The sequence below is a fragment of the Frigoribacterium sp. CFBP9029 genome (genome assembly GCF_034045305.1).
Lineage (GTDB): Bacteria > Actinomycetota > Actinomycetes > Actinomycetales > Microbacteriaceae > Frigoribacterium.
In genome coordinates this window covers 382,171-438,369 of record NZ_JAXCWB010000001.1, presented here as the reverse complement: position 1 = coordinate 438,369, position 56,199 = coordinate 382,171, and the positions used below count along the sequence as shown (strand labels likewise).

Here is a 56,199-nt window from a genome sequence, read left to right as displayed (position 1 = left end):
CCTGGAAGCTCGAGAAGTGGCTGCGCAAGGGTGAGGCCGAGGTCACGATCGTCGACCCGCTGCCCTACATGACCTACCAGCCGTTCCTGCCCGAGGTGGCTGCCGGCTCGATCGAGCCGCGTCACGCCGTCGTCGCCCTGCGACGTCACCTGAAGAAGACGAACGTCGTCACGGCGAAGGTCACCCGCGTCGACCACGCGACGAAGACCGCCACGATCACGCCCGAGGTGGGCGACGAGTGGACGATGGAGTACGACCAGGTCGTCATGACGGCCGGCGCCGTCTCCCGCACGTTCCCGATCCCGGGCGTGGCCGACGAGGCCATCGGTCTCAAGACCATCGAGGAGGCCGCGGCGATCCGCGACAAGCTCCTCACCAACTTCGCGAAGGCCGCGAACCTCCCGGCCGGGCCCGAGCGCGACCGCCTGCTGACGGTCGTCGTGGTGGGCGGCGGCTTCGCGGGCATCGAGGTGTTCGCCGAGCTCCGCAGCTTCGCGAGCGACCTGATCAAGAGCTACCCCGGTCTCACCGTCGACGACACGCACTTCCACCTCATCGAGGCCATGGGGCGCATCATGCCCGAGGTGTCGCTCGAGACCAGCCACTGGGTGCTCAAGAACCTCGCCGAGCGGCAGGCCACGGTCCACCTCGACACGCAGCTGCAGTCCGCGGTGGGCGGCAAGCTCGAGCTGTCGACCGGCGAGTCGTTCGAATCCGACCTCATCGTCTGGACCGCCGGGGTCATGGCGAACCCGATGGTCCGCAACACCGACTTCCCGCTCGAGCAGCGTGGCCGCATCACCGTCAAGCCCGACCTGCGCATCGTCGACGGCGAGACGATCGTCCCCGACGCCTGGGCGTGCGGCGACGTCGCGGCGACCCCCGACCTGACCGGCAAGGGCGTCGGCGGCTTCTGCGTCCCGAACGCCCAGCACGCCGTCCGGATGGGCAAGCAGCTCGCCAAGAACCTCGTCGCCTCGCTGCGCGGCGAGTCCGTCACCGACTACCGGCACGACAACCTCGGCGCCGTCGCAGGTCTCGGGCTCAACGTCGGCGTGTTCCAGAGCGGCAAGATCGCCGTCAAGGGGTTCCCGGCCTGGATCGCCCACCGCGGCTACCACGGCATGGCGATGCCCTCGTTCGAGCGCAAGTTCCGCGTCGTGGGCGGTTGGTGGAACAACCTCTGGCTCGGTCGCGACATCGTCTCGCTCGACAACCGCGAGCGTCCGCGCGCCGCCTTCGAGGAGTTCGCCTCGCGCCCCAAGCCGGCAGCCGAATCGGCCCCTGCCGCCGCGCCGGCGCCCGAGGTCGGGACGCCCGCCGGCGAGCCCGGTCCGGCCTACGCGAACCCCGCCGACGAGAAGGGCGCCGCCGAGAAGGGCGCCGCCGCCGAGACCGAGACGGTCGAGACCAGCGCCAAGTAGTGAGCCCAGCCCGACGACTCAGACGGCGCCCGCCCGCGGATCCCCGCGAGGCGGGCGTCGTCGTCCGTCAGGGCTTTGTAGTCTGAGAACCGGGCCCCCATAGCCCAATCGGCAGAGGCAGGCGACTTAAAATCGCCTCAGTCAGGGTTCGAGTCCCTGTGGGGGCACTCGGAGGGGTCGGCGGCGGCGCCGGAGCATGATCACCGAGGCGAGCGCGAATGCCGCGAGGGTGGCGACGGCGACCGTCGTCCAGACGCCGGGTGCGACGGGGGTGCCGACGAGGACGAGTGCGGCAGTCGTCGCCCCGATCATCGCGACGCCGCTGTAGGCGACCTTCGACCACGCCCACAGCGCCTGCCCGGGCAGCGTGCCCAATGGGAGGATCGACAGCACGAGCGATCCGATCCCGGCGAGGCACATCGTCGTCGCGATCTCCAGCAGCAGTTGCGAGAGGAACCCGTCGCCGAAGCCTCCCCAGCCATGGGCCGCCCAGGCGGCGAACGAGACGACGAGCAGGGCGCCGATCTGAGCCGCGGCGACCATGCCCCGCACCGCCGTCGACGGCTCCCGTGCGGGCGCGGGGTGTTCAGCCGTCGACGCGGCCGTCCGTGCGACGACAGCGCCCGTCACGAGCACCCCGAGGACGAGGGGCGGGTCGAGCGACAGCACGCGGGTGACGGCGCAGGCGACGAGGGCCGCCGTGAGGAGGGCCGGCGACATGCGGATGCTCACGCCGAGGCCGGCCCGTCGACCGACCAGCACCGCGGGGAGGACCACAGCGAGAGCGTTCAGAGCCAGGACGCCGACGACGACACCGAGCAGGAGACGCGCGTACTGCACCTGGCCGTCCACCCCGGCCGCGACGGCGATGGCGACGCTTCCGACGGCGAGGGCGACCCCGACGCTGACCCGAGGGTCGATGCTCCCTCCGCTGAACGAGGTCGGCAGCTCGGCGGCCCTGTTGCGGCCCGTCAGTCGAGGAGCGGGGCGACGCAGGCGTGCGCCGAGGGTCCGCGCGACCACTCGGATCGGCCCGGCGACCACGACCAGGAACAGCAGACCCAGAGCGAGCGCCGACGGCCACACGGGGCCGCCCAGGGTCTGGGTGAGGCCCGGCAGATCGCGACCGAACGAGGTCGCGGTCGCCCAGGTGCCCGTCGTCGGGTTCTGGACCGGCCCGGGACCGCCCGCCGCGCCTCCTGGAGGCACCGCCGCCCCGCCCCCGCCGCCGTCTCCTGGCGTGACGGACCCGGGCACCGGCGTCGCGGAGGGGTCGTCGTCGGTCGGGACGGGTGCCGGCGTCGCCGTGGTGCCGTCGGGGCTGCGCGAGGGGGTGGGGGTGACGCCGGGAGCCCCGGGGGAGGCGCTGGGCACGTCCGTCGGGCCGCTCGCGCCGACGACGACGGTCACGCCCCGCGACACGGGCCCGTAGTTGCCCGCCGCATCGACCTGAGCCGCCGTGATGGTCCGCGAGCCGTCGGGGAGGGCGGAGCCCGTCGAGTCGCAGCTCCACGATGCCCCGGCGATCGTCGCCTGGCACACGGGCGAGCCGTCGACGTAGACCGTCACCGTCGCACCGCTCTCACCCGAGCCCCGGATGATCACGGGCTGGGCGTCGACACGGCTTCCCGAGCCCGGAGAGGTGATGACCGGGGCTCCGGGCGCCTCGCGGTCGATCGTGGCGACGACCGCGGCCGACGCACCGGATCGGGGGATCGGGATGGCGTCGCTCCGCTGCGTCGCGGTCAGCGAGTATCGACCGGACGGGAAGGACCCGGCGTCGAGCACGGCGCTCCACTCGCCCGCGGTGTCGGCCGTGCCGGATGCGCTCGCCCCTGCGGCCGTCGTCACCGTGACCACCGCGCCCGGTTCGGCGGAACCGGTCACCTTGGCACCGAGCAGCAGGCCGCCGCGAACGGTGGGAGCCCCGAGGACCGCGAAGGAGGCGCTGCTCACGTCGAGCAGATCGGCATGGGTCGTGTCCCGAGCCGTCAGGACGATGTCGGCACCGTTCGCGACGGTCACGGTGCACGACCACCGACCCGACGGGGCGGCGGCGGAGGAAGGCACGGTCGTCTCGCAGAGCGAGCGGGAGGGGACCTCGGGGTCGAGGACCCTCACCGACGAACCCGAGGCGGCCGTGCCCCCGATCGCGAAGGTGTTCACCGTGCGTCCGCCGACGTCGTCGATGGTCGGTGCGGGGGGATCGGCCGGCGCGGTCGGGCCGGGGGCCGGCTCCGTGGGCGCGCCGAGGCCGGGCGAGGGGGCGCCCGACTGCCGGCCGGGCTCGGGCGCCGCGGGTGTCGACGTCGGCGCACCCGCCGCCTGCGCCGACGGGGCGGGCACGACGGCCAGGGCGGTGCCCGCGAGCAGCGGGAGGGCGATGAGGAGGGCTCCGACGGCACGCAGAAGAGGGCGTCCGGCGCTGGCAGCCGCGGGACGCGACGGGATCGGGGTCGGAGAAACGGGCACTGCCCACCATTCAGCACGTTCGCGGGCGGCAAGTCAATCCGCTGAGAGGGGGAGGTCGGGTGCGCTCGTCGTGAGTTCGCTCCGAAGACGCTCAGACGACGTCGAGGCGGCATCCGGCGCATTTATAGTGAAGATCTGACTGCGACGGCCCGAATACCGTCCGAGACGACCGACATCTCTCGCGTCTTTCGCGTCGTACCCCAAGGAGTGACACGTCATGCAACCGGCCACGATCGGCATCCTGGTAGCCGTCGGCATCATCGTCCTGCTCGCGATCATCGCCGGCATCTACCTCTGGGCGACCTACAACTCCCTCGTGACCCTCAAGGTCCGCGTCGACGAGGCCTGGAGCGACATCACGGTCCAGCTCAAGCGGCGAGCTGATCTGATTCCGAACATCATCGAGGCGGTCAAGGGCTACGCGACCCACGAGTCGAAGGTGTTCCAGAACGTGACCGAGGCCAGGGCCGAGACCCTGGGGGCTCAGACGCCCGCCGAGGCGTCGGCGGCCGAAGGTCACATGCAGACGGCCCTGAAGAGCATCTTCGCCGTGTCCGAGGCCTACCCGCAGCTCCAGGCGAGTCAGAACTTCCTGCAGCTGCAGTCCGAGCTCGTCGACACCGAAGACAAGATCCAGGCCGCGAGGCGGTTCTTCAACGGCGGTGTCCGCGAATTCAACACGAAGACGCGGGTGTTCCCGAACACGGTCTTCGCGAAGCGCCTCGGCTTCACCGAGCGGGACTTCTTCGAGGTCGCCGAGCCGTCGGCGATCGCCGAACCCCCTCGCGTCCAGTTCTGAGCCCGCCCCGCCTCGACGCCGCGCCCCGAACGGACATCGGCCCATGTACTCAGCCGTCTCGCGCAACAAACGCAACACCGTCCTGATCGTCCTGATCTTCCTGGTCATCATCGGCGCGCTCGGCTTCGGGGCGGGTGCCCTGTACGGCAACTACTCGATCGGGTTCGTCGTCCTCGCCGCGGCGTCGATCTACGCTCTGATCCAGTACTTCGCCGCCAGCGGTCAGGCGCTGTCCCTCAGTCACGCGCAGCGGGTCGACGGTACGACGGCCCCGCGGCTGTACCGCACGGTCGAGAACCTCAGCATCACCATGGGCATGCCGATGCCCCAGGTCTACGTCGTCGTCGACCCCGCCCCGAACGCCTTCGCGACCGGCCGCGACCCCGAGCACGCCGTCGTCGCCGCGACCACCGGGCTGCTCGAGATCATGGACGACACCGAGCTGGAGGGCGTGATGGCCCACGAGCTCGGACACGTCAAGAACTACGACATCCGTGTGTCGATGATGGTCTTCGGCCTCGTCGTCGCCGTCGGATTCCTGGCCGACATCCTGCTGCGCATGTCGTTCTTCGGTGCGTTGACCGGCGGCAACCGCAATTCGAACAACGGCAACGGCGGAGGGGGTGGCGGCAACCCCGTCTTCCTGGTGCTCGGACTGGTCGCCATGATCATCGCTCCGATCGCGGCGGCCGGTGTGCAGGCGGCGGTCTCTCGTCAGCGGGAGTACCTCGCCGACGCCACGGGGGCCCTCACCACCCGGTACCCCGAGGGTCTCGCGCGAGCCCTCGAGAAGCTCGGCGCGTACGGCCGCCCGATGGCGACGCAGAACACGTCGATGTCGCATCTGTGGATCAGCGACCCGATGAAGCCGGGCGCGATGGACCGCCTCTTCAGCACCCACCCGCCCCTGGCCGACCGCGTCGCGCGTCTCCGCGAGAGCGCCGGCACCTTCTGAGGCGCGGTCGCCGACGCCCGCGCATCGACTCAGCCGAACCGGCGGTCCAGCTCCGCTGCGAGGTCGCCGCGTGGCATGACCTCGACCGACTCGAGACCCTGCCAGTGCGCCGCGCGCCGGAGGAGGGACGCCAGGCGATCGCAGTCGACGTCGAGATCCCGCTCGCGCCAGGCGGCCTGCACCCGCAGGACGCCCGCCTGCCGGTCGCTCTTCAGATCGACCCGGGCGACGAGGCGGTCGTCTTGGAGGACCGGCAGGACGTAGTACCCGTGGACCCGCTTCTCGAGCGGCGTGTAGATCTCGATGCGGTAGTGGAATCCGAAGACGCGTTCGGCGCGAGGGCGCGTCCAGACGACGGGATCGAAGGGCGACAGGAGCGCGTCGGCTTCGAGGCGGCGGGGGAGTCGGGCGTCTCGGTGCAGCCAGGCGGGTCGGCCCCACCCCGGCACCTCGACGGCCGAGAGAACGCCCTCGTCGTGGAGTTCGCGGAGGGCCGGCACGACGTCGGCCGTCTTGAGCCGGAAGTAGTCGGCGAGATCCGCCGTCGTTCCGACGCCCTGTGCGGAGGCCGCATGCGCGAGGAGGCGCCTGTGCGCCTCGTGCCGGGAGATGTCCGTGTCGAGCAGCTCCTGTGGGATCACCTGCTCGGGGAGGGCGTAGACGCGTTCGAAGCGTCTCCGCCCCGCGCTCACCAGCTCGCCGACCCGGAAGAGCGACTCGAGACCCTGCTTGACCGAGCCCCAACCCCACCAGGGGCCCGTGCGGACGTTCGACTCGTGCTCGACGAGGCTGGCGGGCACGGGGCCGCCCTCCCGCACCAGATCGAGCAGCCAGCGGGCGAGGCGGGGGTTGGCCGACAGCCACGAGTCGTCGTCGGCCAGCCAGCGGCGCCGGTAGTCGGCCATCCGCCACCGGAAGAGGGGCCAGGTCGCCACGGGGACGAGGGCAGCCTCGTGCGCCCAGTACTCGACGTAGCGACCGGGGCCGTCGAGCGTGAGGCGATCGAGGTTCGCCCGGTCGTAAGCCCCGAGTCGGGCGAAGAGCGGGAGGTAGTGGCTGCGCTCGAAGACGTTCACCGAGTCGATCTGCAGCAGCCCGAGTCGGTCGATCGTCGCGTTCAGGCGACGTGTGCCCGCCGGAGCCGTCGAACCCGAGCCGAGACCCTGGGCGGCGAGCGCCACTCGACGCGCGAGGGCGGGTGAGAGCTGATCGGGGGGCACGCCGACGACTGTAGCGTCGGCCTCCGACACGGTCCCTCCCCATTCAGGGCCCGGCACGTATGCCGACCGCGGAATATCACGGGTGGCTCGGCACCAGGGCGAGGGTCTTACACTGAGCGCATGATGCGGCGAAGCAGGCCCCCGCGCAGCGCGGTCGAGTCCCCTCCCCCTGGCGCCGCCCCGGTCGCTCCGGGTGCCGACCCGTCCGTGTCGCGGAGCATGGTCATCGCCGGTGCCTGGTCGTGGCGGATCCTCGTCGTGGTCGGCGTCATCGCCGTCTTCGTCTGGCTCGTCATCCAGCTGCGCATCATCGTCATCCCCTTCATGGTCGCCCTCCTCGTCTCGGCGCTGCTCGTGCCCTTCTCGAGCTGGCTGCAGCGCCACCGCTGGCCCAAGTGGGTCGCCGTCGTCGTCAGCCTCGTGGGTCTGATCGTCGTCGTGGCCGGTCTGTTCTACGCCGTCGTCGTCCAGATCATCGACGGCGCGCCAGAACTGCGCGACCGGTCCATCGCCTCCTACGGCCAGTTCCGCGACTTCCTGCTGACCTCCCCGCTCCATCTCACCGAGGGGCAGATCAACGGCTACCTGAGCGACGCCCTCGCCGCGCTGCAGCAGGACTCCCAGCCGCTCCTGCAGGGGGCGCTCTCGGTCGGTTCGACGGCGGGTCACATCGCCGCCGGGCTCGTCCTGATGCTCTTCGCGACGATCTTCATCCTGGTGGGCGGGTCCGACATCTGGCGCTGGCTGGTCCGCATCTTCCCGTCGAAGTCCCGTCGCGCCATCGACGGCGCCGGGCGTGCCGGGTGGCTGACGCTGACGAACTTCGTCAAGGTGCAGATCTTCGTCGCCTTCGTCGACGCCGTCGGCATCGGGCTGGGCGCCTTCTTCCTCGGTCTGCCCCTCGTCGTCCCGATCGCGATCGCGGTCTTCCTGGGGTCGTTCGTCCCCGTGGTGGGCGCGGTGGCCACGGGAGCCGTCGCCGTCGTGATCGCGCTCGTCTACAACGGCTGGGTGGTGGCGCTGCTGATGCTCGCCGTCGTCATCCTCGTGCAGCAGATCGAGGGGCACCTCCTGCAGCCCTTCGTGATGGGCAGCGCCGTCAAGGTGCACCCGCTCGCGGTGGTCTTCGCGGTCGCCGCGGGCACCCTCCTCGCGGGCATCCCGGGAGCCCTGTTCGCCGTGCCGGTCGTCGCCGTCCTCAACGTCATGATCACCTACGTCGCCAGGGGGGCGTGGCGCGAGTCGCCGCAGGCCTCCCTCGACGTCGTCACAGAAAGCCGTGCAGCCGATGTCTGACCTCACCCTCGCGGGCCCCACCCTGGCCGAGATGAAGGAGGCGCGGGTCCGGGTCTCGCAGGTCGCCCGCGTCACTCCGATGGAGAGCTCGAGGTTCCTCGCCGAGGTGCTCGGCTCGCCGGTGTACCTCAAGTGCGAGAACCTGCAGCGCACCGGCTCGTACAAGATCCGCGGCGCGTACAACCGGCTGACGCAGCTGACCGACGCGGAGCGCGCGCGGGGAGTGGTCGCGGCGTCGGCCGGCAACCACGCCCAGGGCGTCGCCTTCGCGGCACGTGAGATGGGTGTCCGCGCGACCATCTTCATGCCGGTGGGCGTGGCGCTGCCCAAGCTGCAGGCCACGAAAGACTACGGAGCCGACGTCGTGCTGAGCGGGCACTCCGTCGAGCAGGCGCTGAGGGCGGCGCAGGAGTTCTCGGACTCGACGGGCGCCGTCTTCATCCCGCCCTTCGATCACCCCGACGTGATCGCCGGGCAGGGCACGGTGGGGCTCGAGATCCTCGAGCAGGTGCCCGACGTCGACACCGTCATCGTCCCGATCGGCGGCGGCGGGCTCATCTCGGGGATCGCGAGCGCACTCGCCCAGACCAGCGCCGAGACCGGTAAGAAGATCCGCATCATCGGGGTGCAGGCGGTCAACGCCGCCCCCTACGCGGTCTCGATGAAGCGCGGCGTCCGCACCGACATCGAGACGCAGCCCACCATCGCCGACGGGATCGCCGTGGCGCGACCGGGGGTCCTGAACTTCGAGATCGTCCGCGAGACGGTCGACGAGGTCGTCACCGTCGGCGACGACGACACCGCCCGGGCGATCCTGGTCATGCTCGAGCGCGCCAAGCTCGTGGTCGAGGCGGCCGGCGCGGTGGGCGTCGCGGCCGTCATGACCGAGCAGGTGCGCGATCTCGGCACGACGGTCATCGTGCTGAGCGGCGGCAACATCGATCCGCTCATGATGGAGCGCGTGATCGGACGAGGCCTCGCCGCCGCCGAACGATACCTGAAGATGCGGATCGGCCTGCCCGATCGCCCAGGGCAGCTGGCGCGGGTGTCCGAGATCCTGGCCGACGCGAACGCGAACGTCGTCGAGGTGCTGCACACCCGACACGGCCGCGGGCTCCAGATCAGCGAGGTCGAACTCGAGCTGAGCATCGAGACACGCGGGCCCGACCACGTCGAAGAGGTCATCCGGCGTCTCCGCGACGCGGGCTACACGCCCGACGTCGACTTCTGATCGAGGTCGACGTCGGGCCGTCGGCTACGGCGTGTAGGTGTCGACGGCGGTGATCTCGACGGTGATCTCCTTGCCGTTCGGCGCGGTGTAGCTCGTGGTCGTGCCGACGGCGAGGCCGTTGATGGCCTGGCCGAGCGGGCTGGTCTCGCTGTAGACCGAGAGGTCGCTGCCGGCGGCGATGATCTCGCGGTTGCCGAGGAGGAACGTGCTCGGGTCGCCGGCGATCGTCGCGGTGACGACGGTGCCCGGCCCGACGATGCCGGCGGCGGCCGTCGACTCGCCCACCGTGGCGTTCTTCAGCAGGTTGGTCAGCGTGCGGATGCGCGCCTCCATCTTGCCCTGCTCGTCTTTGGCGGCGTGGTAGCCGCCGTTCTCCTTCAGGTCGCCCTCTTCGCGGGCGGCCTCGATGCGGCTGGTGATCTCGTGGCGGCCTTCGTTGCTCAGAGTCGCCAGCTCGGCCTCGAGGCGGTCGCGGGCGTCGGGGGTGAGCCACGTGGTGGCGTTGTCGTTCGTCATGGTGTTCTCCGTTCGTACGGCGGATCTTCCGATGCGCTGAGGATCGGACCGTTCGGCACGGCGACCGGGAGGCGCGCCCACCGAAAAAAGGAGACCGGCCGACTGGCCGGTCTCGTCATTCAGAGCAGTCTAGGGAAGCCAGCACTGGTAGATCAAGCCCGTGACGGCCCGTTCGGAGGTCGCGAGCGTGGTCGTGTAGGTCGACGTGAACTGCGGCGCGGGGGGCAGGTCGACGACCTTCCAGCCGACGATCGCGAACTTGTCGCTCTGCGCCTGCACCGCGCAGCTGACCCGGGTGCCGGCCTCGACGCTGATGGTGTACTGCACGTCGATGCTGTCGTCGCCGCCGACCGTGTAGCCGAGGTCGCGGGTCTCGAGCTTCGAGCCGTTGCCGTCGAATGCGGCGAAGACGACCCACGCGCCGAAGACCACGACGAAGGCCGCGGCGACCACGATCGCGATCAGTCGGCGTCGACGCGTGGCGGCGGGAGTGCGCCCGTAGCGCGCGTCGAGATGACCGTCGACGGGCTGGGCCGGATCGGCCTCGGTCGACGGGGGTGCGGGGGGCGTGGACGCCACTCTGATCTCCGTCCGATTATCCTTAGGGGGAGGGTAGCAACGTCTGCTCTGCACGAATTGCGAGGAACATGTGACCCTGCGCCTCCTGGCGGTACACGCCCACCCGGACGACGAGTCGAGCAAGGGCTCGGCGACGTACGCCCTCTACCGCAGTCTCGGAGTCGAGGTGCTCGTCGTCAGCTGCACCGGCGGAGAGCAGGGCTCGATCCTGAACGAGCAGATCGAGGCGCGGCACCACGCCGAACGCGACATCGCCGGTCTCCGGGTGCTCGAGATGCAGCGGGCGCAGCAGGCCCTCGGCGTCGACCACCTGTGGCTCGGCTACGCCGACTCGGGGCTCCCGCCCGAGGGTGAACCCGTCGCGGTCAACAGCTTCGCGACGATCCCGCTCGAGATCAGCACCGAGCCGCTCGTCGCCGTAATCCGCCGGTTCCGGCCGCAGGTGCTCGTCACGTACGACGAGAACGGCGGGTACCCGCACCCCGACCACATCCGCAGCCACGAGATCTCGATGGCCGCGTATCGGGCCGCCTCCGACGCCGACCGCTACCCGACCGCGGGCGAACCCTGGCAGATCGACAAGGTCTACTACGACCGCATCATGAACACCGCCCGCCTGAAGTCGATGCTGACCCACCTGCAGCAGGCCGACGCCGAGTCGCCCCTCATCGAGCGCCTCACCGAGATGCTCGAGTGGATGGGCGCCCGACCCGACCTGGCGACCACGCACGTTCCGGCGTCCGACTTCTTCCCGGTCCGCGACGAGGCGCTCCGCGCGCACGCCAGCCAGGTGCCCCTCGACAGCGCGTTCTTCTTCTGGCCTCACGAGCTTCAGGTCGCGGCGTGGCCGACGGAGGACTTCCAGCTCATCGAATCGAGAGTCGAGACGACCATGCCCGAGAACGACCTGTTCGCCGGTGTGACCGACGACGACACCGGCCTGATCGGGGCGATCCGATGAGCGCCCTCGGCGACGCCACCCTCTCGGCCTCGGTGCGCCTCCTCGCCCAGCCGTCGACGCCCGATGCGACGCTGCCGGCGTCGACCGTGCCCGACGTCGACGTGACCCCGGGCGTCTGGGGCTTCGTGGCGATCGCATTCGTCGCGGTCGCGACGGTGCTGATCATCGTCGACATGACCCGCCGGGTCCGTCGCACGCGCTACCGCGGCGAGGTCCGCGAGCGCATCCAGGCGGAGCGCGACGGGGTCGCCTCCGGCGAGACCGCTGCCTCCGGCGACGGCGTCACGTCGGGCGACGGCGCGGCCTCCGGCGACGGCACCACCCGCGCCGTCGACGACGCATCCGACGGCGACGCGTCCGCGGGGCCCTCCGTCCGCGACTGACCGGAGCGGCCCCGAGGCGATCCGTCTGCGGGGCCGACCCTCCGCGACCGTCCTGCGCGCGCCTCCTCGGCTCGAGAGCGGCCGGCGGAGCTACCGGTGCTCGCCGTGCGGCTAGAAGGTCGGCGGGTTCAGGGCGAGCACCAGGATGCCCGTCCAGTGGCAGAGGTAGGCGAGCACCGTCAGCGCGTGGAACAGCTCGTGGAACCCGAAGCGCCCCGGTGCGGGGTTGGGCCGCTTGAGGGCGTAGAACACGGCGCCGACGATGTACATCAGGCCGCCGGTCAGGACGAGCACCGTCATCGGGACGCTCGCCGCCAGCAGGTCGCCGGTGAAGCCGAGGGCGCCGACCCCCAGCAGGATGTACAGCGGCACGTACAGCCAGCGGGGCGCCCCCAGGAAGAAGATCCGGAAGAGGATCCCGAGACCCGCACCCGTCCAGACGAGGGTGAGCAGCAGGGTCGACGTCGCGGGAGGCAGCGCGATGACCGCGATCGGGGTGTACGTGCCCGCGATCAGCAGGAAGATGTTCGCGTGGTCGAGTCGCTTCAAGAACCTCTTGGCCCCCGGGCTCCACGGGAACCGGTGATAGGTCGCGGAGATGCCGAACAGCAGGAGCGACGTCGTCATGAAGACCGCGGAGGCCCAGGTCGCGGACGTCCCGTCGGAGACCACCACGAGGATGACGCCCGTGGCGATGGCGATCGGGAAGGTCGCGGCGTGGATCCAGCCGCGCCACGACGGCTTGCGTTCGATCGAGGCGTATTCGAGGCTGTCGTCGAGCAGAGGCAGGTTCGGGATGTCGGCACCGCCGACGCCGTCGCTCACGGGTCGGGTCATGATCCGAGCGTAGGGGAGGGCAGGAGGCGCGGGCCTGGGAATCGACTCGGCGAGCGGGGGCCCACCGGTGGGCTACCGTAGCGGTGTGAAGAGTCGTCGGAGGTCGCCGCTGGCCCGCGGTGTGCTCTACGAGCTCTACCAGAGCCGGCTGCGACGCGAGCTCGACGGCGCCGATCTGCCCCACCACGTCGCCATGATCGTCGACGGCAACCGGCGCTGGGCCAAGCAGCGCATGCTCGAGACCGCCGCCCACGGCCACCGCGCCGGCGCCGCCAAGATCAGCGAGTTCCTCACCTGGTGCGACGATCTGGGCATCCGCGTCGTCACCCTGTACCTGCTCTCGGCCGACAACCTCGGTAACCGAGCCTCCGACGAGCTCACCGAGCTGTTCGGCATCATCGGCGACGTCGCCGACGAGCTCTCGCAGCAGCGCGACTGGCGCGTGCAGCACGTGGGCGCCAGCGACGACCTGCCGCAGGGGCTCCGCGACTCGTTGACCGGCGCCGCCGAGCGCACGGCCGGCAAGAAGGGCCTGCACGTCAACCTCGCCGTCGGGTACGGCGGGCGGCGCGAGATCGCCGACGCGATGCGCAGCATCGTCCGCCAGCACGACGCCATGGGGGGCACCCTCGACGCGCTCGCCGAGGTGCTGACACCCGAGCTGATCGCCGAGCACCTCTACACGGGCGGTCAGCCCGACCCCGACCTCGTCATCCGCACCTCGGGCGAGCAGCGACTGAGCGACTTCATGCTCTGGCAGAGCGCGCACAGCGAGTTCTACTTCGTCGAGGCCTTCTACCCCGACCTCCGCGAGGTCGACTTCCTCCGGGCCGTGCGCGACTTCGCCGTGCGGCACCGTCGCTACGGCAGCTGACCCCGCACCTCGATCGACCGCCGCGACGCCCGACGTCGGCGATCGGCGATCGGCGGTCGGCGGTCGGCGATACGGTTGACAGCCAGCGACACCGCCCGAGGAGACCAGCGTGACCACCATCGATGAACTGATCTCGGGGTACACCGACGAACCCGGGTACTTCGACTTCGCCAAGTGGGGCCCGATCTCACGGCCCGTCGTCGAAGAGGAGCGCGCTCTCGTCGACGTCCAGGCTCGTGCCCGATTCGGCTCGGAGGTGGCGCTGACCGAGCAGGCCGGGCGGGTCCGGCGGGCCGTCTCGGCCGTCGTCGGGTTCCCGGCCGACCAGGTGGTCTTCCAGCCGGATACGAGCTCGGGTCTCGTCCACACCCTCTTCGGCCTGACGGGGCAGGTCCTGATGTCCCCGCGCGACTATCCGAGCGGGCCGGTCGCCGCCACGCGGGCCGCCGCGGCGATGCGCGTGCTCGAGCCCGTGTGGATGGACCTCGACCACGACGTCGTGACCCCTGCCGTCGTGCAGCGCCACCTCACCGACCGCGTGACGGCCGTCGCCGTCAGCCTCGTCGACTACCGCACCGGCTACCTCGTCGACCTCGAGGGCATCCGCCAGGTGATCGGCGACCGGCTGCTGATCGTCGACGCCATCCAGGGGTTCGGCGTCGTCGACGCTCCGTACGGTGTGGCCGACGTGATCGCCTCGGGTGGCCAGAAGTGGGTGCGCGCCGGCTGGGGCACGGGGTTCCTGGCGCTCAGCGAGCGGGCTTCCGCCACGTTGACCCCGGTCTTCAGCGGGGTCGCGGGCACCGAGCTGCGCCTCGGCGGCTCGTACCACGAGACGCTGCCGACCCTGCCGGGTGCGGAGGCGTTCCAGATCACGAACCCCGACCCGATCGCGCAGGCGCGGTTCTCCACCGCCCTCGAGGGCATCGCCTCGGTCGGCGTCGCCGCGATCTCGCGAGAGATCGCCGACCGGGCCTCGCGGCTGATCGACATCGCCGACGAGTTCGCGCTGCCCGTCGTCTCGCCCCGAGACGAGGCCGAGCGCGCCGGCATCGTCGTGCTCGAACCCTCTCCCGAGCAGATGACCACGCTCACGGCGGCGCTGCTGAACCACGGGGTCACGGCCACCGTGCGCGACACCACCGTGCGGCTCAGCGTGCACCTGTCGACCGACGACGACTCGTTCGACCTGCTGCGGGGCGCGTTGACCTCGTTCGGGACGACCGTCTACTACTGACCCGCGCCTCCTCGGTCGACCCGCGCCTCCTGCCCTACGGCGTCTCCGTGCGCTCGCGAGCTGTTCACGTGTTCGTCACACGACACGGCGGGTCGTGTTCGGCCGGTCGTCGGGCGACGACGTAGGTTCGACCCATCGGGCACAGGGTCCGATCGAGTCGGCCACGAAAGTTCGCCTCGCAACTGCTCCGCGGCCGTCTCCGCCGAAGGTACCGAGCGCATCAGCGCTCGGAGATGGAGTGGTCGTGACCGCGCTCAACAACCCCCAGACCGAACAGCCCCGCCCCTCGACGAGCACCGGGGAGGCGCGATCCGGCTCGGTCGCGCAACGCACCTACGTGCTCGACACGTCGGTGCTCCTGTCGGATCCCCAGGCTCTCCTCCGCTTCGCCGAACACGACGTGGTGCTGCCCGTCGTCGTGATCAGCGAGCTCGAGGGCAAGCGTCACGACCCCGAGCTGGGCTACTTCGCGCGCCAGGCGCTGCGGCTGCTCGACGACCTGCGGCTGAAGCACGAGCGACTCGACTTCCCCGTCGAGGTCGGTGACGGGGGGTCGTTCCGCGTCGAGCTCAACCACTCGAACATGTCGGTGCTGCCGTCGGGCCTGCAGCTGAACGACAACGACTCGCGCATCCTCGCCGTCGCCTCGAACCTCGCCAACGACGGACTCGCCGTGACCGTGGTCTCGAAGGACCTCCCGCTGCGGGTCAAGGCGGCCTCGATCGGCCTCGCGGCGGAGGAGTACCGCGCCGAGCAGGTCGTCGACAGCGGCTACACCGGGCAGACCGACATCGACGTCTCGAGCGAGCAGATGGCCGCGTTCTACGAGACCGAGAGGCTGAGCTCGCGGGCGCTGGCCGACGTCCCCGTGAACACGGGCGTGGTCGTGCACTCCGACCGGGGCTCGGCCCTGGCGCGCGTGGTGTCGCAGGGCGAGGCGCGGCTCGTCCGCGGCGACCGCGACGTGTTCGGGCTGAACGGGCGCTCGGCCGAGCAGCGTCTCGCCATCGATCTGCTGCTCGACCCCGAGGTCGGCATCGTGTCGCTCGGGGGCAGCGCGGGCACGGGCAAGTCGGCCCTCGCGCTCTGCGCCGGGCTCGAAGCCGTGCTCGAGAAGCAGCAGCACCGCAAGATCATGGTGTTCCGGCCGCTGTACGCGGTCGGCGGTCAGGATCTCGGATACCTGCCGGGCGATGCCGGCGAGAAGATGAACCCCTGGGGGCAGGCGGTCTTCGACACCCTGGGCGCCCTCGTCTCGCAGAACGTGCTCGACGAGGTCGTCGAGCGGGGGCTGCTCGAGGTGCTTCCCCTGACCCACATCCGCGGGCGGTCGCTGCACGACGCGTTCGTCATCGTCGACGAGGCTCAGTCGCTCGAGCGGAACGTGCTGCTCACCGTGCTGTCGCGCATCGGCCAGAACTCGCGCGTCGTCCTCACCCACGACGTGGCGCAGCGCGACAACCTCCGCGTGGGGCGGCACGACGGCGTGGCCTCGGTCATCGAGACGCTCAAGGGGCACCCGCTGTTCGGCCACGTCACACTGATGCGGTCGGAGCGGTCGGCCATCGCCGCGCTGGTCACCCGGATGCTCGAGTCCACCGACCTGGCCTAGGCCCCGCCGCCTCCGGCCCTGCCGCCTCCGGCACTGCTGCGCGGTCGGCAACTCAGGTTGTGCCGCACGATCGTGTCTGATCGGCACGGGAACGGGCGGGTGCGCCTGAGTTGCCGACCGAAGAGGATGCGAGGTCGGTCAGGTCAGGGGGCGGCCTTGCGGAGTGGCCGGGATTCGAGCACCGTCGCGCCGGCCAGATCCTGCCTGCTGCGCGGTCGGCAACTCAGGTTGTGCCGCACGATCGTGTCTATCGGCACGGGAACGGGCGGGTGCGCCTGAGTTGCCGACCGGGTGCGGGCGCGACAGCGCGGCGCGGGGCGGCGCGGGGTCGACCCGAGGCGCTGCGCGTGATCCCACCCCAGATGCTCGTCGGCCCGATCCGTCCCCAGGGGCCTCTCCTTGGCCAGGTGCCGGGCCCGGCCATCGAGCAGTCTTCCGGCATGGAGCAACTCGCAGCACTCGTCACCGACCTGGGTGGTGTCGCGCACAAACGGCAGCTCGTGGCGCACGGCGCCACCGATCGTCTGCTCACGGCCAGTGTCCGGTTCGGGTCGCTGCATCGGGCCCGGCGCGGCTGGTACACGGTCTTCCCTCCCGGCGACCCCCGGCACGAGGCGGTGCGCATCGGCGGCCGTCTCACGGGCGCCTCTCTCCTGGCCCTGCACGGTGCGTGGTTGTGGACGACGCCGCCCGTCACGGTGGCCGTCTCGGCGAATGCCTCTCGGCTCCGAGCGCGTCACGGGGCGAGGGTCCTCTGGCGTCCGCGCGTGCTCCCGTCCGGCCCGGTTCGCGATCAGTCGACGCCACCGTGGGCGGTGCCCCTCGAGGAGGCGCTGGTCACGGCCGTCCTCGGCCTCCCGCTCGACGAGGCGGTCGCCCTGCTCGACTGGGCGCTCGCCAGCCGGCGGTTCACGCGGGTCGAGTTGGTGGAGGCGTTCGCCCACCTGCCGGAGAATCGCGCCTCGATCGTCGACTGGGCGGATCGGCGGAGCGAGAGCTTCATCGAGAGCCTGATCAGAGCCACCTTCGTCTCACTCGGGCATGACGTCCGCGTGCAGGTCCCCGTGGGTCCGCGCGACGCCCGACGCATCGACATCGTCATCGACGAGGTGGTGGCTCTCGAACTCGACGGCCGGGCCTTCCACGCCGACACGTTCGACGCCGACCGGTACAAGGACATCACCGTGACGATCGCGGGGAGGGTCGCGCTCCGCTGCGGGTACGGCATGGTCCGAGACGAGCGGGGCCTGCTCGTCGAGGCGGTCCACGCGATCATCCGACGTTCGCGTGCCGTGAGCACGGCGTCGAGGCGATGCCGCGACTCGCACCATCAGGCCTGCCTCAGTGCCGAGCCCTGGCGTGTCGGCGCGTCGAGGGCTCCTCGACCTCACCGGCCACGGTCGGCCTCAACCGCTGGTGTCGTGCGGGCAGACTCCCCACCCCGGTCGTCTCGGGCGACTCGGTCGTGATGTCGATCCTCGAGACGACGCCGACGCCGACGCCGACGCCGACGCCGACGCCGATGCCGCCCGCCGATCGCGTGCTCGAACTCGGGGCCGTCGTGCTGCTCGGCGGACTCGCGGTCACGGTGGCCCCCGACGTCGGTGCGCAGATCTCTTTCCTGGCGGTGGCGGCGGTGACCCCCGCCCTGGTGCGTCACGATCTGGCCGTCCGGCGTCTACCGAATCCTCTGGTGGGGTTGCTCGCAACCGCCTTCGTCGTCGGCAGCACCCTGCGAGGGGTCGACTCCGGTCTGCTCTCGGCGTCGATCCCCTTCGGCTGGGCCGCACTCTGGTTCGCCGTCGCGTTCGCGCTCGCCGTGGGTGGCGCGTTCGGCATGGGCGACGTCAAGCTCGGTGCGGCGCTCGTCGGCATCGTCGCTCCGTGGGGAGGCATCGCCGTGGGGGCGCTCGTCGCCGGCGCAGGAGTAATCGGCCTGATCGTCGTCCCCGCGACCGCGCTGCGTGCCAGGGGGAGCCGGAGCCGTGGAGTCCCGTTCGGTCCGTGCCTGCTGGCTTCGTTCTGGGCCCTGTCGGTGTTCGGCGGTCCGCTGCTGTGAACGGCTGCACGACAGGAACCCGACTGCGACGGACGGGAGGCCGCGACGCGGAGGCGGGGCCAGGCCCGTGGCCGGACCAGCCGGGGAGGCGCGGCGCCGGTCAGACCGGCACCGCGCCTCCTGCAGGGGCGATCAGATCAGCCCGGGTGGGTCATGCTCAAGACGTCGAGAGCCTTGTCGAGCTGGTCTTCGGTGACCTCGCCGCGCTCGACGAAACCGAGGTCGACGACGGCCTCGCGCACCGTCATCTTCTGGGCGACGGCGTGCTTGGCTACCTTGGCCGCGGCCTCGTAGCCGATGACGCGGTTGAGCGGCGTGACGATCGAGGGCGAGGATTCGGCGAGGGCCCGCGCGTGCTCGACGTTGGCCTCGAGCCCGTCGATCGTCTTGTCGGCGAGAGCTCGACCGGCGTTCGAGAGCAGACGGATGGACTCGAGCAGCGCTGTACCCATGACCGGGATGGCGACGTTGAGTTCGAACGCACCCGACGCACCCGCCCAGGCGATGGTGGCGTCGTTGCCGATCACTCGGGCGGAGACCATGAGCACGGCCTCGGGGATGACGGGGTTCACCTTGCCCGGCATGATCGACGACCCGGGCTGCAGGTCGGGGATGTGCAGCTCGCCCAGCCCGGCGTTGGGGCCGGAGCCCATCCAGCGGATGTCGTTGTTGATCTTCGTCAGGCTGACGGCGAGCACCCGCAGGGCTCCCGAGGCCTCGACGAGGGCGTCGCGCGCACCCTGGGCCTCGAAGTGGTCGAGCGCCTCGGTGACGGGGAGCCCGCTGTCTGCCGCGAGGGCCGCGATCACGCGCTGGGGGAACCCGATCGGCGTGTTGATGCCCGTGCCCGTGGCGGTGCCGCCGAGGGGGACCTCCGCCACGCGGGGCAGCGTGGCCTCGACCCGCTCGATCGCGAGGCGGATCTGTCGTGCGTACCCGCCGAACTCCTGCCCGAGGGTGACGGGCGTGGCGTCCATCAGGTGGGTGCGCCCCGCCTTGACCACGTCGGACCAGGCGGAGGCCTTGCGCTCGAGCGCCTCGGCGAGGTGCGTCAGCGCCGGGACGAGATCGTGCAGCAGCGCGCCGGTGACGGCCACGTGCACGGACGTCGGGAACACGTCGTTCGACGACTGCGACGCGTTCACGTGGTCGTTGGGGTGGACCGCGGTGCCGTCGACCGTGCCCGCGAGCGTCGCGAGCACCTCGTTCATGTTCATGTTCGACGATGTCCCGCTGCCGGTCTGGTAGACGTCGACGGGGAACTGGTCGTGGTGTCGGCCACCGATGACCTCGTCGGCGGCGGAGACGATCGCCGCGGAGACGGCGGGGGCGACGATGCCCATCTCGCCGTTGACCAGCGCGGCGGCTCTCTTGATGCGGGCGAGGGCGACGATCTGGGCCGGCTCGAGACCGGTGCCCGAGATCGGGAAGTTCTCGACCGCGCGCTGGGTCTGAGCCCGGTACAGAGCCGATGCGGGCACCCGCACCTCGCCCATCGTGTCGTGCTCGATGCGGTACTCGGATGTGGTCACGTCGTCGTGGTCCCTTCTTCGGCCCTCATGGGGCGCTGGCGACCCGGGGCGGCCGCCCCGGGATGGTTCTCAGAGACGGCCCACGACGACCGACGGGTCGACGCGGCCGTTGGCGAGTGCGTAGTTGGCCCCGACGACCGCGAGACGGCCCTCGGCGATCGCAGTGGCGATGAGGGCGGACGAGCCGACGAGCGACTGGACGGACGCTTCGATGTGCAGCTTGCCCACGCTGCGGGGATCCAGGGCGGCACCGGGCTCGAGATCGATCGTGGCCCGTCGGACGGAGGGGACGATCATGTCGATCAGCCCGCCGAGGAACCTCGACCCGGGAGGCGCCTCGGACGTCAGCGAGTCGATGGCGGTGGCCACGGCGCCGCAGCTGTCGTGCCCGAGGACGACGATCAGGGGGACGTTCAGCACGGAGACGGCGTATTCGAGCGAAGCGATGACGGTGTCGCCGACGACCTGCCCCGCGTTGCGGACGACGAACAGGTCGCCGAGACCGACGTCGAAGATGATCTCGGCGGCCAGTCGCGAGTCGGCGCAGCCGAAGAGGGCGGCGACGGGCTTCTGGCCACCGGCCAGGCTCGACCGGTGGTCGCTGTCCTGGTGCGGGTGGTCGGGGGTCCCGGCCACGAAGCGCTCGTTGCCGTCGGTCATGCGACGCCACGAGTCGCCGGGGGTCTGCGGGGGAGTCTGGGTGATGGGCTGCGATGTCATGTTCAGTCGTCCGTCTCGTCGGCGGTGTCGGCGATGTCGGCGGCCAGCGCCGTCGCCAGGGCCTCGAAGTCGGCGTCGTCGGCCGTTCCGTGCAGCACGTACGAGCTGCGGCCGACGGTCGTCGTCAACGAATAAGCGTAGTTGCCGGCGTCGTCGTCGTCGCGTCGGTCGTAGACCGTCCAGTCGACGCCGTCGATCTGGCGCGCGGAGGTCGCGGCGCGGTTGTCGACGGCGGCTGCGAGCCAGGTGTCGTTGGCGTCGATGCCCTGCTCGAGCGCGATGAACTGCTCGCCCGGGGTGATGAACCCGATGTACCAGACGTCGACGTCGTCGGGTGTGGACGTGTCGATGTCGGCCCGGTTCGAACTCCAGGAGTCGGGCAGGACGGGGGCGGCGAGCGGCACGTCGACACTGGCCTGAGCCTGGGAGGCCACGGTGGCGTAGTCGATGTCCTGTCGGTTGACGGTCCCGTCGGGGCGCACGACGACCAGGATGAGGAACAGGACGATGCCGAGCGACGCGACGATCGACAGCGTCAGATTGATCGCCGTCTGGTTCGCGTAGTGCTTGCGGGTGTTCTCGGCCTTGCGCGCGGCCGTCTCGGCCGGTGTCTCGGGTCGGCCCAGCTCGGCGACGATGCGCGGGCCCTGATCGCGTCGACCGCGGCCACGTCTCGGGGTGCTCACGACGCGGGTGCCTGTCGTCTGGCGGCCTCGAGGCGCTCGCGAGCACCCATCAGCCATTCTTCGCAGCGGCGGGCCAGCGCCTCGCCGCGCTCCCAGAGGGCGAGGGACCGCTCGAGCGTGGACGCACCCTGCTCGAGCTCGGACACGACCGAGACGAGCTCGTCGCGCGCCTGCTCGTAGCTCAGGGAGGCGATGTCGGCGGGGAGAGCGACCGCGGTGCCGTCGGCCGACGAGACGTCGGGCGACGAGCTGTTCGCGTTCGAGGCGTCGGAGGGGGCGTTGTCCACGATGTCGATCCTAACGAGGGGTGTGCGAGGCGGGGTGAGAGCGACCGGCGCCCGATGTGCGTGACTGCTCCGTGCCTCCTGGGGAGGGATGTTCGTCGATCGGTCCGCTCGACTCACCGGTCGAGACCGCCGTCAGACCGCCGCCGGAGAGCGTGAGCAGCAGCTCGGTGTCGCGAGGCGCATCGGAGGGGTCGTGCAGGACGGCCCCGCCCGGCACCTGCACGATCGCGTACCCGCGGCGGAGCGTGCCCTGCGGGGACAGCGCCCGGAGACCCGCGGTCAGCTCGGCGACCCGGGTCTCGCCCCGCTCGACGCCCCGGACGACGAGTTCTCGGCCCCGCGCGACGGCCCGGACGATCTCGTCGGCTCGGACGTCGACGAGGGTCTGCGGCGACGCGAGCACCGGACGGCTGCGGATCTGCTCGAGCCGGTCGACCTCGGTGGCGACGAGCGCCGTCAGCCGCTGCCCGATGCGCGCGCGGGCCTGCTGCACCCGAGAGAGCTCTTCGGTGACGTCGGGCACGACCCGTTTGGCGGCGTCGGTGGGCGTCGAGGCGCGCAGATCGGCCACCTCGTCGAGCAGCGGACGGTCGGCCTCGTGACCGATGGCGCTGACGACGGGGGTCGTGCAGGCGGCGACCGCCCTGATCAGCGTCTCGTCGCTGAAGCCCAGGAGGTTCTGGAAGTCGCCCCCGCCTCGGGCCACGATGATGACGTCGACCTCGGGATCGGCGTCGAGCCGCTGCACGGCCGCGGTCACCTCGGAGACCATCCGGTCGCCCTGCACCGCGGCGTGCACCACCCGGAACTCGACGGACGGCCATCGCAGCTGCGCGTTGCGGAGGACGTCCTTCTCGGCGTCGCTGTCTCGGCCCGTCACGAGCCCGATGCACTGGGGCAGGAACGGCAGACGTCTCTTGCGCTCGGGCGCGAACAGCCCTTCGCCCGTGAGCTTGACCCGGAGTCGCTCGAGTCGCTCGAGGAGGTCGCCGAGCCCGACGTGCCGCATGTCGAACACCTGCATGGTCAGCGAGCCGCCCTTGACCCAGTAGTTCGGCTTGACGGCGGCGACGACCCGGTCGCCCTGCTTGAGATCGGCGGGCACCCGCGACTTGACGCTCGACCAGATCGAGAACGACACCGTGGCGTCTTGTTCGAGGTCTCGGAGCTTGCCGTAGACGTTGCCCCCCGACACGTTCCACTGCGTGATCTCGCCCTCGACCCAGGCCGTGCCCAGTCGGTCGATCCAGTCGCGCAGCTTGGTCGCGAGCAGGCCGACGGGCCAGGGGGCGTCCGCCGTGGGCGGCGGGGGCACGATCGTCATTCGTCTCCTGTCGTCGACCGATGTCGAGGATGCTCGGTGAGGGTGGGCAGGGTCGGCATCGGCCGCATCGACACGACTCGACCCGCCGCTCTCAGTACGCGACCAGTCGTCGCACCTACAATCGACTGGTGAGCCATATCACCAACGGCGCCCTTGCCATCGACCTGCCGACACCGCGTGTTCCTGCGGTGCGTAACAGGCTAAGGGATACCCCTGTCACTGGACACAAGCGTGTGCTGCTCGCGGCCCCACGCGGCTACTGCGCGGGCGTGGACCGAGCGGTGATCGCCGTCGAGAAGGCGCTGGAGCACTACGGTTCGCCCGTCTACGTGCGCAAGCAGATCGTGCACAACGTCCACGTCGTGTCGACGCTCGAGAGCCAGGGCGCGATCTTCGTCGACGAGGTCGACGAGGTCCCCGAGGGGTCGCACATCGTCTTCAGCGCGCACGGGGTCTCGCCGGCCGTCGTGCAGGGCGCGGCCGATCGCCAGCTGCAGGCCATCGACGCCACCTGCCCGCTCGTCACGAAGGTGCACCGCGAGGCCGTGCGCTTCGGCAGCCAGGGTCGGCACATCATCCTCATCGGTCACGCCGGGCACGAAGAGGTCGAGGGCACGATGGGTCATGCGCTCGATCGCACCACCCTCGTGCAGAACCCGGAGGAGGTCGACGACCTCGTCATCGACGACCCCGAGAACCTCGTGTGGCTCTCGCAGACCACGCTGAGCGTCGACGAGACCATGGAGACCGTGCGCCGCCTGCGAGAGCGGTTCCCGACCATCCAGAACCCTCCGAGCGACGACATCTGCTACGCCACGCAGAACCGCCAGGTCGCGATCAAGAAGGTCGCGCCCGAGGCCGATCTCGTGATCGTGGTCGGGTCGGCCAACAGCTCGAACAGCGTCCGTCTGGTCGAGGTCGCCCTCGAGCACGGGGCCAAGGCCGCCTACCGCGTCGACTTCTCGTCCGAGATCCGCCAGGAGTGGCTCGACGGCGTCGAGACCGTCGGCGTCACCTCGGGCGCCTCGGTTCCCGAGATCCTCGTCAAGGAGGTGCTCGACGACCTCGCCGACGCCGGCTACCTCGACGTCGCGGAGGTCGTCACGGCCGAGGAGGACCTCATGTTCTCGCTGCCGAAGGAGCTCCGCAAGGACGCGAGCGGTCAGGTCGACGCGCGCGGCCTCGGCGGTCGGACCCGATGACCGACGATCGTCAGCAGCCGCCCGTGGCGCAGCGCGACGAGCGTCCCCGCCCGCGGTACGGCGAGTACGCACCGGAGGGGTGGGTCAACCCCGTCGCCCCGGTCGAGACGCAGACCCCGACCCCGGGCCGGAGCGACGGCACTGCGCCCACTCCGCAGGCGGGCCCTCGAGACGACGCGACGACCCCCGGTGCGTGGGGCGCGCCTCCTCGTCCCGGTGCCGGTGATCTCTCGGGAGCCCGGCGCTTCGACCGGGTCGCCACGTTCGTCCTGCTGGGCATCGGTCTGTACAGCGTCATCTCGAACGTGGTGATGGCCTCGACGTTCTCGTCGACGCTGCTCTCCGCCCTCAGCGGCGCGGGCTACTCGACCGACGCCTTCACCGGCCAGGAGGCCCTGCAGCGCTCCGGCGTGATCATCGCCGTGCTGACCGTGGCGGTCTTCGCGATCACCCTCATGTGGAGCATCCGTCGACTGGCCGCCCGCAAGGTCACCTTCTGGGTGCCGTTGTCGGCCGGGGTGCTGATGTCGATCGTGCAGATGGTCCTCGTGCTCGGCGTCCTGTTCGGCGACGCGGCCTTCGTCCAGTCGATCCTCGACGGTTCGGGCCCCTCGCTCTGACGCTCTGATACGACGAGAACGGGCCCGCAGCGCATGCTGCGGGCCCGTTCGTCGTCTACGGCGAGGAGAGCCGAGGAGGCGCGGGTCAGCTCCCCGACTGACCGAACGAGCCGAGCTGCCTGGTCGCCTCGACGACTCGGGCCGCCATGGCGGACTCGGCGACCTTGCCCCAGGCGCGGGGGTCGTACTGCTTCTTGTTGCCGACCTCGCCGTCGGCCTTGATGAAGCCGTCGTAGTTCTTCAGCACCGTGTCGGCGATCGAGCGGCTGAAGGCGTACTGCGTGTCGGTGTCGAGGTTCATCTTGACGACGCCGTTCGAGACGGCCTCGCGGATCTCGGCGTCGGACGAGCCGGATCCGCCGTGGAACACGAGCTCGAGGGGCTTCTCGGCCGTGTCGAAGCGCTCGCGGATGCCCTGCTGGATCTCGCCGAGCAGCTCGGGACGCAGCTTCACGTTGCCCGGCTTGTAGACCCCGTGCACGTTGCCGAAGGTCAGGGCGGCGATGTACCGGCCGTTCTCGCCGAGGCCCAGGGCCTCGACGACCCGGGTGACGTCGCCGACCGTCGTGTAGAGGGCGTCGTTCGTGCCCTCGTGCTCGACGCCGTCCTCTTCGCCGCCGACGACGCCGATCTCGACCTCGAGGATGGCGTTGATCGCCCGGGTGCGCTTCAGCATGTCTTCGGCGATGGAGATGTTCTCGTCGAGGGGCACCGCGGAGCCGTCCCACATGTGCGACTGGAAGAGCGGGTTGCGACCCGCTCGCACCTCCTCCTCGCTGGCTGCGATGAGCGGCAGCACGAAGCCGTCTAGGGCGTCTTTGGGGCAGTGGTCGGTGTGGAGGGCCACGGTGATCGGGTAGTTCTTCGCGACCTCGGTCGCGAACTTCGCGAAGGCGATCGCCCCGGCCGCGCGGTTCTTGACGGTGTGCCCGGCGAAGTAGTCCGCGCCTCCTGTCGTCACCTGGATGATGCCGTCGCTGCCCGCCTCGGTGAGACCCTGCAGAACGGAGTTGATCGTCTGCGACGACGACACGTTCACGGCCGGGTAGGCGAAGCCCTTGGTCTTGGCCTTGTCGAGCATCTCGGCGTACTGCTCAGGGGTTGCGACGGGCATTGCATCTCCTTCGATTGCGGGTGGTGGCTGCAGCCACCACCCTAGTCAGCGACGATCGGGTGACGCCCGGAGGCCTCACCGGGGGTCGTGCCTCGACGGGCGTCGGCGAGGGAGGGCGAGCAGAACGAGCCCCGCGAGGGCCAGAGCCGCGCCGACGAGGGACGGGCCCGCGGCGTCCGCACCCGTGAAGGCCAGCCTCGGGGCGTCCGTGTCGCCGGGCGTCCGTGACGCCGTGTAGTCACCGGGGCCGGGGCCGGGACCGGTGCCGGAAGCGGAACCCCGGTCGGGCGGCAGGGGAGTCCCGTCGCCGCCGTTCACCGGCGCCGGCAGCATCCCGGCGTCGAGCCGATCGTGTCGGGTCACTCCCGTCAGACTGCCGTCGACGACGATCTCGTCGAGTCGGGTCTCGGCCGCTCCCCGCTCGTCGACGTCCGAGTCGAACTCGTCGTCGCCCAATTGCTGGAGCGTCCAGCCATGGGGCGCAGCCCCGAAGTCGACGACGTAGTCGCCCGGGCGCAGAGCGGTGAACTCGTAGCGGCCCTCGGCGTCGGTCTCGGTCTCGGCCGTCACGTCGTCGCCCCGGTCGTCCGTCCCGCGCAGGGACACCGCGTGCCCGGCGACCGCGGATTCGTCATCGGCGCGGACCCCGTCGGCATCCGAGTCGATCCAGACCCTGCTGCCGATCGATCCGGCCACGGCGCGTGTCGAGGCCACCGTCGACGTCGAGGTCCAGTCGATGCCGCCGACCCTGAGTCCGAAGGTCGAGGCCCAGGTCTCGAGACCGGCGGATGCGCCGTCGACGACCAGGTCGTGATGCACCTCCGCGCCGGCGGCTATGGGCTCGCTCCTCTCGACCCGGACGCCCGTGACCGCGGCGAACGAGGCCGGGCAGTCGTCGATCCCGAAGTCGTCCGCCAGGCACCAGGTCGTCTCACCGCCGTCGAGGTTGGACGGGTGGACGGGGTCGTGCGAGAGCTCGTCGGAGGGGGTCGTCGTGTACCGGATCACATCCGTCGGAGCGGCGGAGGAGAGCGGCCCGCCCAGCTCGGCCCGCTCGCCGGTGGTGCCTCGCCCGTCGGCGTCGTGGGGGAGGATCGTGATCAACGAGCTGTTCGGCAGGATGGTCGTGCCCGTGTTGCGATACGACAGGGTGAAGGTCGCATCGTCGCCGACCACGCGGACGGGCCGGTCGACGGTCTCCTCCGCGTCGAAGCCGCCGCCCTCGAGGACGGTCACCGTGCGGTGGGCGACTCGGGCCCAGAGCGCCGAGACGTCACGGGTCGACGCCACCACCGCCTCCAGCCGGGCCTCGCCGCCCACGGGGACGCTGTCGAAGCGGACGTCGAAGGTCAGCGGGTCGATCGTGTCGTTGACCGCGACCGGGGCGATCGACCAGGTGAGCCGCTGGCGGACGACCCCGTCGATCTCGATCCGATCGACCTCGGGGGTCGGGGAGGCGCTCCCCGGCACGAACGACGTGCCGGCCGGCAGATGGGCCTCGACCGTGACGGCCTCGTCGACCCGGTCGCGGGAGGCGTTCGTCAGGCTCGGGTACAGGGCGTAGGTCGTCGTCCCGCCGGCGGTGACGTAGGTCGTCTCGTCAGGTGTGCTGTCGGCGTCGTGACCGGGGTCGACGACGGCGCTCCGGATGCGGGCCATGTTGCTCGTCACCGTAAGGAAGTCGGCCCACCCTCCGTTGGCGGCCTCGGCGTCGCTCCGGTCGTTCGTCCACCCGGCGGTCGGGGATGTGCGGATGGCGGCGAAGGTGCGCGGGCGCGTCTCGTCGTCGAGGCGCGGCTCGATGCGGAGATGAGCGCCGAAGCTGATGGAGGTGGTGCCCGGGTGGTCGTACGTCCACCGCACCGCACCGACGGACTCGGCGCCGCCCGGCACGGATCGCGGATCGGCGTGCCACTCCAGATCGTCGTCGCCGCAGGTCGCGTCGCGAGCCGTGGTGGGGTCCGAGCCGTCGAAGGCCGCGAACTCGGGTCGGCCCGTCACCGCGGGGAGCGTCGACGTCGCCCAGACGCCGGCGCGCTGCTCGCGCAGCGTCTGCACCGAGTTGTCGAAGACGATGCACGAGACGGCCTCCTGCCACGGAGCCGTGCCGGAGTTGCGGACTCCGAGCATGCTCATGACCGGCTGTGCCGGCGTGACGTAGGGGAGGTTGTTCTTGCCGGAGAGGTTGAACGAAGCACCCGTCTCGACGTCGATGCCGAGATAGCGCAGCGAGCCGCCGGCACCTGAGCCCTTGCTGACGTCGCGGGCCACGGAGTTGTTCGCTACGGGCTCGCCCTCCCCGTCGTAGTTGGCTCGACCGCTCACGGAGTCGGCGACGAAGTCCCGGTAGGTGTTCGTCGCCCGGAACGTCCCCTGCTCGGTGAGCTCGGGGACCCACAGGGAGACGTAGGCCGACACGACGTACGGCAGCGCGCCTCCGAGGATGTCGCTGCCGAGCACGTTCTTGGTGGGGAGCGACGACATCGAGGTGTCGGCCCCGGTGATCGAGATCGACACCGGTTCGCCCGGTGCCGCCTGGCTGCAGACGATCGTGCCCGAGTCGACGACGTTGGTCGACCCGCCGCCGACGCCGCCCGGCATCGACTCGACCTGGCCCGTGTTCGGGCCGCAGGCCGGAGCGCCGTCGAGGGGGGAGAGCACCGCCGGGCTGGCGTCGCCGCCGTACATGCGCGAGACGTCGTCGACGAGGGTCATGCGCTCGCCGAGGGGCTCGACCCCGAGGAGCCCGCCGCCCTCGACGAGACCGTTCCAGTGGACGAGGAGCGGGTAGACGAGGCGGAAGCCGGGAGTGACGCCGTCGGGACCCACGGCCTCGGCGAGCGTGGGCAGGGCGCGGTTCATGGATACGTCGTAGCGGGGCGCCGCCGATACGACGAGCGAGGGGGCGACGGCGCGGACGGGATCGTTGGCATCGGCGCGGGCCTCTGCGGTGACCGTCAGAGACGTCGCGTGAGGGAGGGCGACGGCGACCGAGGCGGCCACGCTCACCGTGCGGGCGCCGCTCGTCAGCGTGCCCAGTCGGCAGCGGAGGACGTCGCCCTCGATGGCGGACCCCTCGCGGGCGCAGTCGTCGGGCAGGCGCGACCAGCCGAGCCCGGGAGGCGCGGTGAGGGAGAACTCGCCACCCGACGCCGTGCCCTCGGTCGTGCCCACGGTCACGCCGTAGACCACCGCGTCACCCGTGCGCACGATGCCGTTCGCGGGGCCGCTGTCGCCCCCGGGGCGGTCGTCCGCCGTGAATCGGCCGAGACCGTCGCTCGTCACGCGGACGGCGATCTCGACGTCGTTCGAGTTCGGCGTGGACGCGGCGGAGGCGATGGACGGGTCGCCGAGGACGACGACGAGCGCGGCCACGGCGGCGGTCAGCACCCTCGCGGATCGACGGGAGGTGAGCTTCATGGGCGCCTTTCGGTGGAACACGAGTTCTGGATGCGATCTGCAAACATATCGCACGTTGTCGAACGTCGACGACGCCGGACTATGCTTCAGGAATGGCTGACTCACCCTCCGGAACCCTGTACTCGCACCCCGATCGAAACCTCGGAATGGAGCTGGTCCGGGCGACCGAAGCGGCCGCGATCCGCTCCGCCCCCTTCATCGGCAAGGGCGACAAGAACGCCGCCGACAAGGCCGCCGTCGACGCGATGCGGAAGTTCCTCGGCACCGTCGCCTTCGACGGCGTCGTCGTCATCGGCGAGGGCGAGAAGGACGAAGCGCCGATGCTCTTCAACGGCGAGCACGTCGGCAACGGCTTCGGCCCCGCCTGCGACATCGCCGTCGACCCCATCGACGGCACGAGCCTCACCGCCGCCGGTCGCATGAACGCCCTGTCGGTCATCGCGGTCAGCGACCGCGGCAGCATGTTCGACCCCAGCGCCGTCTTCTACATGGACAAGATCGTCACCGGGCCCGAGGGCGTCGGCATCATCGATCTCGATCGTCCGATCGGCGAGAACATCGTGGCGCTCGCCTCGGCCAAGGGCATCGCCGTCGAGGACATGCAGATCGCGGTGCTCGACCGCCCCCGTCACGCCGACCTGATCGCCCAGATCCGCGCCGTCGGCGCGTCGACCCGTCTGCTGCTCGACGGCGACGTCGCCGGCGGCATCAACGCCGCCCGCCCCGACTCGCGCATCGACATGTGCGTCGGCGTCGGCGGCACCCCCGAGGGCATCATCACGGCCTGCGCCGTGAAGGCCCTCGGCGGTCTCATCCTCACGCGTCTCGCCCCGAAGGACGACGCCGAGCGCCAGAAGGCCATCGACGCCGGTCACGACCTCGACCGCGTGCTCGACCAGGACGACCTCGTGACCGGCGACAACGCCTACTTCGTCGCCACCGGTGTCACCGACGGCGCGCTGGTCGCCGGTGTCACGCGCAAGCAGGGCATGATCCGCACCTCGAGCATCGTGCTGCGCTCGCACTCGGGCACGATCCGCCGCGTCGAGGCCGACCACCTCGTCTCGAAGTGGTACGGAGAGACCGCCTAGCCCCTGAGGCTATTCGTCGTCCGCCCTCGCGCCGTGTCGTTCTCGATCGGCGTCGAGGGCGGACGTCAGTTCGGCGGCCGTCAGGTCGCGCGGGGTCTCTTCGATGGGCGTCGGTGCGGCGAGCACCTTCGTCTCGTCGAGCATGCTGAGGCGACGGGCTGACGGCAGGACGGTGCGTTCGAGGGAGCCGACGAAGCGGTTGTAGTCGGACACCGACCCGCGGAGCGATCTGCCGAGCTTGTCGACGTGACCGGCCATCGTCGAGAGGCGGCCGTACAGCTCTCTGCTGAGATCGAAGAGCGTCTTGGCCTCGGCGGTGACGACGTCCTGCTGCCAGCTGAAGGCGATGGTCTTCAGCACCGACCAGAGGGTGACGGGGGACGCCAGCGCCACCCGCTTCTGGAACGCGTAATCCATGATCGAGGGGTCGGCTTCGAGCGCCGAGGCGACGAGCGACTCGCTCGGGATGAAGGCGATGACCAGCTCGGGTGACGACTCGAGCCCCGACCAGTAGCTCTTCGAGGCGAGGGCGTCGACGTGGGCGCGCAGCGCCTTGACGTGCTGGTTGAGCAGGGCCTCGCGTCGGGCCCCTTCCTCGCCGCCGGCCGTCGCGGGGATGGCACTGGCCTCGAGGTACGAGGTGAATGGCACCTTGGCGTCGACGGCGATGTTCTTGCCCCCCGGCAGGTGCACCACCATGTCGGGGCGTCCCGTGCCCGCGTCGGAGTGGATGCTCGTCTGGACGTCGAAGTCGACGCGCTCGACCAGGCCGGCGGCCTGCACCACGTTGCGCAGCTGGGTCTCGCCCCAGACCCCTCGGGTGCTGTTCGACTTGAGCGCCGACGCGAGACTCTCGGCGGTGCTCCGCAGGCGCTCTTCGGACTCCGCCGCGCTGCGCAGCTGCTCGCTGAGCGCGCCGTACTGGTGGGTGCGCTGCTCTTCGAGCTCGGCGACCTTCTGCTGCACGGCGGCGAGACTCTGCGCGACCGGGCTGAGGGCGGTCAGAACGTGCCCCTCGGAGCGGGTGCGCTCGGCCTCGGTGATGCGGATGTCACGGAGACGGTCTTGGAATTCGGCGAGCCGCGCCTCCTGCCCCGCGATCTGCCGACGGTACTGCTGGTCTTGCTCGTGGAGCCGCTCTTGGTACGACTCGGCGGTCGCCCGCGCCGCTGCGGCGTCGGCGGCCAGCTGCGCGGCGGTCGCGGCGTTGCGGGAGCGGCCGGCCAGAGCGCCGACGAGGGCCCCGACGACGAGTGCGACGAGAGCGAGGAGGAAGGCGACGAGCGAGGAGACCATGTCGAGCAGTGTGGCAGCGGCCACCGACATCGCTCGCTGGCGAGCCTGACTCGGAGGGTAGTGGCTCAGAGGGTCAGCTGAAGAAGACCTTGAGTCGCCGTCTGGTCGGCTCGGCGCCCTCGGGCTCGGGCAGTGGGGTCGGCTTCAAGACCTTCATCTTGACGGTGGCGAGCGACGCGAGCTCGACGAGATCGTCGGCGCCGTGGAACGCCGATGCGTGCGTGACGATCGCCGCGCAGGCCTCGGCGTCGGCCAGCGCGTCGTGGTGCGAGAAGCCGGTGAACCCGGCGGCCGCGGCCGCGAGGGGGAGGCGGTACGAGTCGAGCGTGTACGTCTTGCGGGCGACCTGGAGGCTGCAGAGATAGGACCAGGCCGGGGGAGTGAGCCCGGTCGCGGCGCAGGCGGCCTTGATGACGCCCATGTCGAAGCCGGCGTTGTGAGCGACGAAGACGTCGTCGCCGGCGAAATCGGCGATCAGGTCGAACTGCTCGGCCCAGCCGAACGCGTCGACGACGTCGGAGGCGACGATCCCGTGGATGCGCGTGTTCCACTCGGAGAACTCGTCGTGCCCCGCAGGCGGCTGGATCAACCAGCCCGCCTTGTCGACGACGACGCCGTCGCGGACCTTGACGAGGCCGACGGAGCAGGCGCTGGCGCTGCTCGAGTTCGCGGTCTCGAAGTCGATCGCGGTGAAGTCGATGGGCATTGGGTCATGGTCTCACGCGCCTCCGACAGTCCCTCCACAGGACCGGTCGGAAGGCGACCCGCGCCTCCTCGGGTCCGCCCCGCCCCGGTGACACGGCATGGCCGGTACGCTTGACCCTCGTGGCTCTCACTATCGCGATCGTCGGACTGCCCAATGTCGGCAAGTCCACCCTGTTCAACGCCCTGACCAAGAACCAGGTGCTGGCGGCGAACTACCCGTTCGCGACCATCGAGCCGAACGTCGGCATCGTCAACCTGCCCGACCCGCGCCTCAAGGTGCTCGCCGGCGTCTTCGGCAGCGAGAAGATCCTGCCCGCGCCGGTGTCGTTCGTCGACATCGCCGGCATCGTCAAGGGCGCGAGCGAGGGCGAGGGGCTCGGCAACAAGTTCCTGGCGAACATCCGCGAGGCCGATGCCATCGCCGAGGTCGTGCGCGGCTTCGACGACCCCGACGTCGTGCACGTCGATGGCAAGGTCGACCCCGAGAGCGACATGGGCACGATCAACACCGAGCTGATCCTGGCCGACCTCGAGACCGTCGAGAAGGCGCTCGTGCGCTACGAGAAGGAGCTCCGCCTCAAGCGCGTCGAGCCGATCGTGCACGAGACCGCCGTGGCCGCCCGCGACGCCCTGCAGCGCGGCGAGGCGCTGTCGTCGACGAGCATCGACCTCGAGCCGATCCGCGAGCTGGGGCTGCTCACCGCCAAGCCCTTCATCTACGTCTTCAACGTCGACGAGGCCGTGCTGACCGACGAGGCGCGCAAGGCCGAGCTGCAGGCGCTCGTGTCGCCGGCCGAGGCGATCTTCCTCGACGCGCAGGTCGAGTCCGAGCTGATCGGCCTGGACGACGACGACGCGGCCGAGCTGCTCGCGTCGCTCGGGCAGGACGAATCGGGTCTCGACCAGCTCGCCCGCATCGGGTTCGAGACGCTGGGGCTGCAGACCTACCTGACGGCCGGCCCGAAGGAGACCCGCGCCTGGACGATCGGCAAGGGCTGGAAGGCTCCGCAGGCCGCCGGCGTGATCCACACCGACTTCGAGAAGGGCTTCATCAAGGCCGAGGTCATCTCGTACGACGACCTCGTCGAGACCGGCTCCATCGCGGAGGCGCGCTCGGCGGGCAAAGCCCGCATCGAGGGCAAGGAGTACGTCATGCAGGACGGCGACGTGGTGGAGTTCCGCTTCAACAACTGACCGATCTGCTGGTTCTCTCTAGCCGGGCGGTGGCGCGGGGTAGCGTTGGGGGAGCCCGCGTCCGTGGGTGGCGCAGCCATCCGGGGGGACCATGAGCAGGCGAGACGTCGGACGTCGGAGGTGCTCCGCGAGACGGACAGCCGCAGGCGTTGTGCTGATGACAGTGCTCATGGCCTCGGGCGGTTGCAGTCGCGCCGAGAGCGCGAATGCCGAGATGGCCGGTCCTCGGACCGTCGCAGACGAGGTCGTCGCGGAACTCGCGTCGGGGCGCGAGGCCATCGGTGGGGACTGGCTAGGCGGCTGGGATCTCGCGACCCGGCCCTGCCCGGAGGGCGGCGACCAGTTCGCGGGGTATTTCGAGCAGCAGCCCGCGCGGGATCGCGACGAGTCCGAGGCGGCGATCCGCGCCTCCTTGGGGGCCGACGTCCGCGACATGACCCGCACCGAACGCCCCGACGGCAGCGTCGAGGTCCTGCTCGCGCGCGACGACGGATTCCTGGTGCTCCTCACGGTCACCGACGAGAAAACCAGTCTCACCACGACGAGCGCCTGCTTCGCCGACGACGTCGACCCGAACCCGACCGACTACCTGCCGGCGACCGAGCCCGATGTCACGGTGCTCTGAATGTCCGCCTCACGACGCGCGCTGATCGTCGGCGTCACCGCCCTCGCGATGGTCGCCCTGCTCACCGGCTGCGCGCCGGGCGACGGCCCGGCCACCGCAGCCGTCGACCCTCCGGCGGCCGCCGACGAGATCGTCGGGGCCGTGGCCGCCGGTCGCGAAGCGGTCGGTGGCGAGTGGCTGGGCGGCTGGGATCCGAACCTCGGATCGTGCCCCGAGGGCGAGCAGTTCGCCGGCTACTTCGAGCAGCAGCCGGCCCGCGACCGCACGGCATCGGAGCGCGGAGTGCGCTCGGCGCTCGCACCCTACGGCGACGACGTCGTCCGGACCGATCGCCCCGACGGCAGCGTCGAGCTCCTGCTCGCCCGCGACGACGGGTTCCTGGTGCTCGTGACGATCACCGACGCCAAGACGAGCTTCATCGCCACGAGCACCTGCTTCGAGGACGACCTCGACATCGACACGGCCGAGGTGCTGCCGCAGACGGAACCGGGCGTCGCGCCTCTCTGACACCGCGCCTCCTCGGTCCGGCTCGGCCTCGCGACCGGCCCGGGCGGGGCCGCGCGTGACAGCCCGGCGAGCGTCAGCGCAGCAGGGTGTCGCGGGGGTACTCGCCGAAGCGCTTGACGTAGGCGGCGGAGAATCGGCCGAGGTTGCCGAAGCCCCAGCGGCGGGCGATCTCCGAGACGAGTGCCTCGTCGCGCGACGACGCGACGAGCTCGTCGTGCGCCTTGTCGAGACGCACCTGCCGCAGGTAGTTCATCGGGCTCGCACCGAGGTGGTCGTTCATCGCCTGCTGCAGCGTGCGCGTGTGCATGCCGGCGGCCCGCGCGATGTCAGCCGGTGTGATGGGCTGATCGGCGTACGCGTGCACGTACTCGACCGCGACGCGGAGGCGCGCCGTCCGCTCGGTCCGCAGGCTGCTCGGCACGTCGACCGCCTGCCAGGGGAAGAGGTCGAGCATCGCGCGCACCAACGTGACCTGCGCCTCGTGGCGGAGCAACGGCGACGCCTTCTCGGTGACGATGGCGGGCGTGGTGGCGCTGATGGCGGCTCGCCAGGCGACCAGCGCCTCCGGCGTGGGGGCTGCGGTGTGGTCGAAGACGATGCGCTGCGAGGGGCCACCGTGGCGCTCGGTCGCGAGGTCTTCGAGGAACGTCGCGTCGGCGTGCACCATGTTGTTTCGGTGCGGCGTCATCATGAACGAGAACGACGTCTCGGACGGGATCAGGAACGGCTGCCCGCCGAGACTCGTCAACTGCCCGCCGTGGTGCTCGATCGTGGCCGTGCCCGAGCGCAGCCACGACACGACGTAGTCCTTCGAGTAGGGGACGTCGCCTTGCAGATGCCCGGTGAAGGTGGCGGTGCGGAGGCTCATGCGCTCGTCGCCGGCGCTGGCGTAACGGAACACGAACGGCTCGTCGGAGCGGCGGGCGCGGAAGTGACGACCGCGGTACAGATCTTGGAGGCGCGCGCAGGCGTCGAGGAGATCGTCGGTTCCCTCTTCGGAGCGGCGGAAGGCCGGGTCGACCTGCACGGCGATCGGGCGGGTGTCGCCCTCCTGCGGGGGTGCGTAGGCGCTCGTCATTAATCCTCCTGGTCCGATGCGGTCCGGTGCCGAGGCGCGTGGCGGACGCCCGGGTACGTCATTGAGACGTTCCGCGAGACGGAAACGTCACGAATCCGTCGGACCTGAGGGTTGTTCGGAGATCACGGGGCGCTCGATGGGGGCTCGGCGCGCCCCAGAACGGGGGTGCGCCGTCACCACCATCGACGGGGGTGCGCCGTCACCACCACCGACGCTCACGCGGCACGAGACCGGCCAGCAGACCCACGGAGGCGAAGACGCTCACGACGCCGACGAGCGCGAGCGGCCCGTCACCCGAGGTCGTGACCAGCAGCACCACGCCCACGACGAGAGCGACGAGGCCTGCGACCAGGCGGCCCGTCCGGCTCGGCTGTTTCGTCGGGTCGCACCGGGGCACGCCGAACTCACGCCGCTGGCTCATCAGGCGACGCACGCGACGAACGCGACGCGAAGACGAGACCCCCGTCGAACCGTCGACGGGCCCGTCGACCACGCGTCCCCACCTGTCGCACCACTCGCCCGGCCCGATCTCAGGGCACCGGCCATGGACGGCCGTCTCGGCGTCGGCGATGTCGGCCGGGTGATGGAGGTCCAGCACCGAGGCCAGACTGACGCCGTCCTCGAGGCGACCGTCGGGCCACCAGGCGTCGAACGAGACGCGGCGGTGCGGCCGGCCGCCCCACCATGTTCGAGCCTTGAACGCCACGGCTCGCACGGCCACCGGTCTCTCGGTCTCTCGGCTCATGCCTCGATGGTGGCACGAGCACGCACGGCGCCACCGGTCCCGGGCGTGAGTCTGCCTCGTCTAAGGTCAGGCATGAGCCGAATCACGCCCGCCCCCGCACTGCTGCGCCTCGGCGTCCTCGCGACCTCCCGCAAACCCGACGAGCGGCGCCTCCCGATCCACCCCGCCCACCTCGAGCGGATCGACGCCGATCTGCGTGCGAGCATGACCCTCGAGCGCGGCTACGGCCTGCGCTTCGGCATCCCCGACTCCGACCTCGAGCCGCTCGTGGCCCTCGCCGACCGTGGGCAGATCATCGCCGACAGCGACGTCGTCCTGTTGCCGAAGCCCCAGGCTGACGACCTCGCCGGGCTGCGCGACGGGCAGACCCTCTGGGGCTGGCCGCACTGCGTGCAGGACCGCGAGATCACCCAGCTCGCCATCGACAAGAAGCTCACCCTCATCGCGTGGGAGGCCATGAACCACTGGCAGCCCGACGGCGGCTACGCCCTGCACGTCTTCCACAAGAACAACGAGCTCGCCGGCTACTGCTCGGTGCTGCACGGCCTCCAGCTCTGCGGCTCGACGGGCGACTACGGCCGCCGCCTGAGCGCCGTCGTGATCGGCTTCGGCGCCACCGCCCGCGGGGCCGTCACCGCCCTGAACGCGCACGGCATCCACGACGTGCGCGTGCTGACCAACCGCAACATCGCGGCCGTCGGCTCGCCCATCCCCTCGGTCGACATCCATCAGTTCGAGCACGACCCCGAGACCCCCGGCGCCAGCACGGTGAACACGCCCGACGGTCCGGTCGCCCTCGCGCCCTTCCTGGCCGCGAACGACATCGTCGTGAACTGCACCCTCCAAGACCCCAACGCGCCCCTGACCTACCTGCGGACGAGCGACCTCGCGACGTTCCGCCCCGGCAGCCTCATCGTCGACGTCTCGGTCGACGAGGGCATGGGCTTCGACTGGGCCCGCGCGACGACCTTCGCCGAGCCGATGATCACCGTCGGCGAGACGACGAACTACTACGCCGTCGACCACAGCCCGTCACTGCTGTGGAACTCGACCACATGGGAGATCAGCGAGGCGCTGATGCCGTTCCTCCGCACCGTGATGGAGGGCCCCGCCTCGTGGCGCGAGTCCGACACGATCCGCCGTGCCATCGAGATCGAGGAGGGGCGGGTCGAGAACGACGCGATCCTCATCTTCCAGGGCCGGTCGCCCGAGTACCCGCACCTGGCTCTCGACGCCTGACCCGGGCGGCGCGCGGGCGGCGGCAAGCGGCGGGCGGCGGACAGTACGAGATCAGGGCCGAGGAGGCGCGGCGAGGGCCGCGACGACCCGTTCCGTCCCGAACTCCCACGCGTCGTCGACGTCGCCGCCGAGCTGGAACCCGCCGTTCAGCTCCATCACGACGAAGCCGGCCACCCAGGCCGTGAGCGTGCGGGCCGCTGCGAGGGCGTTCTCGGCGCCGGCGAGCTCCTCGCCGACCCGGAGGGCCGCCCGGCTGGCCTCGGCCCCGAACTCCGCTCGCGCTCGCGGCATGCCGGGGCCCGGGGTCATGACGAGCTGGAACGCGGCCGGTCGCTCGTGCGCGAACGACCGGAATCCGTCGAGCACCTGGCGAGCGCTCTCAGCCCCGTCGAGGTGGACGGCCAGATCGGAGAGGGTGGCCTCCGCGACCAGCTGGACCAGCGCCTCCCTGCTGTCCACGCGTTTGTAGAGCGAGGGGGCGCGCACGCCGACGCGGGCCGCGACGGCGGCCATCGTGAGACCGGCGGGGCCGTCGGTCTCGAGCAGCTCGCGGGCGGCGGCGACGATGGCTTCGAGGGAGGTGCGCTCAGGAGACGGCATCCGTCGAGTATAGCTATTGACAGTAGCCATGAAGGCTAATTACAGTAGCCATCATGGAACTCACCCCCTCCCTCCACCGCATCGGCAACGACGTGGTCGCCGCCTACTTCGTCGTCACCCCCGCCGGTGTCACCGTCATCGACGCCGGGCTGCCCGGTCTCCACACCGAACTCGTCGCCGAGCTGGCTCTGATCGGCCGCTCGCTCGCGGACGTGAAGGGGCTGATCCTCACGCACGGCGACGGCGATCACATCGGCTTCGCCGAGCGCCTGCGTCGCGAGCACGGCGTGCCCGTCTTCATCCACGCCGGCGACGCCGCCCGAGCGAAGGGCGGCGCCAAGCCCAAGAACGCCAAGCAGCAGATGCGACTCGGCGCCCTGCTCGGGTTCGTCGCCTACACGCTGCGCAAGGGCGGCGCGAAGACGACCTGGCTCACCGAGGTCGTCGAGCTGCAGGGCGGCGAGACCCTCGATCTGCCGGGGTCGCCGCAGATCATCCCGATGCCCGGGCACTCCGAGGGCAGCATCGCCGTGTTCGTGCCCGGCGTCGACGCCGTGTTCGTGGGCGACGCCCTGACGACGCGGCACGTGCTGACCGGTGCGGTCGGGCCTGCACCGGCGCCGTTCACGGACGAGCCGGAGCAGGCCCTCGACTCGCTCTCGGCGCTCGTCGAGACCCGCGCGACCTGGGTGCTGCCCGGTCACGGCGCCCCCTGGAGCGGCGGGGTCGCAGCCGCCGTCGAGGCCGTTCGCGCCGCCGCCCGCCGCTGCTAGACCGTCGCGGGCACCGCCGCCGGCACCACGCGCACCAGCACGGCCTTCGACACCGGCGTGTTGCTGCCGATCGACGCGCTGTCGAGCGGGACGAGCACGTTCGCCTCGGGGAAGTACGCGGCCGCGCAGCCCCGCGCCGTCGGATACGCCACGACCCGGTAGTCGCGCAGCACGCGCTCGACGTCGTCCGTCCACTCGGTGAAGACGTCGACCCGCTGGCCGTCGACGAGGCCCAGCTCGGCGAGGTCGTCGGGGTTGATGAAGACGACCTCGCGCCCCTTCTTGATGCCGCGGTAGCGGTCGTTCAGGCTGTAGATCGTGGTGTTGTACTGGTCGTGCGACCGCAGGGTCTGCAGCAGGAGGCGCCCCGCCGGCCGCTCGACGTGCTCGAGCTCGTTGACCGTGATCATCGCCTTGCCCGCCGCTGTGTCGAACGTCCGCGAGTCGCGGGGCCCGTTGGGCAGCACGAAGCCGTCACGACTGCGCACCCGCTCGCTGTACCGCTCGAAACCCGGCACGACCCGGCTGATGTGGTCGCGCAGCGTGTCGTAGTCGTCTTCGAACGCCTGCCAGTCGATCTCGAGATCGGCGCGATCACGGAGTGTCACTCGGGCGAGTCTGCTGACGATGGCGACCTCGGACAGCAGGTCGGGCGCGACCGGCGGCACCTGGCCGTGGCTGCCGTGCACCGAGCAGACGGTGTCTTCGACGGAGACGAACTGCGGACCCGACTTCTGCACGTCGATCTCGGTGCGACCGAGGGTCGGCAGGATGAGCGCCTCGGCACCCACGACGGCGTGCGACCGGTTCAGCTTGGTCGACACCTGGACGGTCATCTCCGTGCCGCGCATGGCGGCCTCGGCCAGCTGGGTGTCCGAGATCGCGGCCACGAGGTTGCCGCCCATGCCCATCCAGAACTTGATCCGCCCCTCCTGCATGGCCTTGATGCCCTTGAGCGCGTCGACGCCGTGCTCCCGCGGCGGGTCGAAGCGGAACTCCCGCTGCAGCGCGTCGAGGAACTGGTCGGACATCTGCTCCCAGATGCCCATCGTGCGGTCGCCCTGCACGTTGCTGTGCCCGCGGATCGGCGAGGCCCCGGCGCCGGGTCGGCCGATGTTGCCGCGCAGCAGCAGCAGGTTGATGATCTCCTTGATGGTGTCGACGGCCTTGCGGTGCTGCGTGATGCCCATCGCCCAGGTGATGATCACGCGTTCGGCCGAGATGTAGCGCTCGGCGAGCTCGTCGATCTCGGCGCTCGTGATGCCCGTGGCGAGCAGCACCTCGTCGTCGTCGACCTTGGCGATGTGCTCGCGGAAGGCGTCGAGCCCCACGGTGTGCTCGGCCAGGAACCCGTGGTCGAGCACGGTGCCGGGCGCGGCGTCCTCTGCGGCGAGCACGCGCTTCGCGACCGCCTGCAGCAGGGCCATGTCGCCGCCCAGCCTGATCTGCACGAACTGGTCGGCGATGTTCGTGCCGCGACCCACGATGCCGCGCGGCAGCTGCGGGTTCTTGTACCTGCGGAGACCGGCCTCGGGCAGCGGGTTCACGGCCACGATCGCCGCGCCGTTGCCTTTCGCGTCTTCGAGCGCCGTGAGCATGCGGGGGTGGTTGGTGCCGGGGTTCTGCCCCAGCACGATGATGAGGTCGGCCTGCTCGAAGTCGTCGTAGGCGATCGTCGACTTGCCGACGCCGACGGTCTCGCCCATGGCCGCACCCGTCGACTCGTGGCACATGTTCGAGCAGTCGGGCAGGTTGTTGGTGCCGAAGGCCCGCACGAACAGCTGGTACTCGAACGCCGCCTCGTTCGAGGTGCGACCCGAGGTGTAGAACGACGCCTCATCGGGGCTGTCGAGCGAGTTCAGCCTGTCGCCGATGATCTCGAACGCGCGCTCCCAGCTGACCGGCTCGTAGTGGTCGCTGCCGACGGGCTTGTGCACCGGCGTCGTCAGGCGGCCCTGCATGCCGAGCCAGTACTCGGACTTCTCGAGCAGGTCGTCGATCGAGTGCTCGGCCCAGAACGAGTCGGGCACGAGCACCGGGTTGGCCTCCCAGGTGACCGCCTTGGCGCCGTTCTCGCAGAACTCCGCGACCTTGCGGTGGTTCGGGTCGGGCCAGGCGCAGCTCATGCAGTCGAAGCCGTCCTTCTGGTTCAGCGAGGTCATCAGCTTCACGGTGCGGGCGAGACCGAGCTGCTTGATGGCGGGCTCCATCGAGTGCAGCACGCCGGGCACGCCGGCCGCCCACTCGCGCGGGGGGCCGACCTCGATGTCGTCGTCGTTCACGTCGTCGACGGGGGGCTTCTCGGTCACGGTCTCGATCCGATCGTCAGGGGCACGGGGGAGGAGGCGCGGGTCGCGCCCGAAGGGGAGGTCGAGGAGGCGCTGGTCGCGTCGCCGGAGGAGGTCGAGGAGGCGCTGCTCGCGTCGCCGGAGGAGGCGCGCGCCGTCTCGTCGGGAGCCCCCAGCCGGTCGGGTCGCGAGTACACGACCATCGAGCGGCCGCGGAGGAACCCCACGATGGTCACGCCGAGCTCGGTCGCCAGGTCGACGGCGAGCGACGACGGCGCGGACACGGCGGCGAGCATCGGGATGCCGGCCATCGACGCCTTCTGGGTGAGCTCGAAGGAGGCGCGACCCGAGACCATCAGGACGGTGCCGCTCAGGGGGAGCCGCCCCTCCTTCACGGCCCAGCCGACGACCTTGTCGACGGCGTTGTGCCGACCGACGTCTTCACGCAGCACGAGCAGCTCGCCCGTCGCGCCGTCGAAGAGGGCGGCGGCATGCAGCCCGCCGGTCTTGTCGAAGACGTCTTGGCCCTCGCGAAGCCGATCGGGGAACGTCGCCAGCAGGGCCGGGTCGAGCACGAGCGGATCGTGCAGCACCGAGTGCTGCGACTTGGTGCGCACCGCGTCGATGGAGGCCTTGCCGCAGAGACCGCACGAGCTCGTCGTGTAGAAAGCGCGCTCGAGGCTCGGATCGGGGGCGGGCACCCCGGGGGCGAGTGCGACGTCGAGCACGTTGTAGGTGTTGAGCCCCTCGGCCGTCGCGCCGGCGCAGTACCTCGCGGCGGCGAACTCGTCGCCGGTCGAGATGACGCCCTCGGAGACCATGAAGCCGGCCGCGAGATCGAAGTCGTGGCCAGGCGTCCGCATGGTGATGGCGAGCGAGCGCCCGCCCACGCGGATCTCGAGGGGCTCTTCGACGGCGAGGGTGTCGATCGTGCGCCGGACTCCGGTCGACCCGTCGTCGTCGACGGTCAGCCGGGTCACGGGTTTCCGTGACGTTATTCGTGCCATGGGTCAGGTCTACCCCCGTTCGCCGCAGATCACCATGGGAGCGCCAGCGCCGGCACGGTCTCGCCGGCCCGGGCGCCGCCCTCGGGCACGATCAGCAGACCGTCGGCGTCGGCCAGACCGCGCAGCATGGCCGACGACTGCCGCACGGTCGGCAGCGCGCCGTCGACCGTGTCGCGGTACGCCTGCACGAGCACGCCCGAGCGCGGGTGCGGCACGTCGACGGCGAGGGTCACCTGCCGAGGAGGCGCGGGTCGCCGCCCGAGCAGCCCCCCGATCAGAGGCGCCCCGACCACGACGAGCCCGACGAACGCGGCCATCGGATTGCCGGGCAGGCAGAGGTGGAGTGTGCTGCCGCGCCGAGCGACGAGCAGCGGCTGCCCGGGGCGCATCGCCATCCCGTCGACGACCAGCTCGGCGCCGAGACGGTCGAGCGCCGCCCGGACGTGGTCGGTGCTGCTGTGCGCCGTGCCGCCCGTCGTGACGACGAGAGCGGCGTCGGGGCGGTCGAGGGCTGCGATCGTGGCCTCGAGATCGTCGGCGACCCGCTCGCTCGACACCTCGCCCGCCCCGAGGGACTGCAGGAGGCGCGGCACCGGCACTGAGAAGACGTCGCGCACGCTGCCCGGTCGCGGCACACCCGACGGCACGATCTCGTCGCCGAGCACGGCGACGGCCACCAGGGGTCTCGCGACGACGGCGACGTCGTCGAGCCCGGAGACGGCCGCCACCGCCACGCGCGGAGGGGTGAGACGGGTGCCGCCGACGAAGAGCAGGTCGCCGGGTCGGGCCTCTTCGCCGGCGCGGCGGATGTGCTGCGGAGGAGCCGCCGGTTCGCCGACGGCCGTGAGCAGGCCGTCGACGATCAGCCCGGACTCCGAGCGCAGCACGCGGTCGGTGCCGACGGGGATGACGGCGCCCGTCGTGATCGGCCGGGCGGTGCCGGTGTCCAGACCAGGCTCGCCGGGGTCGACCGGCCCCGCGACGATCGTCGGACCGAGCCGCCACGGCCCACCGCCGCGGACAGCCCAGCCGTCCATCGCGGAGGCGTCGAAGCCGGGCACGGACGCCAGCGCACGGAGGTCTTCGGCGAGGGTGCGGTCGACCGCCTGATCGAGACCGACCCGTTCGGCGGCACCGCGGAGGGAGAGACCGGCCTCGTGCGCGGCGGTGCGAGCGGCCTGCCAGTCGGCGCGGACGAGCGTCACGCGGTCGGATCGCCCGGGTTCGGGTCGCCCGCGGTCGCCCCGGTCGCGAGCTCGGTGGCGATCGCCACGGCCCGCGCGACGTCGGCTTCGGTGCCGCCGGCCAGACCCGCGGCGTAGCCGACCAGGTACGTGGTGAGGGGTGCGGCCGGTCGGGCCACGTTGTGCGCGGCGTCTCGGGCCAGATCGAGCACGGTCGCGACGTCGATCACGGTGTCGGCGGGCAGACCCAGGGCGGTCGTCAGTCGAGCGGCCCAGTCGTCGAGTTCGGAGGGGGTGTCGGTCATGTGCACACTCAACCAGCAGCCGGTGACATCGGGGTCGACGCGGGTCGCACGCCCAGCCGCTCGGCGTCGGCGGGCGTGTCGACGTCGGCGCAGAGCGCGTCGTCGAGCGCGACCTCGTCGAGGTCGAGTCCGTCGAGCAGTCGTCGCATCGAGAGCCCGGCCAGCGGCCCGTCCGCGAGGAGCGCGTCGAGCCGATCGTGCAGGGCGGCCGTGCGGTAGAGCGCGAGCAGCGGCTGCCGACGTCCGTCGCCGTCGAGGGCGATCAGGCCGTCGCCGGTGTCGTCCGCCCCGCTCCGCCCCTCTCGGAGGGCGCGGACGGCGGCGGAGGCGCGGGGCAGATCGCAGGCCAGCACGAGGGTCGACGGCGACGGATCGTCGACGGCGGCGAGTCCGGCGGCGAGGGCGGCCACCGGGCCCGACCACGGTGGATCCTCGCGGGTCGATATCGCGTCGGCGGGGAGGGCGGCCCCGTCGCGGGCGCCGACGACCACCAGGGTCGCCGCACCCGACGCGGCCTCCACGGCCTCCGACAGCAGGGTCACGCCCCGGGTCGTGAACGCCGTCTTGTCGACCCCGCCCACACGGGAGGCGCGCCCGCCGGCGAGCAGGACGGCGTCGAAGACGGGGAGCATGCGACCATCCTGCGCGGTGGAGACCGGGCGCGGCCACGACGGGGCCGTGCCAGCGGGCTCCGACGTCGAGCCTTCAGGACGACACGTGTCATCCTGACGGGCGAGGAGCGACGACCCGCTCCGCCAATAGTCTCGGGGCAGCGGCCGGGGGTCGTCCCGACACCGCCGGTCTGCGGCACCACGGAGGTAGAACATGAAGCGCATCCTGACGGGCCTGGCGGTCGCCACTGCAGGCGCGGCACTGCTGGCGGGCTGCACCTCGTCGCCCGTCGACCCCGACCCGTCGATGGACGCGACGACGTCGTCGTCGCCGTCGCCGGTCGCGACGGAGGTCGCGACGGCGCCGACCGCCACGCCCCCTGCGAGCCCGGCTCCGACCGATGCGGTCGAGCCGGCATCCGCTTCGATCCCGACCGACTGCACCGACGTGGTCGACGCCGAGACCTACGCCGCCACGATGGGCGACGCGCCCCTGAACGACCCGGTGCAGTACCAGGGCCCGATGGGTCAGGTGACCCCCACGACGCCGGCTGCCGATGCCGATCTCCGCGAGAAGGTCGACGCCGCCGGCGTGCTCCGCTGCGGATGGCGCGACCCTCGGGCCGACATCACCGGTCTGCGCGTCACCGTGTCGGTCGTCGACGCCGCGACCGCCGAGGCCTACCCGGCGTGGTTGGCGGAGTTCCGCGAGCCCAGCACGGTGTTCTGGCTCGACGGCGTCGCCTACGACTGCTCCGACGGCTACGGCGGGTCGTTCTGCCAGTACACGACGGAGGACGAGATGTACGGCGTCGAGATGAGCGACACCGTGCTGGTCCGCGACGGCGTCGTCGTCACGGTCGTCCAGGCGAACGTGCCGACCGACGATCTGATGGGCTCGATCGTCACGCGCATCTGGGGCTGAGAGCGGGCGGACAGGCAGGAGGCGCGGTGCCGGATCGACCGGCACCGCGCCTCCTGCAGGTCACGGGTCAGCCCGCGGCGACCGCCTGGTCGCGCTTCGGCAGCACCCAGCCCGGACGGATGAAGTGGCAGGTGTAGCCGAACGGGTCCTTCTCGAGGTAGTCCTGGTGCTCTTCCTCGGCCTCCCAGAAGTCGCCGGCCGGGGCGACCTCGGTGACGACCTTGCCGGGCCAGATGCCCGAGGCGTCGACGTCGGCGATGGTGTCGAGGGCCGTGGCGCGCTGCTCGTCGGTCGTGAAGAAGATCGCCGAACGGTAGCTGTCGCCCACGTCGTTGCCCTGACGGTCCTTCGTCGACGGGTCGTGGATCTGGAAGAAGAACTCGAGGATCTCGCGGTACGAGGTCAGACCCGGGTCGAAGACGATCTCGACGGCCTCGGCGTGACCGGCGTGGTTGCGGTACGTCGCGTTCTTCACGCTGCCGCCCGAGTAGCCGACGCGGGTCGACACGATGCCGGGCCGACGGCGGAGCAGCTGCTGGGCGCCCCAGAAGCAGCCGCCGGCGAGGATCGCCGTCTCGGTGGTGCCGCTGGGCGCGGGAGTGGATTCGGGGGAGAAGAGCGTCATGTAGGCACCGTATCCTTCGGTTTCGAGAGAGCTGTATGGGACGAAGCGGAGAGCCGCCGAGTTGATGCAGTAGCGGAGGCCGCCGGTCGCCGTGGGGCCGTCGGCGAAGACGTGACCGAGGTGGCTGTCGCCCGCTGCCGACCGTACCTCGGTGCGCCGCAGGAAGAACATCCCCTCGCGCTTCTCGACGACGTTCTCGGCGTCGATCGGGCGGGTGAAGCTCGGCCAGCCGCTCCGGCTGTCGAACTTGTCGACCGAGGCGAAGAGGGGTTCGCCCGAGACGAGATCGACGTAGATGCCCGCGTCGGTGGAGTCCCAGAACTCGTTGCGGAACGCGGGCTCGGTGCCGCCGTCCTGCGTGACGCGACGCTGCGTCGGGGTGAGCCGGGCGAGGGCGTCGGGGTCTTTCCGGTAGTCGTTCGACATCATGCCTCCTGTTCGGAGCCGTCCCTCCACAGGTGAGGTGGGCGTGACTCCAGAGGGGTCAACACCGGTCGGGGCGCGGGTGTTCCGCCGGCGGCTGCGAGACTGGTGGGCATGAGCTTGATCCGTCTGAACGACGTCACCGTCCGCTTCGAGAACCGACCCGTGCTGCGCGAGGCGTTCTTCCGTCTCGAGACGGGCGACCGGGTGGGTCTGATCGGGCGCAACGGGTCGGGCAAGTCGACGCTGCTGAAGCTCGTGCTCGATCAGGTGCAGCCCGACGAGGGCACCGTCGTCGTCGACGACGGCACCAGGTTCGGCTACTTCTCGCAGTTCAGCGAGCTCGACGGCACCGCGACGGTCACCGAGGTGCTCGAGGGGCTCTTCGACGACATCCGCGCGATGGAGACCGAGCTGGCCGACATCGACTCGGCCATCGCCGTCGCCGCGATGGACCCTGCGCAGGGTGACGAGCTGACCCGGCTGGTCGATCGGCAGTCCGAGCTCTTCGCCGAGATGGACCGCCTCGACGGGTGGGAGTACCCCCGGCGCATCGACACCGCGCTCACGGTGCTCGGCTTCGACCCGGCGCACCGCACCACGCCGATCGACTCGTTGAGCGGCGGCTGGCGCAACCGGGCGGCCCTGGCCAAGATCCTGCTGCAGCAGCCCGACGTGCTGCTGCTCGACGAGCCCACGAACTTCCTCGACGTCGCGGGGGTCGAGTGGCTCGAGCAGTGGTTCCGCGACTTCCGCGGGGCCGCGATCGTCGTGTCGCACGATCGGCGGTTCCTCGACCAGGTGGTCACCCGCATCGTCGAGGTCGAGAACTTCCACCTGCACGAGTACCCCGGCGACTTCGGCGAGTACGTCGTGCAGAAGCAGTTCCGCTTGAAGAACCTCGAGCAGCAGTTCGCGCACGAGTCCGAGCTGCTCGCGTTCGAGTCGGAGGGCATCAGCGACCGCCGCGAGGCCGCGAAGGCGGCGAAGAACGCCAAGTCCGGAGGCGCGGGCGGGCTCACGAAAGACCTGGCGAAGATCAAGAAGCAGCGCACCCCGCGCCCCGTCGACCAGATCATCACCGAGATCTACGGCGGTCTGCACGTCAAGGACGTCCTCTGCCGCATCGACGGTCTCGGGAAGTCCTACGGAGACAAGGTCCTGTTTGACGATCTCGACCTCGAGATCCGCCGCGGGCAACGCCTCGTCGTCGTGGGCGCGAACGGCAGCGGGAAGAGCACGCTGCTGCGCGTGCTGACCGGCGAGGAGAAGGCCGACCACGGGCGCATCGACTGGGCCGGCGGCGCGAAGGTCGTGTCCTACAACCAGGTGCTCGCCGACCTCGACGACGCCGACACGGTCACCCACTCGGTGAACGCGATGCCCGACAGCCTGGCCCTGCGAGCCACCAAGAAGTCGGTGGGTCGGTTCCTGGCCATGTTCCAGTTCTCGGACGCCGACCTGCAACAGCGCATCGGCGCGCTGTCGGGCGGACAGCGGGCCCGCGTGGCGATGGCGCAGTGCCTGCTGTCGGGGGCGTCCGTGCTGCTGCTCGACGAGCCGACCAACCACCTCGACATGGCGAGCACCCAGGTGATGGAGCGCGCGCTCGTCCACTTCCCGGGGGCGGTGGTCGTCGTCAGTCACGACCGGTTCTTCAGCGAGAAGGTCGCGAACCGCCGACTCGTCTTCGGCGCCGAAGGTGCGAGCCGCGGAGAGCTCGCGCTCAGCGCCGTCTGAGGGCCACGCGACCCGCGGCGGGCTCGGCTCAGCTGTAGGTGTCCTCGATGAACCGGAAGTCGATGCGCTGCACACCGTCGTCGTCGACCCGGGAGTCCTCCCGGCTGTAGTTCGCCAGCACCTCGGTGTCGGTCTGCGGCAGCGAGAGGGTGTCCTGGATCGATCCGTCGACCACGTCGATCTCGTGCTCCTGACCGTCGAAGGGTCCGCCCTGCAGGACGGCGATGAACTGGTTCTCGTGATGCGCTGCGGGGGTCATCCCCCGATGCTACGTACCCGCCCGGCGTGCCGCTCGGGCCCTCGCTGCTGCTGCGGCGGACCCGCCCGGCGTGACGCTCGAGCCTCCGCTACTGCTTCGGCGGGTTCCCGTCATCGACGGCGGGTCGGCGCTGACCCGCCGCGGAGGACGGGAACCCGCCGCAGCACCGGGAGAGACCGGATCAGAGCACGATCAGGGCCAGCAGCTCGGCGATGGTGACGACAGGGATGAGCGCGAGCAGCACGGCGAGCGCGGTGACGCGCGGGCGCCGCGGCCTCACGGTGACGCGGACGACCAGCATGGCCACGTAGAGCGCGACGACGACGGCGGCCACCACGTCGGACGTCGCATGATCCTGGAAGAGCAGGACGGCGACGCTGATGCCGGCGAGCACGAGCCCGATCACGAGCCACTCGGTGCCGGTCGAGGTGCGGAGAGCGGGCTGGTCGCGCATCCGCGTCGGATCGTTCGTCACGGGACTCCTCTCGGCGGCGACGGCAGGGCGGGTGATGACCCGCGCCTCCATGGTGTCACCCCGGCGTAGGCTCCGGCCATGACCGATCTGAACGACGCCGTCGTGCTCGTCCTCGGCGCCTCCGGCGGGCTCGGCTCGCGGATCGCCGCCATGCTGGAGGACGAGGGAGCGCGCGTGGTGCGCGCCGCACGCCACCCCGACTCGCTGTCGGGCCCGGACGCCTACCTCGCCGATCTCCGCACCGAGCAGGGTGCCGCGTCGCTCGTCGCCGCCGCACTCCAGGCGCACGGTCGTCTCGACGGCGTCGTCGTCGCAGCTGGCGTGGTCGCGTTCGGGCCGGCCGACGAGGTGTCCGACGGCACGCTCGCCGAGCTCGTGGAGACCAACATGCTCGGCCCGATCCGGGCGCTGCGCGACGCGTCGCAGGCGCTCGCCGAGTCGGCCGCCGCCGGGCGCGAGCCCTTCGTCGTCACGATCAGCGGCGTGGTCAGCGAGTCGCCGACAGCCGGCATGGCCGCGTACTCCGCCTCGAAGGCGGGGCTGGCGGCGTTCGTCTCCGCCGCCTCCCGCGAGTACCGCCGCCGGGGCGTCCGCGTGCTCGACGCGCGACCCGGTCACACCGACACGGGGCTCGCGACCCGCGCCGTCGAGGGCACCGCGCCCGCCTTCGGTGCGGCGCTCGAGCCCGACGACGTCGCCGCGCGCATCGTCCGCGCCATCGTCGACGGCGAGAAGGACCTCCCCAGCTCGGCGTTCACGCCCGCCCGCGACTGACCTGGCCGCACGGCGCCACACCTCGCCGCACCGCGCCGTGAGCATCGCACCTCGGCGTGACGCGGTGCGATGCACGCAACGCGGTGCCGTAGCGCCGCGCACCCGGGAGACGCGCCTGAGCGCCTCAGGCGAACTCGGCCCCGAGCACGCGCAGCAGCTCGGCGAGCTCGGCCTGCTGATGCGCCGAGAGGGAGTCCAGCGGGGCCCGCTCGACCTGGACCAGCAGGCTCATCGCCGCGTCGACGCGCTCGACGCCGGCGGGTGTGATGCGGATCAGCGCGGCGCGGCCGTCGCGCGGGTCGGAGTGCCGCTCGACGAGCTCGCGCTCCATCAGACGGTCGAGCCGGTTCGTCATCGTGCCGCTCGTGACCATCGTCGCCGCGACGAGGTCCTTCGGTGACAGCTGGAACGGATCGCCCGCTCGTCGCAGCGTGGACAGCACGTCGAACTCCCAGATCTCGAGGTCGGCGTGCCGGAACGCCTCGGCGCGCAGACGGTCGAGCCGCCGCGAGATGCGCCGCAGCCGCGAGAACACGTCGAGCGGGGCGAAGTCGATGTCGGGTCGCACCCGCGCCCACGCGTCGATGATCAGGTCGACTTCGTCGCTGGTGGTCACAACTGGTCCAATCGAGTCTCAGGGTCTCTCGATCATGCCCCACGCACGCCGGGGACGCTGTCAGCCACGGGGCGGGCGACCCGGGCTCTCGCGAAGCGGACGACGACCGCCCGAGAGGGTCGCCGCCGGGAGCGACCGAGGAGGCGCGGTGCACGCGATCGCGCACCGCGCCTCCTCGGGGCCGTCGGCGGCCGACGTCAGTCGGCGGCGTACTCGTCGAGGGCCGGCAGCGGGCGTCCGTCGAAGTCCCACATGGCCTGGTTCTCCCAGGCGTTGCCCGAGGTCGGGTCGTCCGGGTCCCAGCCGGCGCCGTCGACGGCCGTCCACGCGGGCTCCCACGCGACGACGCCGGTGCCGCGCCCGCCGGGGGCGGATGCCACGACGTCCTGCACGGCACGGAAGTTCGCGGCCTGACCGGCGGGGGTCGCGGGGTAGCCGGCCGTCAGCATCGAGGCCTGCGCGACGACGTTCTCCCAGGTGTGGTCGGGGTCGTCGGCGAGGGTCCACGGGTACGAGGTCTCGACGACGAGCGCGTCGCGGTCGTACCGCTCGGTCAGCACGGTCACGGCCTGCTGCAGGTCGCTGAGGCTGCCGTGCCAGTACGAGTAGTACGACAGGCCGATCACGTCGAAGTCGACGCCGCGCGCGGTGGCCTGGTCGAACCACCAGGTCAGCCCGTCGATGCCGTTGTTGATGTTCGTGAGGTGCAGCACGACGTCGGTGTCGGGCGACACCTCGCGCACGGCGGCGGACCCTGCGGAGAGGAACATCGCGAGGTTGTCCCACTGGGCCCCGCTCACCCCGTCGCTCGGGTCGACGTCCCAGGTCTGGCCGAGCGGCCACACCATGCCGGGGTTGATCTCGTTGCCGACCTGCACGGCGTCGGCCGTGATGCCCTCGGCCGCCAGCGCGTCGAGCACGCTGCGCGTGTGGTCGTGGATCCGCGTCGCGACCTCGGGTGCGGACAGCCCGACCCAGGCCTTCGGCATCGTCTGCGCACCCGGATCCGTCCAGCGGTCCGAGTAGTGGAAGTCGACGAGCAGCTCCATGCCCGACGCCTCGATGCGCTTCGCCATGGCGACCACGTCGTCCTGGTCGTTGTAGCCGTCGGTCGGGTCGACCCAGACCTTCAGCCGCGCCATGTTGGCCCCGGCCGCCGAGATCTGCTCGACGGCGTCGGTCGGTCGGCCCTGCGCGTCGAGGTAGACCGCGCCCTTGTCCTCGTTGCGGGGCAGACCCGACAGGTCGGCTCCGCGGATCTCCCGCGTGACCCGGCCCGGCGCGAACGTGACGTCGTCGATGCTCGCCCACGAGCCGGCGTCGCCCGCCGTCGTGAGGGTCAGCGTGCACTGGCTGTGGGTGACCTCGGCCGAGACCGAGAGGTGCAGCCAGCCGTCGTCGGACTCGGTCGAGGGGACGACCGTCGTGCCCGCGGCGTCCTTGCTCGAGCCCTGGCCGCAGCCGGTCAGCGAGAGCGTGCTCGACCCGGCCGTGCCACCGCTCTTGACCCAGGCCGAGAACGTCCACCAGCCGGGGGCGACCTTCTTGACCTTCTGGGTCGTCGTCGCCTGACCGGCCGAGGGCAGGTGGTGGGTCAGGCGCGTGGGGGAGTCGTGGCCGCCGGTCTCGAGCGCGGCCGTGCCCTTCCCCTTCGAGACCCAGCCCGACAGGCCGGACTCGAAGCCGGGGTTCGCGACCGCGACCCGGGAGGCGCGGGTCGAGTCGTCCGCCGAGGCCGCCGACGCCGGGACGGCCGGCGCGAGCCCTCCGCAGAGCGCCGCCGTCAGCACGAACGCCCCGGTGGCGACGCCGAGCCGCCTCCGCGAGATCGGGAGCGGATGGGTGGGTCGATGGGATCGAGACATCGGTCGTCCTCCTTGACGATGAGCGCACGTGACTGTGTGCGCTCCCAGTTCTAGCACGACCTGTCTGGTTCGCGGAAGACCACACGCCTTTAATGCAGGCGCACGCAATGGGGTGCGGACCTGTTATCGATCCCAGCTTGGCGGGTCTCGGGGTGTCAGCCCGCGCCTCCTCGGGTCCGCGACGTTTTACACGGTCGTAACAAGATGTATACGAAGGGGCGTCATCGGGGCTGATTGTATTCAATCCACTTCGCCCCGACCCCGAGCATTGGATCACGCATGTCCCGCTCCCCGTACTCCCGCCGCCGGGTGCTCGCGCTGCCCGCGGCCGCCCTCGGCCTGGCCCTCGCCGTGACCGGCTGCCAGGCCGTCCAGACCACCGACACCTCCGACGAGACCCGCGACGACGTCTCGACCGCGGCCATCGGCGATCAGACGATCGTCGAGGGCGGCGACCTCGTGATGGCCCTCTCGGCGGAGCCCGACCGGCTCGACCCGACGACCTCGTCGTCCCTCTACACCCGGTACGTCATGGAGACGATGTGCCAGAAGCTCTACGACATCGACGCCGAGGGTCAGATCGTGCCGATGCTCGCCACCGAGCTGCCCACGGTCTCCGACGACGGACTGACGGTGAGCTTCCCCGTCCGCACCGACGCCGTCTTCGCCGACGGCACGCCCCTCGACGCCGACGCCGTCGTGACGACGCTGCAGCGCGCCCTCGACAAGGAGGACTCGTCGCGCCGCAGCGAGCTCGGGCCGATCACGGGCATCACGGCCACTGGCGACGACGAGGTCGAGATCGAGTACTCGGAGCCCTTCGCGCCCCTGACGGCCGCGCTGGCCGACCGCGCCGGCATGATCATGTCGCCCACGGCCCTCGAGGCGCAGGGCGACGACTTCGGCGACGCCCCGGTCTGCGTCGGTCCGTTCAAGTTCGCCGACCGGGTGCCGCAGACCTCGATCACGGTCGAGCGCGACCCGCTCTACTACGACGCCGAGAACGTCCACTTCGACTCCATCACCTACCGCATCATCACCGACGCGAGCATCCGCGCGGCGAACCTGCAGTCGGGCGATGTGCAGGTCGCCGACTCGATGTCGACCCAGGACGTCGAGTCGCTCAAGGCGGACGACGCGCTCACCGTGCTCGAGGTCGGCTCGCTGGGCTACCAGGGGCTGACCGTCAACATCGGCAACCAGGACGGCGTCGGCACCGACCCCGTGCAGATCGACACCCCGCTCGCCTCCGACGCGACGGTGCGGCAGGCCCTGTCGATGTCGATCGACCGCGAGTCGCTCGTCTCGTCGATCTTCGGCGGTCTGTACGACCCCGCCTGCTCGCCGATCTCGCCCGACAGCCCGTTCGCCACCGACGCCAGCGACGCCTGCCCCGAGTACGACCCGGAGGCCGCCCGTCAGATGCTGGAGGACGCCGGCGTCGAGACGCCGTACGCGATCGACATGCAGGTGAGCAACAACGCCGACACCGTGCGGTTCGCCCAGGCGCTGCAGGCCCAGGTGGCCGAGGGCGGCTTCGAGCTGACGATCACGCCGGTCGAGTACTCCACCCTGCTCGACGTGCAGACCCGAGGCGACTTCGAGGCGCTGCAGCTCGGCTGGTCGGGCCGCGTCGACCCGCACGGCAACACGTACAACTTCCTCTCGACGGGCGGCGGCAACAACTACAGCGGCTACAGCTCGGAGGAGGTCGACGACCTGCTGACCCGTGCCGCCACGACCAACGACGTCGACGAGCGCGCCGACCTCTACGGTCAGGCCGTCGCCCAGGTGCAGGAGGACGACCCGATCATCTACCTCTACCGGGTCCGCAGCCTGACCGCGCTGTCGAACGAGATCGCCGGCGTCTCCACCTTCGCCGACGGCGTGGTCCGCCTCAGCAACGCCGCCTTCGTCGAGGCGGACTGACCCGATGGCCCGCTACCTCCTCACCCGCCTGTGGCAGTCCGTGCTGACCCTGGTGCTCGCCTCGATCGTCGTGTTCGTCGGCGTCCGGCAGCTGCCGGGCGACCCGGCCCTCGCCCTGGCGGGTGAGGAGGCGTCGCCCGAGCGCGTCGCGGCCATCCGCACCGACCTCGGACTCGACGACTCGCTCGTGGTCCAGTACCTCCGATTCGTCGGCAACTTCCTCACCGGCGACTTCGGCGAGTCGACCCGCACCGGCACGCCGGTGACCGAGCTGATCGCCGCGACCCTGCCGGTCACGCTCTGGCTCTCGCTCTACGCGATCGTCGTCGCCGTGATCGTCGGGGTGGCGCTCGGCGTGATCGCCGAGCGGTACCGCGGCCGCTGGCCCGAGTGGATGGCCAACGCGGCCGCCCTGGTCGGTCTCAGCGTGCCGAACTTCTGGCTCGGCATCCTCGCCATCCTCTGGCTCGCGGTCGGGCTGGGGCTGTTCCCGGCCTCCGGCTACGTGCCCGTGTCGGTCGATCCGTTCCAGGCCCTCGTCCATCTGACCCTGCCGGCCCTCATCCTCGGCACGTCGCTCGCCGCGGTGATCATGCGGCAGACCCGGGCCTCGATGATCGAGACGATGAAGACCGACTACGTCCGCACCGCCCGCGCCAAGGGCCTCGGCCGGGGGCGCGTGCTGATGCGCTACGGCCTCCGCAACTCGATGATCGTGGTGGTCACCATCGTCGGGCTGCAGCTCGGCGGTCTCATCTCGGGGGCCGTCGTCACCGAGCGCATCTTCGCGCTGCCGGGCTTCGGCAAGCTCACCCTCGACTCGGTCTTCACCCGCGACTACCCCGTCGTCCAGGCCGTCGTGCTCGTCATCACCCTCGGCTACATCGTGATCAACCTCGTCGTCGACGTGCTGTACAGCGTCCTGAACCCGCGCATCCGAGTCGGAGGAGCCTCCTGATGACCGTCATCCCGATCCAGGCCGAGCTGGGCTCCGCCCGAGGCCGCGTCTGGGGCCAGCTGAGACGCAACCGTCTCGGCGTCGCCGGCGGCGTCATGCTGCTCGTGGTGCTCCTCCTCGGCGTCCTCGCGCCGCTGATCGCCCCGCACGGCCCCACCGAGGTCAACTTCGCCGCGCCGTTCCAGCAGCCCGGCACGGTCGGCTACCTGCTCGGCACCGACGACCTGGGCCGCGACATCCTCTCGCGCATGCTCTACGGCATCCGGGTCTCGCTCGTCGTCGGCGTCCTCAGCGTGCTGCTCGCCGTGGTCGTCGGCACGCCCCTCGGGCTGCTCGCCGGCTACTGGCGCTGGCTCGACGGCGTCATCGGGCGCCTGACCGACGTCATGCTCGCGTTCCCGTTCCTGATCATCGCGGTGGCGCTCGCCGCGATCAGCGGACCGAGTCTCGGCAACGCGGTCGTCGCCCTCGGCATCGCGCAGATCCCGACGATGATCCGCGTGGTGCGCGGCGAGACGATGCGCATCGCGTCGACCGACTTCGTGCTCGGCGCCCGCACGATGGACGCCACCGGCCTCCGGGTGATCTTCACCCACGTGCTGCCGAACTGCGTCTCGGCGATCATCGTGCAGGCCACGGTCATCATGCCGGTCGCGGTCATCGGCGAGGCGCTGCTGTCGTTCCTCGGACTCGGCATCCAGCCGCCGACGGCCAGTCTGGGCATCATGCTCAGCGACGCGCAGCAGTACCTCGGGCGGGCGCCCACCGCCGCCGTGGTGCCCGGTCTCGCGATCGCCGCGATCTGCCTCGGCTTCAACCTCTTCGGCGACGCGCTGCGCGATGCGCTCGACCCGACCTCCAGCGAACGGAACTGACCCCAGTGACCTACACCGCGCCTCCGGCGTTCACCACCCGCCCCGATCTGGTCGGCACCTTCGGCATGACGGCCAGCACCCACTGGCTCGCGACCGCCTCGGCCCAGGCTGTGCTCGAACGCGGCGG

54 protein-coding genes and 1 tRNA gene (2 of these 55 cut by a window edge) are annotated in these 56,199 nt (G+C 71.0%); 28 read left to right on the top strand and 27 right to left on the bottom strand.

Annotated elements, in window-relative coordinates:
• Together SOM11_RS02050 and SOM11_RS02045 are read left to right on the top strand one after the other, a co-directional pair.
• On the top strand, positions 1–1,424 hold the 3' portion of the coding sequence (locus SOM11_RS02050; protein WP_243213869.1) for an NAD(P)/FAD-dependent oxidoreductase. Its footprint begins 49 nt before the window's first position; 1,424 of the gene's 1,473 nt are visible here — the last part of the coding sequence; its start codon lies beyond the left edge, outside the window; it ends in the stop codon at positions 1,422–1,424.
• Positions 1,425–1,517: 93 nt separating this feature from the next.
• Positions 1,518–1,591 (top strand) — tRNA-Leu (locus SOM11_RS02045).
• Here SOM11_RS02045 and SOM11_RS02040 read toward each other — a convergent pair.
• Complete coding sequence (locus SOM11_RS02040; protein ID WP_320477041.1) at positions 1,566–3,896, bottom strand: Ig-like domain-containing protein; 2,331 nt, start codon at positions 3,894–3,896, stop codon at positions 1,566–1,568. The genes SOM11_RS02045 and SOM11_RS02040 overlap by 26 nt on opposite strands.
• 217 nt (positions 3,897–4,113) lie before the next feature.
• Here SOM11_RS02040 and SOM11_RS02035 point away from each other — a divergent pair, with 217 nt between their 5' ends.
• Entirely contained in the window at positions 4,114–4,695 is a 582-nt protein-coding gene (locus tag SOM11_RS02035; protein WP_197981786.1) for a LemA family protein, read from the top strand.
• 43 nt (positions 4,696–4,738) lie between these two features.
• The gene (locus tag SOM11_RS02030) at positions 4,739–5,650 is read left to right on the top strand and encodes a M48 family metalloprotease (protein ID WP_243213866.1); all 912 of its coding nucleotides are present in this window, start codon (positions 4,739–4,741) and stop codon (positions 5,648–5,650) included.
• A gap of 29 nt (positions 5,651–5,679) precedes the next feature.
• Here SOM11_RS02030 and SOM11_RS02025 read toward each other — a convergent pair whose 3' ends face one another.
• Positions 5,680–6,870 (bottom strand): winged helix-turn-helix domain-containing protein, encoded by a 1,191-nt coding sequence (locus SOM11_RS02025; protein ID WP_320477040.1) that lies wholly within the window; start codon positions 6,868–6,870, stop codon positions 5,680–5,682.
• A 120-nt stretch (positions 6,871–6,990) separates the two neighbouring features.
• Here SOM11_RS02025 and SOM11_RS02020 point away from each other — a divergent pair, with 120 nt between their 5' ends.
• Together SOM11_RS02020 and ilvA are read left to right on the top strand one after the other, a co-directional pair.
• Positions 6,991–8,166, top strand: coding sequence for an AI-2E family transporter (locus SOM11_RS02020; RefSeq protein ID WP_243213862.1), 1,176 nt, complete (start codon positions 6,991–6,993; stop codon positions 8,164–8,166).
• Positions 8,159–9,397, top strand: a complete 1,239-nt coding sequence (gene ilvA / locus SOM11_RS02015; RefSeq protein ID WP_192059609.1) for a threonine ammonia-lyase — start codon at positions 8,159–8,161, stop codon at positions 9,395–9,397. The genes SOM11_RS02020 and ilvA overlap by 8 nt, the downstream gene beginning before the upstream one ends.
• A gap of 24 nt (positions 9,398–9,421) precedes the next feature.
• Here the strand turns inward: ilvA and greA are convergent, their stop codons facing one another.
• Together greA and SOM11_RS02005 are read right to left on the bottom strand one after the other, a co-directional pair.
• Complete coding sequence (gene greA, locus SOM11_RS02010; RefSeq protein WP_192059611.1) at positions 9,422–9,913, bottom strand: transcription elongation factor GreA; 492 nt, start codon at positions 9,911–9,913, stop codon at positions 9,422–9,424.
• 129 nt (positions 9,914–10,042) lie between these two features.
• Positions 10,043–10,492, bottom strand: a complete 450-nt coding sequence (locus SOM11_RS02005) for a DUF4307 domain-containing protein (RefSeq protein WP_192059613.1) — start codon at positions 10,490–10,492, stop codon at positions 10,043–10,045.
• Between the two features lie 70 nt (positions 10,493–10,562).
• Between SOM11_RS02005 and mca the strand changes: the two genes are divergently transcribed.
• Together mca and SOM11_RS01995 are read left to right on the top strand one after the other, a co-directional pair.
• The gene (mca, locus tag SOM11_RS02000) at positions 10,563–11,453 is read left to right on the top strand and encodes a mycothiol conjugate amidase Mca (protein WP_192059615.1); all 891 of its coding nucleotides are present in this window, start codon (positions 10,563–10,565) and stop codon (positions 11,451–11,453) included.
• Positions 11,450–11,836 carry a hypothetical protein gene (locus SOM11_RS01995; RefSeq protein ID WP_320477039.1) on the top strand — a complete coding sequence of 129 codons (387 nt, stop codon included), beginning with the start codon at positions 11,450–11,452 and terminating at the stop codon, positions 11,834–11,836. Before mca ends, SOM11_RS01995 begins: the two co-directional genes overlap by 4 nt.
• A 111-nt stretch (positions 11,837–11,947) precedes the next feature.
• Here the strand turns inward: SOM11_RS01995 and trhA are convergent, their stop codons facing one another.
• The gene (gene trhA / locus SOM11_RS01990; RefSeq protein WP_192059619.1) at positions 11,948–12,673 is read right to left on the bottom strand and encodes a PAQR family membrane homeostasis protein TrhA; all 726 of its coding nucleotides are present in this window, start codon (positions 12,671–12,673) and stop codon (positions 11,948–11,950) included.
• A gap of 85 nt (positions 12,674–12,758) precedes the next feature.
• Here trhA and SOM11_RS01985 point away from each other — a divergent pair, with 85 nt between their 5' ends.
• The 5 genes from SOM11_RS01985 (at position 12,759) to SOM11_RS01965 (ending at position 18,455) form a co-directional block, all read left to right on the top strand.
• Complete coding sequence (locus tag SOM11_RS01985; protein WP_320477038.1) at positions 12,759–13,547, top strand: isoprenyl transferase; 789 nt, start codon at positions 12,759–12,761, stop codon at positions 13,545–13,547.
• Between the two features lie 109 nt (positions 13,548–13,656).
• Entirely contained in the window at positions 13,657–14,784 is a 1,128-nt protein-coding gene (locus tag SOM11_RS01980) for an aminotransferase class V-fold PLP-dependent enzyme (RefSeq protein ID WP_320477037.1), read from the top strand.
• Positions 14,785–15,028: 244 nt separating this feature from the next.
• Complete coding sequence (locus SOM11_RS01975; protein ID WP_243213852.1) at positions 15,029–16,396, top strand: PhoH family protein; 1,368 nt, start codon at positions 15,029–15,031, stop codon at positions 16,394–16,396.
• 440 nt (positions 16,397–16,836) lie between these two features.
• The gene (locus SOM11_RS01970) at positions 16,837–17,865 is read left to right on the top strand and encodes a hypothetical protein (protein ID WP_320477036.1); all 1,029 of its coding nucleotides are present in this window, start codon (positions 16,837–16,839) and stop codon (positions 17,863–17,865) included.
• Complete coding sequence (locus tag SOM11_RS01965; protein ID WP_320477035.1) at positions 17,862–18,455, top strand: prepilin peptidase; 594 nt, start codon at positions 17,862–17,864, stop codon at positions 18,453–18,455. Before SOM11_RS01970 ends, SOM11_RS01965 begins: the two co-directional genes overlap by 4 nt.
• A 137-nt stretch (positions 18,456–18,592) precedes the next feature.
• On the opposite strand, the gene SOM11_RS01960 is transcribed toward SOM11_RS01965, so the two are convergent.
• The 5 genes from SOM11_RS01960 to xseA form a co-directional block, all read right to left on the bottom strand.
• Positions 18,593–19,987, bottom strand: a complete 1,395-nt coding sequence (locus SOM11_RS01960; RefSeq protein ID WP_192059627.1) for a class II fumarate hydratase — start codon at positions 19,985–19,987, stop codon at positions 18,593–18,595.
• A 69-nt stretch (positions 19,988–20,056) separates the two neighbouring features.
• Positions 20,057–20,707: a carbonic anhydrase gene (locus tag SOM11_RS01955; RefSeq protein WP_197981787.1), complete on the bottom strand. Its 651-nt coding sequence runs from the start codon at positions 20,705–20,707 to the stop codon at positions 20,057–20,059.
• Between the two features lie 2 nt (positions 20,708–20,709).
• Positions 20,710–21,393: a DUF4245 domain-containing protein gene (locus SOM11_RS01950; protein ID WP_320477034.1), complete on the bottom strand. Its 684-nt coding sequence runs from the start codon at positions 21,391–21,393 to the stop codon at positions 20,710–20,712.
• The gene (locus tag SOM11_RS01945) at positions 21,390–21,587 is read right to left on the bottom strand and encodes an exodeoxyribonuclease VII small subunit (RefSeq protein ID WP_243213879.1); all 198 of its coding nucleotides are present in this window, start codon (positions 21,585–21,587) and stop codon (positions 21,390–21,392) included. Before SOM11_RS01945 ends, SOM11_RS01950 begins: the two co-directional genes overlap by 4 nt.
• Positions 21,588–21,690: 103 nt before the next feature.
• Positions 21,691–23,004 carry an exodeoxyribonuclease VII large subunit gene (gene xseA / locus SOM11_RS01940; protein WP_320477033.1) on the bottom strand — a complete coding sequence of 438 codons (1,314 nt, stop codon included), beginning with the start codon at positions 23,002–23,004 and terminating at the stop codon, positions 21,691–21,693.
• Between the two features lie 188 nt (positions 23,005–23,192).
• Between xseA and SOM11_RS01935 the strand changes: the two genes are divergently transcribed.
• Together SOM11_RS01935 and SOM11_RS01930 are read left to right on the top strand one after the other, a co-directional pair.
• Positions 23,193–24,206 (top strand): 4-hydroxy-3-methylbut-2-enyl diphosphate reductase, encoded by a 1,014-nt coding sequence (locus SOM11_RS01935; RefSeq protein ID WP_243213878.1) that lies wholly within the window; start codon positions 23,193–23,195, stop codon positions 24,204–24,206.
• Positions 24,203–24,826, top strand: coding sequence for a DUF6264 family protein (locus SOM11_RS01930; protein ID WP_320477032.1), 624 nt, complete (start codon positions 24,203–24,205; stop codon positions 24,824–24,826). The genes SOM11_RS01935 and SOM11_RS01930 overlap by 4 nt, the downstream gene beginning before the upstream one ends.
• A gap of 85 nt (positions 24,827–24,911) precedes the next feature.
• Here SOM11_RS01930 and fbaA read toward each other — a convergent pair whose 3' ends face one another.
• Positions 24,912–25,940, bottom strand: a complete 1,029-nt coding sequence (fbaA, locus tag SOM11_RS01925; protein WP_192059636.1) for a class II fructose-bisphosphate aldolase — start codon at positions 25,938–25,940, stop codon at positions 24,912–24,914.
• A gap of 75 nt (positions 25,941–26,015) precedes the next feature.
• Positions 26,016–29,360 (bottom strand): SdrD B-like domain-containing protein, encoded by a 3,345-nt coding sequence (locus SOM11_RS01920; protein WP_320477031.1) that lies wholly within the window; start codon positions 29,358–29,360, stop codon positions 26,016–26,018.
• Between the two features lie 92 nt (positions 29,361–29,452).
• On the opposite strand from SOM11_RS01920, the gene glpX reads away from it, so the two are divergent.
• On the top strand, positions 29,453–30,451 hold the full coding sequence (gene glpX / locus SOM11_RS01915) for a class II fructose-bisphosphatase (RefSeq protein WP_192059641.1): 999 nt from the start codon (positions 29,453–29,455) through the stop codon (positions 30,449–30,451).
• Positions 30,452–30,460: 9 nt separating this feature from the next.
• Here glpX and SOM11_RS01910 read toward each other — a convergent pair whose 3' ends face one another.
• Positions 30,461–31,747 carry a DNA recombination protein RmuC gene (locus tag SOM11_RS01910; RefSeq protein WP_320477030.1) on the bottom strand — a complete coding sequence of 429 codons (1,287 nt, stop codon included), beginning with the start codon at positions 31,745–31,747 and terminating at the stop codon, positions 30,461–30,463.
• 73 nt (positions 31,748–31,820) lie between these two features.
• A complete protein-coding gene (locus SOM11_RS01905; protein WP_320477029.1) occupies positions 31,821–32,453 on the bottom strand; it encodes an exonuclease domain-containing protein in 633 nt (210 codons plus the stop codon).
• A 119-nt stretch (positions 32,454–32,572) separates the two neighbouring features.
• Here SOM11_RS01905 and ychF point away from each other — a divergent pair, with 119 nt between their 5' ends.
• The 3 genes from ychF (at position 32,573) to SOM11_RS01890 (ending at position 34,778) form a co-directional block, all read left to right on the top strand.
• Entirely contained in the window at positions 32,573–33,646 is a 1,074-nt protein-coding gene (gene ychF / locus SOM11_RS01900) for a redox-regulated ATPase YchF (RefSeq protein ID WP_320477028.1), read from the top strand.
• 214 nt (positions 33,647–33,860) lie between these two features.
• A complete protein-coding gene (locus tag SOM11_RS01895) occupies positions 33,861–34,271 on the top strand; it encodes a hypothetical protein (protein WP_320477027.1) in 411 nt (136 codons plus the stop codon).
• Entirely contained in the window at positions 34,272–34,778 is a 507-nt protein-coding gene (locus SOM11_RS01890; RefSeq protein WP_320477026.1) for a hypothetical protein, read from the top strand.
• A 73-nt stretch (positions 34,779–34,851) separates the two neighbouring features.
• On the opposite strand, the gene SOM11_RS01885 is transcribed toward SOM11_RS01890, so the two are convergent.
• Together SOM11_RS01885 and SOM11_RS01880 are read right to left on the bottom strand one after the other, a co-directional pair.
• Positions 34,852–35,856, bottom strand: a complete 1,005-nt coding sequence (locus SOM11_RS01885; protein ID WP_320477025.1) for a helix-turn-helix transcriptional regulator — start codon at positions 35,854–35,856, stop codon at positions 34,852–34,854.
• Positions 35,857–36,055: 199 nt separating this feature from the next.
• Positions 36,056–36,601: a hypothetical protein gene (locus SOM11_RS01880; RefSeq protein WP_320477024.1), complete on the bottom strand. Its 546-nt coding sequence runs from the start codon at positions 36,599–36,601 to the stop codon at positions 36,056–36,058.
• 72 nt (positions 36,602–36,673) lie between these two features.
• On the opposite strand from SOM11_RS01880, the gene SOM11_RS01875 reads away from it, so the two are divergent.
• Positions 36,674–37,840, top strand: a complete 1,167-nt coding sequence (locus tag SOM11_RS01875; protein ID WP_320477023.1) for a N(5)-(carboxyethyl)ornithine synthase — start codon at positions 36,674–36,676, stop codon at positions 37,838–37,840.
• A gap of 51 nt (positions 37,841–37,891) precedes the next feature.
• On the opposite strand, the gene SOM11_RS01870 is transcribed toward SOM11_RS01875, so the two are convergent.
• The gene (locus SOM11_RS01870; protein ID WP_320477022.1) at positions 37,892–38,440 is read right to left on the bottom strand and encodes a TetR/AcrR family transcriptional regulator; all 549 of its coding nucleotides are present in this window, start codon (positions 38,438–38,440) and stop codon (positions 37,892–37,894) included.
• A 53-nt stretch (positions 38,441–38,493) separates the two neighbouring features.
• On the opposite strand from SOM11_RS01870, the gene SOM11_RS01865 reads away from it, so the two are divergent.
• Positions 38,494–39,213, top strand: coding sequence for an MBL fold metallo-hydrolase (locus SOM11_RS01865; RefSeq protein ID WP_320477021.1), 720 nt, complete (start codon positions 38,494–38,496; stop codon positions 39,211–39,213).
• On the opposite strand, the gene SOM11_RS01860 is transcribed toward SOM11_RS01865, so the two are convergent.
• Genes SOM11_RS01860 through mobA form a run of 5 tightly spaced genes read right to left on the bottom strand, consistent with a single transcriptional unit; the run spans position 39,210 to position 44,629 of the window.
• On the bottom strand, positions 39,210–41,522 hold the full coding sequence (locus SOM11_RS01860) for an FdhF/YdeP family oxidoreductase (RefSeq protein ID WP_320477020.1): 2,313 nt from the start codon (positions 41,520–41,522) through the stop codon (positions 39,210–39,212). The genes SOM11_RS01865 and SOM11_RS01860 overlap by 4 nt on opposite strands.
• Complete coding sequence (fdhD, locus tag SOM11_RS01855; RefSeq protein WP_320477019.1) at positions 41,519–42,508, bottom strand: formate dehydrogenase accessory sulfurtransferase FdhD; 990 nt, start codon at positions 42,506–42,508, stop codon at positions 41,519–41,521. Before fdhD ends, SOM11_RS01860 begins: the two co-directional genes overlap by 4 nt.
• Before the next feature lie 29 nt (positions 42,509–42,537).
• On the bottom strand, positions 42,538–43,713 hold the full coding sequence (locus tag SOM11_RS01850; RefSeq protein WP_320477018.1) for a molybdopterin molybdotransferase MoeA: 1,176 nt from the start codon (positions 43,711–43,713) through the stop codon (positions 42,538–42,540).
• Positions 43,710–43,997, bottom strand: coding sequence for a DUF6457 domain-containing protein (locus tag SOM11_RS01845; protein ID WP_197981789.1), 288 nt, complete (start codon positions 43,995–43,997; stop codon positions 43,710–43,712). The genes SOM11_RS01850 and SOM11_RS01845 overlap by 4 nt, the downstream gene beginning before the upstream one ends.
• Before the next feature lie 8 nt (positions 43,998–44,005).
• A complete protein-coding gene (mobA, locus tag SOM11_RS01840) occupies positions 44,006–44,629 on the bottom strand; it encodes a molybdenum cofactor guanylyltransferase (protein WP_320477017.1) in 624 nt (207 codons plus the stop codon).
• A 193-nt stretch (positions 44,630–44,822) separates the two neighbouring features.
• Between mobA and SOM11_RS01835 the strand changes: the two genes are divergently transcribed.
• On the top strand, positions 44,823–45,533 hold the full coding sequence (locus SOM11_RS01835; RefSeq protein WP_192059670.1) for a hypothetical protein: 711 nt from the start codon (positions 44,823–44,825) through the stop codon (positions 45,531–45,533).
• A 67-nt stretch (positions 45,534–45,600) separates the two neighbouring features.
• Here SOM11_RS01835 and SOM11_RS01830 read toward each other — a convergent pair whose 3' ends face one another.
• Positions 45,601–46,584 (bottom strand): bifunctional methionine sulfoxide reductase B/A protein, encoded by a 984-nt coding sequence (locus SOM11_RS01830; protein ID WP_192059672.1) that lies wholly within the window; start codon positions 46,582–46,584, stop codon positions 45,601–45,603.
• Positions 46,585–46,695: 111 nt separating this feature from the next.
• Here SOM11_RS01830 and SOM11_RS01825 point away from each other — a divergent pair, with 111 nt between their 5' ends.
• A complete protein-coding gene (locus SOM11_RS01825) occupies positions 46,696–48,321 on the top strand; it encodes an ABC-F family ATP-binding cassette domain-containing protein (protein ID WP_320477016.1) in 1,626 nt (541 codons plus the stop codon).
• A 28-nt stretch (positions 48,322–48,349) separates the two neighbouring features.
• Here the strand turns inward: SOM11_RS01825 and SOM11_RS01820 are convergent, their stop codons facing one another.
• On the bottom strand, positions 48,350–48,580 hold the full coding sequence (locus tag SOM11_RS01820) for a hypothetical protein (RefSeq protein WP_320477015.1): 231 nt from the start codon (positions 48,578–48,580) through the stop codon (positions 48,350–48,352).
• Positions 48,581–48,761: 181 nt separating this feature from the next.
• On the bottom strand, positions 48,762–49,055 hold the full coding sequence (locus tag SOM11_RS01815) for a hypothetical protein (protein WP_192059678.1): 294 nt from the start codon (positions 49,053–49,055) through the stop codon (positions 48,762–48,764).
• Positions 49,056–49,133: 78 nt separating this feature from the next.
• On the opposite strand from SOM11_RS01815, the gene SOM11_RS01810 reads away from it, so the two are divergent.
• Positions 49,134–49,829 (top strand): SDR family oxidoreductase, encoded by a 696-nt coding sequence (locus SOM11_RS01810; protein ID WP_320477014.1) that lies wholly within the window; start codon positions 49,134–49,136, stop codon positions 49,827–49,829.
• Positions 49,830–49,953: 124 nt separating this feature from the next.
• Here SOM11_RS01810 and SOM11_RS01805 read toward each other — a convergent pair whose 3' ends face one another.
• Together SOM11_RS01805 and SOM11_RS01800 are read right to left on the bottom strand one after the other, a co-directional pair.
• Positions 49,954–50,445, bottom strand: a complete 492-nt coding sequence (locus SOM11_RS01805; RefSeq protein ID WP_192059682.1) for a MarR family winged helix-turn-helix transcriptional regulator — start codon at positions 50,443–50,445, stop codon at positions 49,954–49,956.
• 197 nt (positions 50,446–50,642) lie between these two features.
• On the bottom strand, positions 50,643–52,310 hold the full coding sequence (locus SOM11_RS01800) for a glycoside hydrolase family 53 protein (RefSeq protein WP_243215768.1): 1,668 nt from the start codon (positions 52,308–52,310) through the stop codon (positions 50,643–50,645).
• Positions 52,311–52,589: 279 nt separating this feature from the next.
• On the opposite strand from SOM11_RS01800, the gene SOM11_RS01795 reads away from it, so the two are divergent.
• The 4 genes in view from SOM11_RS01795 to SOM11_RS01780 are tightly spaced (at most 5 nt apart) and all read left to right on the top strand, a layout consistent with a single transcriptional unit that may run on beyond the window.
• Positions 52,590–54,239: an ABC transporter substrate-binding protein gene (locus tag SOM11_RS01795; RefSeq protein ID WP_320477013.1), complete on the top strand. Its 1,650-nt coding sequence runs from the start codon at positions 52,590–52,592 to the stop codon at positions 54,237–54,239.
• 4 nt (positions 54,240–54,243) lie between these two features.
• Entirely contained in the window at positions 54,244–55,197 is a 954-nt protein-coding gene (locus SOM11_RS01790) for an ABC transporter permease (RefSeq protein WP_320477012.1), read from the top strand.
• The gene (locus tag SOM11_RS01785) at positions 55,197–56,072 is read left to right on the top strand and encodes an ABC transporter permease (protein WP_192059690.1); all 876 of its coding nucleotides are present in this window, start codon (positions 55,197–55,199) and stop codon (positions 56,070–56,072) included. The genes SOM11_RS01790 and SOM11_RS01785 overlap by 1 nt, the downstream gene beginning before the upstream one ends.
• A gap of 5 nt (positions 56,073–56,077) precedes the next feature.
• Positions 56,078–56,199: the 5' portion of a gamma-glutamyltransferase family protein gene (locus SOM11_RS01780; protein WP_414655435.1), read on the top strand. It continues 1,795 nt past the right edge of the window; 122 of the gene's 1,917 nt are visible here — the first part of the coding sequence; it begins with the start codon at positions 56,078–56,080; its stop codon lies beyond the right edge, outside the window.

Bases quoted from the DNA above. Each gene is read 5' to 3' on its own strand.
- SOM11_RS01785 (WP_192059690.1), top strand. From the start codon at position 55,197: ATGACCGTCATCCCGATCCAGGCCGAGCTGGGCTCCGCCCGAGGCCGC.
- SOM11_RS01895 (WP_320477027.1), top strand. From the start codon at position 33,861: ATGGCCGGTCCTCGGACCGTCGCAGACGAGGTCGTCGCGGAACTCGCG.
- SOM11_RS02020 (WP_243213862.1), top strand. From the start codon at position 6,991: ATGATGCGGCGAAGCAGGCCCCCGCGCAGCGCGGTCGAGTCCCCTCCC.
- SOM11_RS01820 (WP_320477015.1), bottom strand. From the start codon at position 48,580: ATGACCCCCGCAGCGCATCACGAGAACCAGTTCATCGCCGTCCTGCAG.
- SOM11_RS01790 (WP_320477012.1), top strand. From the start codon at position 54,244: ATGGCCCGCTACCTCCTCACCCGCCTGTGGCAGTCCGTGCTGACCCTG.
- SOM11_RS01880 (WP_320477024.1), bottom strand. From the start codon at position 36,601: ATGAGCCGAGAGACCGAGAGACCGGTGGCCGTGCGAGCCGTGGCGTTC.
- SOM11_RS01890 (WP_320477026.1), top strand. From the start codon at position 34,272: ATGTCCGCCTCACGACGCGCGCTGATCGTCGGCGTCACCGCCCTCGCG.
- xseA (WP_320477033.1), bottom strand. From the start codon at position 23,004: ATGACGATCGTGCCCCCGCCGCCCACGGCGGACGCCCCCTGGCCCGTC.
- SOM11_RS01955 (WP_197981787.1), bottom strand. From the start codon at position 20,707: ATGACATCGCAGCCCATCACCCAGACTCCCCCGCAGACCCCCGGCGAC.
- SOM11_RS01825 (WP_320477016.1), top strand. From the start codon at position 46,696: ATGAGCTTGATCCGTCTGAACGACGTCACCGTCCGCTTCGAGAACCGA.
- mobA (WP_320477017.1), bottom strand. From the start codon at position 44,629: ATGCTCCCCGTCTTCGACGCCGTCCTGCTCGCCGGCGGGCGCGCCTCC.
- SOM11_RS01810 (WP_320477014.1), top strand. From the start codon at position 49,134: ATGACCGATCTGAACGACGCCGTCGTGCTCGTCCTCGGCGCCTCCGGC.
- SOM11_RS01905 (WP_320477029.1), bottom strand. From the start codon at position 32,453: ATGCCCATCGACTTCACCGCGATCGACTTCGAGACCGCGAACTCGAGC.
- SOM11_RS01795 (WP_320477013.1), top strand. From the start codon at position 52,590: ATGTCCCGCTCCCCGTACTCCCGCCGCCGGGTGCTCGCGCTGCCCGCG.
- SOM11_RS01995 (WP_320477039.1), top strand. From the start codon at position 11,450: ATGAGCGCCCTCGGCGACGCCACCCTCTCGGCCTCGGTGCGCCTCCTC.
- SOM11_RS01885 (WP_320477025.1), bottom strand. From the start codon at position 35,856: ATGACGAGCGCCTACGCACCCCCGCAGGAGGGCGACACCCGCCCGATC.
- SOM11_RS02035 (WP_197981786.1), top strand. From the start codon at position 4,114: ATGCAACCGGCCACGATCGGCATCCTGGTAGCCGTCGGCATCATCGTC.
- SOM11_RS01835 (WP_192059670.1), top strand. From the start codon at position 44,823: ATGAAGCGCATCCTGACGGGCCTGGCGGTCGCCACTGCAGGCGCGGCA.
- ilvA (WP_192059609.1), top strand. From the start codon at position 8,159: ATGTCTGACCTCACCCTCGCGGGCCCCACCCTGGCCGAGATGAAGGAG.
- SOM11_RS01930 (WP_320477032.1), top strand. From the start codon at position 24,203: ATGACCGACGATCGTCAGCAGCCGCCCGTGGCGCAGCGCGACGAGCGT.
- SOM11_RS01865 (WP_320477021.1), top strand. From the start codon at position 38,494: ATGGAACTCACCCCCTCCCTCCACCGCATCGGCAACGACGTGGTCGCC.
- SOM11_RS01870 (WP_320477022.1), bottom strand. From the start codon at position 38,440: ATGCCGTCTCCTGAGCGCACCTCCCTCGAAGCCATCGTCGCCGCCGCC.
- SOM11_RS02030 (WP_243213866.1), top strand. From the start codon at position 4,739: ATGTACTCAGCCGTCTCGCGCAACAAACGCAACACCGTCCTGATCGTC.
- SOM11_RS01800 (WP_243215768.1), bottom strand. From the start codon at position 52,310: ATGTCTCGATCCCATCGACCCACCCATCCGCTCCCGATCTCGCGGAGG.
- fbaA (WP_192059636.1), bottom strand. From the start codon at position 25,940: ATGCCCGTCGCAACCCCTGAGCAGTACGCCGAGATGCTCGACAAGGCC.
- fdhD (WP_320477019.1), bottom strand. From the start codon at position 42,508: ATGGCACGAATAACGTCACGGAAACCCGTGACCCGGCTGACCGTCGAC.
- SOM11_RS01910 (WP_320477030.1), bottom strand. From the start codon at position 31,747: ATGGTCTCCTCGCTCGTCGCCTTCCTCCTCGCTCTCGTCGCACTCGTC.
- glpX (WP_192059641.1), top strand. From the start codon at position 29,453: ATGGCTGACTCACCCTCCGGAACCCTGTACTCGCACCCCGATCGAAAC.
- SOM11_RS01970 (WP_320477036.1), top strand. From the start codon at position 16,837: ATGGAGCAACTCGCAGCACTCGTCACCGACCTGGGTGGTGTCGCGCAC.
- SOM11_RS01875 (WP_320477023.1), top strand. From the start codon at position 36,674: ATGAGCCGAATCACGCCCGCCCCCGCACTGCTGCGCCTCGGCGTCCTC.
- greA (WP_192059611.1), bottom strand. From the start codon at position 9,913: ATGACGAACGACAACGCCACCACGTGGCTCACCCCCGACGCCCGCGAC.
- trhA (WP_192059619.1), bottom strand. From the start codon at position 12,673: ATGACCCGACCCGTGAGCGACGGCGTCGGCGGTGCCGACATCCCGAAC.
- SOM11_RS01845 (WP_197981789.1), bottom strand. From the start codon at position 43,997: ATGACCGACACCCCCTCCGAACTCGACGACTGGGCCGCTCGACTGACG.
- SOM11_RS01920 (WP_320477031.1), bottom strand. From the start codon at position 29,360: ATGAAGCTCACCTCCCGTCGATCCGCGAGGGTGCTGACCGCCGCCGTG.
- SOM11_RS01830 (WP_192059672.1), bottom strand. From the start codon at position 46,584: ATGTCGAACGACTACCGGAAAGACCCCGACGCCCTCGCCCGGCTCACC.